Origin of the sequence: Actinoplanes derwentensis (assembly GCF_900104725.1) — a bacterium.
In the GTDB taxonomy this organism is placed as follows: domain Bacteria; phylum Actinomycetota; class Actinomycetes; order Mycobacteriales; family Micromonosporaceae; genus Actinoplanes; species Actinoplanes derwentensis.
On record NZ_LT629758.1, the window covers coordinates 10,587,209 to 10,644,879 of the forward strand.

General features: G+C 71.1%; 44 protein-coding genes and 1 pseudogene. 22 read left to right on the plus strand and 23 right to left on the minus strand.

The window, feature by feature from the left end:
• Positions 1-11 precede the first annotated feature (11 nt).
• Positions 12-1,289, plus strand: a complete 1,278-nt coding sequence (locus BLU81_RS47225) for a YibE/F family protein (RefSeq protein ID WP_092556295.1) — start codon at positions 12-14, stop codon at positions 1,287-1,289.
• A 9-nt stretch (positions 1,290-1,298) separates the two neighbouring features.
• On the opposite strand, the gene BLU81_RS47230 is transcribed toward BLU81_RS47225, so the two are convergent.
• From BLU81_RS47230 to BLU81_RS47240, 3 genes are all read right to left on the minus strand, one after another.
• Entirely contained in the window at positions 1,299-1,940 is a 642-nt protein-coding gene (locus tag BLU81_RS47230) for a DUF4360 domain-containing protein (protein ID WP_092556297.1), read from the minus strand.
• 267 nt (positions 1,941-2,207) lie between these two features.
• Positions 2,208-3,743, minus strand: coding sequence for a nickel/cobalt transporter (locus tag BLU81_RS47235; protein WP_092556299.1), 1,536 nt, complete (start codon positions 3,741-3,743; stop codon positions 2,208-2,210).
• Entirely contained in the window at positions 3,740-5,050 is a 1,311-nt protein-coding gene (locus BLU81_RS47240; RefSeq protein ID WP_157752128.1) for a tetratricopeptide repeat protein, read from the minus strand. The genes BLU81_RS47235 and BLU81_RS47240 overlap by 4 nt, the downstream gene beginning before the upstream one ends.
• A gap of 91 nt (positions 5,051-5,141) precedes the next feature.
• Here BLU81_RS47240 and BLU81_RS47245 point away from each other — a divergent pair, with 91 nt between their 5' ends.
• A complete protein-coding gene (locus BLU81_RS47245) occupies positions 5,142-6,515 on the plus strand; it encodes a DUF4331 domain-containing protein (RefSeq protein WP_197686082.1) in 1,374 nt (457 codons plus the stop codon).
• Positions 6,516-6,536: 21 nt separating this feature from the next.
• Here the strand turns inward: BLU81_RS47245 and recD2 are convergent, their stop codons facing one another.
• A complete protein-coding gene (recD2, locus tag BLU81_RS47250) occupies positions 6,537-8,729 on the minus strand; it encodes an SF1B family DNA helicase RecD2 (RefSeq protein ID WP_231953869.1) in 2,193 nt (730 codons plus the stop codon).
• 59 nt (positions 8,730-8,788) lie between these two features.
• Here recD2 and BLU81_RS47255 point away from each other — a divergent pair, with 59 nt between their 5' ends.
• Both BLU81_RS47255 and BLU81_RS47260 read left to right on the plus strand, forming a co-directional pair.
• Entirely contained in the window at positions 8,789-9,763 is a 975-nt protein-coding gene (locus BLU81_RS47255; RefSeq protein ID WP_092558637.1) for an acetylxylan esterase, read from the plus strand.
• Between the two features lie 43 nt (positions 9,764-9,806).
• On the plus strand, positions 9,807-11,843 hold the full coding sequence (locus BLU81_RS47260; RefSeq protein WP_157752129.1) for a hypothetical protein: 2,037 nt from the start codon (positions 9,807-9,809) through the stop codon (positions 11,841-11,843).
• 120 nt (positions 11,844-11,963) lie between these two features.
• On the opposite strand, the gene BLU81_RS47265 is transcribed toward BLU81_RS47260, so the two are convergent.
• The 6 genes from BLU81_RS47265 to BLU81_RS47290 all read right to left on the minus strand — a co-directional run bounded on the left by BLU81_RS47265 (position 11,964) and on the right by BLU81_RS47290 (position 17,265).
• Positions 11,964-12,233, minus strand: coding sequence for a YggT family protein (locus tag BLU81_RS47265; protein WP_092556309.1), 270 nt, complete (start codon positions 12,231-12,233; stop codon positions 11,964-11,966).
• Positions 12,234-12,342: 109 nt separating this feature from the next.
• Positions 12,343-13,167: an aldo/keto reductase gene (locus BLU81_RS47270; protein ID WP_092556311.1), complete on the minus strand. Its 825-nt coding sequence runs from the start codon at positions 13,165-13,167 to the stop codon at positions 12,343-12,345.
• A 562-nt stretch (positions 13,168-13,729) separates the two neighbouring features.
• A complete protein-coding gene (locus BLU81_RS49060) occupies positions 13,730-14,077 on the minus strand; it encodes a hypothetical protein (protein WP_157752130.1) in 348 nt (115 codons plus the stop codon).
• Positions 14,078-14,152: 75 nt separating this feature from the next.
• Positions 14,153-15,613, minus strand: a complete 1,461-nt coding sequence (locus BLU81_RS47280; protein WP_092556315.1) for a benzaldehyde dehydrogenase — start codon at positions 15,611-15,613, stop codon at positions 14,153-14,155.
• A 93-nt stretch (positions 15,614-15,706) separates the two neighbouring features.
• Entirely contained in the window at positions 15,707-16,162 is a 456-nt protein-coding gene (locus BLU81_RS47285) for a hypothetical protein (protein WP_231953870.1), read from the minus strand.
• Positions 16,163-16,236: 74 nt separating this feature from the next.
• Complete coding sequence (locus tag BLU81_RS47290; protein WP_092556318.1) at positions 16,237-17,265, minus strand: Glu/Leu/Phe/Val dehydrogenase dimerization domain-containing protein; 1,029 nt, start codon at positions 17,263-17,265, stop codon at positions 16,237-16,239.
• Between the two features lie 108 nt (positions 17,266-17,373).
• Here BLU81_RS47290 and BLU81_RS47295 point away from each other — a divergent pair, with 108 nt between their 5' ends.
• Positions 17,374-17,832, plus strand: a complete 459-nt coding sequence (locus BLU81_RS47295; RefSeq protein ID WP_092558639.1) for an Lrp/AsnC family transcriptional regulator — start codon at positions 17,374-17,376, stop codon at positions 17,830-17,832.
• Here BLU81_RS47295 and BLU81_RS51865 read toward each other — a convergent pair whose 3' ends face one another.
• On the minus strand, positions 17,833-17,952 hold the full coding sequence (locus tag BLU81_RS51865) for an HAD family hydrolase (protein ID WP_331717472.1): 120 nt from the start codon (positions 17,950-17,952) through the stop codon (positions 17,833-17,835).
• 59 nt (positions 17,953-18,011) lie between these two features.
• On the opposite strand from BLU81_RS51865, the gene BLU81_RS47300 reads away from it, so the two are divergent.
• The 3 genes from BLU81_RS47300 (at position 18,012) to BLU81_RS47310 (ending at position 20,589) form a co-directional block, all read left to right on the plus strand.
• Positions 18,012-18,635, plus strand: a complete 624-nt coding sequence (locus BLU81_RS47300) for a maleylpyruvate isomerase N-terminal domain-containing protein (RefSeq protein WP_092556320.1) — start codon at positions 18,012-18,014, stop codon at positions 18,633-18,635.
• 220 nt (positions 18,636-18,855) lie between these two features.
• Positions 18,856-19,626 (plus strand): polyprenyl diphosphate synthase, encoded by a 771-nt coding sequence (uppS, locus tag BLU81_RS47305; RefSeq protein ID WP_197686084.1) that lies wholly within the window; start codon positions 18,856-18,858, stop codon positions 19,624-19,626.
• Positions 19,627-19,719: 93 nt separating this feature from the next.
• Positions 19,720-20,589, plus strand: a complete 870-nt coding sequence (locus BLU81_RS47310) for an MBL fold metallo-hydrolase (RefSeq protein WP_092556322.1) — start codon at positions 19,720-19,722, stop codon at positions 20,587-20,589.
• Positions 20,590-20,969: 380 nt separating this feature from the next.
• On the opposite strand, the gene BLU81_RS47315 is transcribed toward BLU81_RS47310, so the two are convergent.
• Positions 20,970-24,326, minus strand: a complete 3,357-nt coding sequence (locus BLU81_RS47315) for a bifunctional proline dehydrogenase/L-glutamate gamma-semialdehyde dehydrogenase (protein WP_092556324.1) — start codon at positions 24,324-24,326, stop codon at positions 20,970-20,972.
• Positions 24,327-24,428: 102 nt separating this feature from the next.
• On the opposite strand from BLU81_RS47315, the gene BLU81_RS47320 reads away from it, so the two are divergent.
• The gene (locus tag BLU81_RS47320) at positions 24,429-25,364 is read left to right on the plus strand and encodes a LysR family transcriptional regulator (RefSeq protein WP_092556326.1); all 936 of its coding nucleotides are present in this window, start codon (positions 24,429-24,431) and stop codon (positions 25,362-25,364) included.
• On the opposite strand, the gene BLU81_RS47325 is transcribed toward BLU81_RS47320, so the two are convergent.
• Positions 25,365-26,687 carry an alpha/beta hydrolase family protein gene (locus BLU81_RS47325; protein ID WP_092556328.1) on the minus strand — a complete coding sequence of 441 codons (1,323 nt, stop codon included), beginning with the start codon at positions 26,685-26,687 and terminating at the stop codon, positions 25,365-25,367.
• A gap of 32 nt (positions 26,688-26,719) precedes the next feature.
• The gene (locus tag BLU81_RS47330) at positions 26,720-27,385 is read right to left on the minus strand and encodes an NUDIX domain-containing protein (RefSeq protein WP_092556330.1); all 666 of its coding nucleotides are present in this window, start codon (positions 27,383-27,385) and stop codon (positions 26,720-26,722) included.
• A gap of 59 nt (positions 27,386-27,444) precedes the next feature.
• On the opposite strand from BLU81_RS47330, the gene BLU81_RS47335 reads away from it, so the two are divergent.
• The gene (locus tag BLU81_RS47335) at positions 27,445-28,191 is read left to right on the plus strand and encodes a DeoR/GlpR family DNA-binding transcription regulator (RefSeq protein WP_092556332.1); all 747 of its coding nucleotides are present in this window, start codon (positions 27,445-27,447) and stop codon (positions 28,189-28,191) included.
• 321 nt (positions 28,192-28,512) lie between these two features.
• Here BLU81_RS47335 and BLU81_RS47340 read toward each other — a convergent pair whose 3' ends face one another.
• Positions 28,513-30,336, minus strand: a complete 1,824-nt coding sequence (locus BLU81_RS47340; protein ID WP_231953871.1) for a phosphatase PAP2 family protein — start codon at positions 30,334-30,336, stop codon at positions 28,513-28,515.
• A gap of 140 nt (positions 30,337-30,476) precedes the next feature.
• Between BLU81_RS47340 and BLU81_RS47345 the strand changes: the two genes are divergently transcribed.
• The 3 genes from BLU81_RS47345 (at position 30,477) to BLU81_RS47355 (ending at position 34,096) form a co-directional block, all read left to right on the plus strand.
• Positions 30,477-31,778 (plus strand): jacalin-like lectin, encoded by a 1,302-nt coding sequence (locus BLU81_RS47345; RefSeq protein ID WP_092556334.1) that lies wholly within the window; start codon positions 30,477-30,479, stop codon positions 31,776-31,778.
• A gap of 78 nt (positions 31,779-31,856) precedes the next feature.
• Positions 31,857-32,714, plus strand: coding sequence for a PrsW family intramembrane metalloprotease (locus BLU81_RS47350; RefSeq protein WP_092556336.1), 858 nt, complete (start codon positions 31,857-31,859; stop codon positions 32,712-32,714).
• Between the two features lie 20 nt (positions 32,715-32,734).
• Positions 32,735-34,096, plus strand: coding sequence for a pyridoxal phosphate-dependent decarboxylase family protein (locus BLU81_RS47355; RefSeq protein ID WP_231953872.1), 1,362 nt, complete (start codon positions 32,735-32,737; stop codon positions 34,094-34,096).
• A 95-nt stretch (positions 34,097-34,191) separates the two neighbouring features.
• Here BLU81_RS47355 and BLU81_RS47360 read toward each other — a convergent pair whose 3' ends face one another.
• Together BLU81_RS47360 and BLU81_RS47365 are read right to left on the minus strand one after the other, a co-directional pair.
• Positions 34,192-35,691: a family 43 glycosylhydrolase gene (locus tag BLU81_RS47360; RefSeq protein WP_092556340.1), complete on the minus strand. Its 1,500-nt coding sequence runs from the start codon at positions 35,689-35,691 to the stop codon at positions 34,192-34,194.
• 201 nt (positions 35,692-35,892) lie between these two features.
• Positions 35,893-36,966, minus strand: a complete 1,074-nt coding sequence (locus BLU81_RS47365) for a MinD/ParA family ATP-binding protein (RefSeq protein WP_231953873.1) — start codon at positions 36,964-36,966, stop codon at positions 35,893-35,895.
• A 226-nt stretch (positions 36,967-37,192) separates the two neighbouring features.
• Here BLU81_RS47365 and BLU81_RS47370 point away from each other — a divergent pair, with 226 nt between their 5' ends.
• Genes BLU81_RS47370 through BLU81_RS47380 form a run of 3 tightly spaced genes read left to right on the plus strand, consistent with a single transcriptional unit; the run spans position 37,193 to position 39,360 of the window.
• Positions 37,193-37,912 (plus strand): ABC transporter ATP-binding protein, encoded by a 720-nt coding sequence (locus BLU81_RS47370; RefSeq protein WP_092556342.1) that lies wholly within the window; start codon positions 37,193-37,195, stop codon positions 37,910-37,912.
• Positions 37,913-37,961: 49 nt separating this feature from the next.
• Positions 37,962-38,690 (plus strand): ABC transporter permease, encoded by a 729-nt coding sequence (locus tag BLU81_RS47375; RefSeq protein ID WP_092556344.1) that lies wholly within the window; start codon positions 37,962-37,964, stop codon positions 38,688-38,690.
• 40 nt (positions 38,691-38,730) lie between these two features.
• Positions 38,731-39,360, plus strand: a complete 630-nt coding sequence (locus BLU81_RS47380) for a TetR/AcrR family transcriptional regulator (protein ID WP_092556346.1) — start codon at positions 38,731-38,733, stop codon at positions 39,358-39,360.
• Here the strand turns inward: BLU81_RS47380 and BLU81_RS47385 are convergent.
• Positions 39,357-40,457, minus strand: a complete 1,101-nt coding sequence (locus BLU81_RS47385; protein WP_092556348.1) for a methyl-accepting chemotaxis protein — start codon at positions 40,455-40,457, stop codon at positions 39,357-39,359. The genes BLU81_RS47380 and BLU81_RS47385 overlap by 4 nt on opposite strands.
• A 164-nt stretch (positions 40,458-40,621) precedes the next feature.
• Between BLU81_RS47385 and BLU81_RS47390 the strand changes: the two genes are divergently transcribed.
• Positions 40,622-40,834, plus strand: coding sequence for a hypothetical protein (locus BLU81_RS47390; protein WP_092556350.1), 213 nt, complete (start codon positions 40,622-40,624; stop codon positions 40,832-40,834).
• A 9-nt stretch (positions 40,835-40,843) separates the two neighbouring features.
• On the opposite strand, the gene BLU81_RS47395 is transcribed toward BLU81_RS47390, so the two are convergent.
• Both BLU81_RS47395 and BLU81_RS47400 read right to left on the minus strand, forming a co-directional pair.
• On the minus strand, positions 40,844-41,455 hold the full coding sequence (locus tag BLU81_RS47395; protein ID WP_092556352.1) for an NADPH-dependent F420 reductase: 612 nt from the start codon (positions 41,453-41,455) through the stop codon (positions 40,844-40,846).
• A 22-nt stretch (positions 41,456-41,477) separates the two neighbouring features.
• A complete protein-coding gene (locus tag BLU81_RS47400; RefSeq protein WP_092556354.1) occupies positions 41,478-42,095 on the minus strand; it encodes a TetR/AcrR family transcriptional regulator in 618 nt (205 codons plus the stop codon).
• A gap of 70 nt (positions 42,096-42,165) precedes the next feature.
• On the opposite strand from BLU81_RS47400, the gene BLU81_RS47405 reads away from it, so the two are divergent.
• The 5 genes from BLU81_RS47405 to pstS all read left to right on the plus strand — a co-directional run bounded on the left by BLU81_RS47405 (position 42,166) and on the right by pstS (position 54,811).
• Positions 42,166-43,164 (plus strand): NADP-dependent oxidoreductase, encoded by a 999-nt coding sequence (locus tag BLU81_RS47405; RefSeq protein ID WP_092556356.1) that lies wholly within the window; start codon positions 42,166-42,168, stop codon positions 43,162-43,164.
• Between the two features lie 172 nt (positions 43,165-43,336).
• Complete coding sequence (locus BLU81_RS47410; protein WP_157752131.1) at positions 43,337-45,304, plus strand: hypothetical protein; 1,968 nt, start codon at positions 43,337-43,339, stop codon at positions 45,302-45,304.
• 196 nt (positions 45,305-45,500) lie between these two features.
• Entirely contained in the window at positions 45,501-52,241 is a 6,741-nt protein-coding gene (locus tag BLU81_RS47415) for a DUF3320 domain-containing protein (protein ID WP_231953875.1), read from the plus strand.
• Positions 52,242-52,367: 126 nt separating this feature from the next.
• Entirely contained in the window at positions 52,368-53,633 is a 1,266-nt protein-coding gene (locus tag BLU81_RS47425; protein WP_231953880.1) for a hypothetical protein, read from the plus strand.
• Positions 53,630-54,811, plus strand: coding sequence for a phosphate ABC transporter substrate-binding protein PstS (gene pstS / locus BLU81_RS47430; RefSeq protein ID WP_231953882.1), 1,182 nt, complete (start codon positions 53,630-53,632; stop codon positions 54,809-54,811). The genes BLU81_RS47425 and pstS overlap by 4 nt, the downstream gene beginning before the upstream one ends.
• Before the next feature lie 135 nt (positions 54,812-54,946).
• Here pstS and araD read toward each other — a convergent pair whose 3' ends face one another.
• From araD to BLU81_RS47445, 3 genes and pseudogenes are all read right to left on the minus strand, one after another.
• Positions 54,947-55,654 carry an L-ribulose-5-phosphate 4-epimerase AraD gene (gene araD / locus BLU81_RS47435; protein ID WP_092540401.1) on the minus strand — a complete coding sequence of 236 codons (708 nt, stop codon included), beginning with the start codon at positions 55,652-55,654 and terminating at the stop codon, positions 54,947-54,949.
• Positions 55,655-55,767: 113 nt separating this feature from the next.
• On the minus strand, positions 55,768-56,220 hold the full coding sequence (locus BLU81_RS47440; RefSeq protein WP_092540403.1) for a hypothetical protein: 453 nt from the start codon (positions 56,218-56,220) through the stop codon (positions 55,768-55,770).
• A gap of 149 nt (positions 56,221-56,369) precedes the next feature.
• A pseudogene (locus tag BLU81_RS47445) lies at positions 56,370-57,361 on the minus strand (LacI family DNA-binding transcriptional regulator).
• Positions 57,362-57,671 lie beyond the last annotated feature (310 nt).

Genomic DNA, 57,671 nt, shown 5'->3' on the forward strand with positions numbered 1-57,671 from the left:
GGAGGAGCACGATGAGCGCCGACCACCATTCCCACGCGCACGGCGACCTGCCGTCGTTGCCCGGAGGCCGCCGTGTCACGCTGTTTCTGCTGGTGCCGGCGGTGCTGCTGACGATCCTCGGGATGCTGCTGCTGTGGCCGCGGGACACCCCGGCGGTGACCGACGGCGCGACCGGCCCGGTGATGACCACCGGTGAGGTGGTGTCGGTGGCCCGGGTCCAGTGCCCGCCGGTGCCGGCCGGGGACACCCCGGAGGAGAACTGCGGCACCGTCACGGTCCGGCTGGACAGCGGCGAGGTGATCACCACCGACGTGCCGACCGGTCCGGGCGCCCCGGAGGTGGACACTGGTGACGATCTGACCCTGATGGCGCTCAACGACGAGGCCGGCGCGGTCAGCTATGCGATCACCGACCACCAGCGGGGCACCGAGCTGTGGATGCTGGGAGCGGTGTTCGCGCTGGCGGTGATCGCGTTCGGCCGGTGGCGGGGCCTGACCGCGCTGGCCGGACTGGTGGTCACGTTCGGCATCCTGCTCTGGTTCATCGTCCCGGCGATCCTGGACGGCCGGTCGCCGGTGCTGGTGGCGGTGGTCGGCGCCGCCGCGATCATGCTGATCGTGCTCTATCTGACACACGGGTTGTCGATCACCACGTCGATCGCGGTGGCCGGCACCCTGGCCAGCCTGGCGATCACCGCGGTGCTGGCGGCGGTCTCCACCGCCGCCGTGCACCTGACCGGGGTGGCCGACGAGACGTCGAACTTCCTGACCATCACCCACGGCGACGTCAACATGCAGGGCCTGCTGCTGGCCGGCATCGTGATCGGCTCGCTGGGGGTGCTCGACGACGTGACCGTCACCCAGTCGGCGACGGTCACCGAGCTGGCCTTGGCCAATCCGGCGTACGGGTTCCGCCGCCTCTACGGTGCCGCCACCCGGATCGGCCGGGCCCACATCGCCTCGGTGATCAACACGATCGTGCTGGCGTACGCGGGCGCCTCCCTGCCGTTGATGTTGCTCTTCGCGGCCGGCAACACCCCGGTCGGTGAGGTGCTGACCACTCAGCTGATCGCGCAGGAGCTGGTGCGCAGCGCGGTCGGCACGATCGGCCTGGTCGCCGCGGTGCCGATTACCACGGCTCTGGCGGCGTGGATGGCCGCCCGGCGGCATCGGCCGGAGGCTCCGGATGCACCGGATGCTTCCGGGAAGGCTTCAGGAAGGGCTTCCGGGAAGGCGAAGCATCGGGAGCGCCCGGCCGAGGATCCGTGGACGGCGTTCGTGGAACGCTGAGACCAGGGTTCAGCACTTCTGCCAGACGACCCGGTAGAGAGTGCTCAGCGAGGCGTCGGTCGAGTCCATGGTCAGGAAGTTGGTGTGCTTCTTGGCGTCCGAGGTGCCCCGGTTCACCCGCAGCTCGGTGTTGATGTTGAGGTAGCGGCGTTCCCCGCACGGCAGGAAGCTCGTCGCGGCGATGGCCACCTTGTCGGTACGCTGCCAGGAGTCCTCGATCGGGCCCTTGAAATCGTGGGTGCTGCGCGTGGTGTTCGAATGCCCCTGGAAGTAGTAACTGGCGATCTGCTGGCCGCGGGCGCCGGGCTTCAGGCTCGCGTACCCGCGGTAATCGGCGCTGGCGATGGCGAACGTGAATCCGCCGGGCACCCGGATGTCGAGACCGAGCTGGCAGTTCTTGCGGAAGTCCAGTGGATTCGCCTTCGGCCCGACCGAGGCGGTGTACTCCGAATAGCTGACCGTGAACGCGGTGTTGTCCGGCGAGACCTGGACGTCGGCGCTGTTCTCCGGGCAGCCGGAGCCGTTCACCGACACCACGTCGATCACCATCATCTTGTCCGGCTTCGGGGCCGCGTCCGGCGCGGCCTGAACTGGAGCGGACATCGCGAGTGCGCCGAGAAGTGCTGTTCCGGCGGTCATCGAACGCAACATGAGAATTCCCCCCGTTGGGTTTCGCATTCCTTTTCCTGAAGCATTCTCGGCTCGCTGGAAGGCTCGCTGGAAAAAGGATCCGAAGAATTGTTTACTCGATAACCCTAGCGATTTCGGGAACTGTCGGAAGCAGGGCGCGGAACAGCCGTACCAGAGTGCGGACAACACGGCCATTCGGCCGGATCTGCGCAAACGCCGCCCATGCCCTCACGGGGTGTGCTACGTCCGCCCTCGCCGGTTTCGTCGGCCCTCGCCGGGCGTGCCGGGTCAGAGCAGGCCGGGCAGGGCCAGCAGGGTCATGCCGAGGCCGGCCACCACGATCACGGCCGCGGTCGCGGTCGGCAGGCGCCGGGTCAGCAGGGTGTTCCATCGGCCGGCGCCCAGCCGGTGCAGGCGCTCACCCCAGTGCGCGAGGGCGAAACCGAGGCCGGTGAGGGTGGCGGCCAGGCCGATGCCGTAGGCCAGCACCAGCAGCACGCCGTACCAGGCCCGGCCGAGTGCCGCCGCGCCGAGCAGGACCACCACCGCGGACGGGCTGGGGGACAGGCCGCCGGCGAAACCCATCGCCAGCATGGTGCGCACGCGTAACGGCTGGTCCGGATCGGGCACGTGATGGACGTGCGAGTGACCGCCATGGCTGTGCACATGCGGCGTGTCATGGGCGTGGGCGTGCTCGTGATCATGCGGATGCGGATGCGGGTGTGGGTGTGGGTGTGGGTGTGGGTGTGGGTGCGAATGTCCCGCGGGCACCAGATGACCGTGATCGTGGTGCTGGTGAGCGCGCATCCGGTGGACGGCCTGGTGCAGCAGGTGGCCCCCGACCAGCATGACCACGATCCCGCTGACCAGCCGCAGCCACCCGTACAGCAGATCCGGTGCGAGCTGCAGAGACGTGGCGAAGACGATGCCGAGCGCGAGCACCCCGAGCGTGTGGGTGACGGCCACCGTCCCGGCCACCGTCAGGGCGTGCCCCAGGCGTCCCCGGGACCCGATCAGATAGGCCGCCATGATCGTCTTGCCGTGGCCCGGGGCGACGGCGTGCAGGCCGCCGAGTGCCACCGCGATCAGCAGAGCCAGCAGTCCGATGCCCAGGGTCAGCTGCGGATGCCCGATCAGGCCGGTGAACCAGGCGGTGAGCCGATCGGTGCCCTGTGCCGGGGCCATCCCGCCGGCCGTGAGCGGCGAGACGGCCGCCGGGCCGCCGGGCCGCACACTGAGGGTCGCGGACCGCACGTCGGAGGAGACCGCACCGGCCGGGTACGCGGTGAGCAGCGCGCTGACACTGTCGGCGGGAACGTCGGCCTGGGTGATGGTGTAACGGTCGCCGACGGCGGTGATCTCCCGCCAGCCGAGCCGGTCGGCGTACAGCGACGTGCGGTAGCCGACCGTCGTCGCGGCGGTGATCCGCACGTCGGCGTGCAGCACGCAGCGCAGCCGCAGGGTGGTGAGCCCACCGGTGCTCGCCGGGAACGTCAGCCCGGCCGGTCTCCCGGTGAGGCGGAGGTCCCGGCCGCCGACGGCCACCGTGCCGGCCGCGGCTGCCGCCGCGCACGTGCGCTCGGCGTAGGCGTCGTTCTCGGCCGGCGACCCGGTCCCGTCCTGGTCGGTGTCGATCTCGTTGGCGCGTGCCTGGTAGGTGGGGATCTCGGCGAGGTCGAGCACGAAGTCGACGTCCACGCCGGTGCCGGTGACGCGCAGCCCGGAATATTGGTTGGTGGTGAAGTTGCCGAGCGGATGGGCCTGGGCCGGGGTGCCGGTCGCCAGCGCGCCCAGCACACCGAGGGCCAGAGCGATGCGGATCATGCGGGGCCGCCGAGTTCGGTGAGGGTGGCACGGGCGCTCGGGCCGTACCGCAGGGAGAAGTACGGGTTGAGGTGCAGGGCCCGGGTCAGGTCGGCGCGGGCTCCGGCGCGGTCGTGCCGGGCCAGCCGGATCATGGCGCGGTAGTAGTGGGCCCGGGCGTCCTGGATGCCCAACCGCAGGCCGCGGTCCGCGTGGGTGAGGGCGGCCCGGTCGTCACCGGCGGCGTGCAGCGCCCAGGCGTAGGCGGTGTGCACCGGGGCGCTCGGCCGGGCCGCGAGCAGTGCCCGGCCGCGGGCGACAGCGGTCCGCGCGTCGCCGTGGTCGGCGGCGAACAGGACCAGGTCGATGTCGGTGGTCGACCCGGTGGTGCCGGGCAGCTGGGAACTGAAGCGGATGAGGTCGTCGGTCCGGGCCGCCTCGCCGGGGCGGCCGGCCGCGGTCAGGACGTCGGCCAGCGCCATCAGGTGGTCGACCGTCGGCAGCCGGTCGGTGGCGGCCCGCAGGTCGTTCTCCGCGGCGGTCAGGTCACCGCGGGCGGCGGCCACCCTCGCCCGGCCGGCCAGCAGGGCGGGCCGGCCGGGGTCGCGAGCCAGTCCTTCGGCGAAGTGGGCCGAGGCGGTGTCCAGGTCACCGGCCGCGAAGGCCAGTTCGCCCAGGTGGGTCAGGGCGAAGGTGATCTCGTCGGCGGTGATGGCGGACTCGCGGGCCCGGGTCATCAACTCGACCGCCCGGCGCTGGTCGCCACGCAGTTCGAACAGGTAGGAGGCGCGGGCGAACGAGCCGGTGTCCGGTCGCAGGTCGAGCATCCGCTGGACCGCGGTGGTGGCCGCGTCGTACCGGCCGAGTTCCACGTAGGCGTCGGTGAGCACCCCGTACCCGTCGGCGGCGTAGTCGTCGAGGGCGACCGCCGTGCGCGCGTACCGCAGCGCGCCACGGAAGTCGTGCCGGGCCGCGGCCAGCGCGCCGAGCCCGATCATCGCCGCCGCGTTGTCATCCGGGCGTACCTCGCGGGAGCGGCGCAACGCGGTCTCGGCGGCCAGGTACTGCGCCGGGTCGTAGGTGATCCGGCCGAGCTGGATGCGGGCCAGCCCGAGAGCAGCCCAGCCCTGCCAGTCGCCGGGGACGGTGGTCAGGTGCGCCTGCAGTCGCCGTACGTGCGCGTCCGGTTCCTGGGCCGCCGGCGGCGCGACGGCGGTGGTCGGCCCGGACTCCCGGCCGTGCCACGGCGCCAACGTGACGCCGGCCCCGAGCAGGGTGACCGCGGCCAGACCGGTGACCACCAGCGGCCGTAGCCATCGTCGTCGCATGGCTCGATGGTGCACTAATCGGGCTTTCCCTGTATTGCGGACAGAAGTAATGAAAGCTATTCGAGAACCAATGTCTCGTTACGGGGGAAAGATGAAAACCGTTCTCCGCGTCGCCGCGCTCGGCGTCTCGGTGGCCTGTGTGGCCTCACTCGCGCCGGTCCAGAGCAACGCGTCCTCACACCGGGAGGCGCCACTCATCGCCGGCACACCCGGCCTGGACAACACCGACCTGTACGCGTTCGTCAGCCCGGACGCGCCGGAGACCGTCACGGTGGTGGCGAACTGGCAGCCGTTCGAGGAGCCGAACGGTGGCCCGAACTTCTACACGTTCGCCGAGAAGACCGCCTACGACATCAACATCGACAACAACGGTGACGCCAAGGCGGACATCACCTACCGGTACACGTTCCGGACCAGCTATCGCAACGCCGGCACGTTCCTCTACAACACCGGGCCGGTCACCTCGCTCAGCGACGGCGATCTGAACCTCCGCCAGAGCTACTCGCTGGACCGGATCACCTCGGCCGGCACCAAGAAGGTGCTGAAGACGGCGCGGGTCGCACCGTCGTTCACCGGCAAGGCGTCGATGCCGAACTACGCGACGGTGTCGGACGAGGCGGTCACCTCTGCGGGCGGCGGCGTGACGTCGTTCGCGGGCCAGGCCGACGACCCTTTCTTCGCCGACCTGCGCGTCTTCGACCTGCTCTACGGCGGTGACCTCAGCGAGGTCGGCCAGGACTCGCTGCGGGGCTACAACGTCAACTCCATCGCCCTGCGGGTTCCCAAGGCCGATCTGGCGCTCAAGGGCAACGTCAGCCGCAACCCGGTCGTCGGCATCTGGAGCACCACCTCGCGGATCGGCGCGAGCATGAAGGGCAAGCCGGGCAAGCTCCAGCAGGTGTCCCGCCTGGGCATGCCGCTGGTGAACGAGGCCGTCATCCCGGCGGGCCGCAAGAACGAGTTCAACGCCAGCGTGCCGACCGGTGACACCAAGTTCCTCTCCCACGTCACCAGCCCCGAGATCCCGAAGCTGATCGAGGCCATCTACAAGATCCCGGCCCCGGCCACGCCGCGTAAGGACCTGGTCGAGGTGTTCCTGACCGGTGTCTGCAAGGACTGCGGCCCGATCGCCGCCGACCTCAACTCGCAGTTGCTCAACAAGGACGTCGTCAAGAAGTCGTTCCGCCCGAGCGAGCAGCTGCGCCTCAACATGGCCGTGGCGCCCGCCGAGAACCCGAACCGGTTCGGCGTCATCGGCGGTGACCTGGCCGGGTTCCCGAACGGCCGCCGGCTCACCGACGACGTCATCGACGTGACCCTGCAGGCGGCCGAAGGCATCCTGCTGCCGGACCCGCCGGCCGCGGTCAAGACCCTGGGCGACGGTGTCGACGCCAACAGCGCCGGCTTCCGGAGCCACTTCCCGTACGTCGCGCTGCCCAACGAGGTAAGCGTCAACCAGCAGTAGTGATGCCCCGGCCACCGCGTGTCAGAACGCGCGGTGGCCGGGCTGCGCTCCCAGCCGCCGGGTCAGCGCGGTGTACCGGCGGCCGGCGCCGACCGTGCGGACCGCGGCGGCCAGGGCCCGGCGGGAGCCGACCAGCACCACCAGCTTCTTGGCCCGGGTGATCGCGGTGTAGAGCAGGTTGCGCTGCAGCATCATCCAGGCACTGGTGGTCAGCGGAATGATCACGGCCGGGTACTCGGAACCCTGGGAGCGGTGGATGGTGATCGCATAGGCGTGGGCCAGCTCGTCCAGCTCGTCGAAGTCGTAGTCGATCACTTCGTCCTCGTCCGTTCGTACCGCAAGGGTCTGCTCGTCGGTCGACAACGCCGTGACGACGCCGACCGTGCCGTTGAAGACCCCCGCGACCCCCTTGTCATAGTTGTTGCGGATCTGGGTGACCTTGTCGCCGATCCGGAACACCCGCCCGCCCATCCGACGCTCCGGCAGCCCCTCCCGAGCCGGAGTGAGCTGCTGCTGGAGCAGGGTGTTCAGGGCGCCCGCCCCGGCCGGGCCGCGGTGCATCGGGGCGAGCACCTGGATGTCACGGCGCGGGTCCAGACCGAACTTGCGGGGCACCCGATTACAGGCCACGTCGACGGTGAGCGCCGCGGTGGCCTCGGTGTCGTCGCACGGGAACAAGAAGAAGTCGGTCATCCCCTCCAACAGCACCGATCGGCCCTGGTTGACGCGGTGCGCGTTGGCGACCACACCACTCTGCGCGGCCTGCCGGAAGATCTGCGTGAGACGGACCCGGGGGATCACGTCGGCGGCGAGCAGGTCCCGCAGCACCTCACCGGCACCGACCGACGGCAACTGGTCGACGTCGCCGACGAGCAGCAGGTGCGCGCCCGGCGGCACTGCTTTGACCAGCTTGTTCGCCAGGATCAGGTCGAGCATCGAGGCCTCGTCGACGACGATCAGGTCGGCGTCCAGGGGGTTGTCGCGGTCGTACTGGGCGTCTCCGCCGGGCTGGAGTTTGAGCAGGCGGTGCACGGTGGCGGCGGGATGGCCGGTGAGTTCGGCGAGGCGTTTCGCGGCGCGGCCGGTGGGGGCGACGAGCTGGATCTTGGCCTTTTTGGCGGCGGCCAGTTCCACGATCGATCGTACGGTGAAACTCTTGCCGCATCCGGGTCCGCCGGTGAGCACGGCGACTTTGCTGGTCAGCGCCAGTCTGACCGCTTGTTCCTGCTCTTTCGCGAGCGTCGAGCCGGTCCGTTTGTGCAGCCAGGCCAGTGCCTTGGTCCAGTCCACGTCGCCGAAGTGCGGGAGCTTGTCCGATTTTTCACCTAGTAAACGGACGAGTAGTGACGCGAGCGACTGCTCGGCCCGGTGGAACGGCACCAGATAGATCGCGTCGTCCTCCCGGACCACGCCCTCCTCCTCGACCAGCTCGTCCAGGCACGGCGGGATCAGCGTGCCCGGCACCTCGAGGATCTTCGCGGCGTCGGCCATCAGCTCGTTCGCCGGCAGGAAACAGTGCCCGTTGTCGGTGGCCTGCGACAGCGTGTACTGCAGGCCGGCCTTCACCCGTTCGGGACTGTCGTGCGGGATGCCGACGGCCTGCGCGATCGTGTCGGCCGTCTTGAACCCGATGCCCCACACGTCGGCGGCCAGCTTGTAGGGGGAGTTCTTCACCACCGAGATGCTGGCGTCGCCGTACTTCTTGTAGATCCGCACCGCGATCGACGTGGAAACCCCGACCCCCTGCAAGAAGATCATCACCTCCTTGATCGCCTTCTGCTCGGCCCACGCCGCGGTGATCTTCTTCGTCCGCTTCGGCCCGAGCCCGGCCACCTCGATCAGCCGCTGGGGCGCGGTCTCGATGATCTCCAGAGTGTCCAGTCCGAAATGGTCGACGATGCGCTCCGCGAAGACCGGCCCGATCCCCTTGACCAGGCCCGATCCCAGGTAGCGGCGGATACCCTGCACGGTCGCCGGCAGCACCGTGGAGTAGGAGAGCACCTCGAACTGGCGACCGTACTGCGGATGCGACGACCACCAACCGGACAACCGCAGACTCTCCCCCGGCTGCGCGCCGAGCAGGGCCCCGACCACGGTCAGAAGATCACTGCTGCTCTGGTACGCCACCCGGGCCACCGTGTAGCCGGTCTCCTCGTTCACGTAGGTCAGCCGCTCCAGCACTGCCTCGATGGTCTGCGTCTTGTCCGGTGGCACGCGACCATCGTGCCGCAAGGGGTAGAACCAGCCAATGGGGTACGCCTAGCGTGATCTCCATGGCGCTCTTTGACTTCCCGCTCCCCGAATTGCGCACCTACCACTCCGCCCATCCCGAGCCACCGGGCTTCGACGAGTTCTGGTCCGGCACCCTGGCCGCCGCCCGCCGGGCCGCGCTGCCCCCGAAACTCCACGAGGTCAGCACCCCGCTCAAGGGCGTCACCACGTACGACGTGACGTTCACCGGTTACGCCGGCCAGCCGATCCGGGCCTGGCTGAACCGTCCCGCCGCGGCGACCGGCCCACTTCCGGTGGTGGTCGAGTTCATCGGTTACGGCGGCGGCCGCGGACTGCCTGTCGACTGGCTGCTCTGGGCCAGCGCCGGGTACGCCCACCTGGTCATGGACACCCGCGGTCAGGGCGGTAACTGGCGTGGCGGCGACACCCCCGACCCCGACGAGTACGGCGCCGGCCCCGCGTCGCCCGGCTTCATGACCCGGGGTGTGACCGCGCCGGAGACCTACTACTACCGCCGCCTGATCACCGACGCGGTCCGGGCCGTGGAGACCGCCACCGAACTGCCCGGCGTCGACGTCTCCCGTCTCGTCGTAACCGGCAAGAGCCAGGGCGGGGCGCTCGCCCTGGCCGCCGCCGGACTGGCCCCGGACCTGGTCGCGGCGGTCGCCGCCGGAGTGCCGTTCCTCTGCGACATCCGGCGGGCGGTCACCATCACCGACAGCGACCCGTTCCACGAGGTGGTCCGGTTCCTGCGCGCCAACCCGCAGGCCGCCGAACGCACCCTGGACACCCTCGACCACGTCGACTCGGTCAACTTCGCCCGGCGGATCACCGCGCCGGCGATCCTGTCCACCGCGCTGATGGACGGGGTGTGCCCGCCGTCCGGGGTGTTCGCCGCCTACAACGCGATCCAGGGCCCGAAACAGATCGAGGTGTACGAGTGGGACGGCCACGAGGGCGGTCGCGGCCACTTCGACGTCGCCGCCCTGGAATTCGTGGACGATCGACTCGACTGACCCTATGTAGAGAACCTAGTCAGGGTGGGTTACCGTGTCGGGCATGATCCTGACCCGGCTCACCCGGTGGGCGCTGCGGACCGCCGCCCGCCGCTGGCCCGACGGCATGCGCGAGGAACTGCTCCGGGAATGGCAGGCTGAACTCACCCACCTGGAGCAGCGCCCCGGCACCGCCGGCCGTCGCCTCGGGTTCGCGCTCAGCCTGCTCACCTCCCCGCCGGTGCGGGACGCCGCCGGTGTCCCGCGCGGCTGGGCCGAGGCCCGCTCCGGCCTGAGCCCGGCCGTGATCCTGATGCTCGCCGCGATCGTCGGCCTCGGCCTGACCGAAGCCGGCCAGAGCTACTGGTTCACGCTGTTCAGCACCTTCGGCGACGACTCCTACGGGTGGTGGTTGCGCGGCACCGCGATCGCGGACGCGGTGGTCCTCACCCTGTGGGCGGTGCCGATCGGCTTCTGGCTCGGCCGGGCCCAGCCGATGGCCCGTGACGGCCGGCTCGGCACGGCCGGGCCCGCGGTCCTCGCGCCGCTCGCCATGGTGCCGGCCCTGGTCCTGCCGGGGATCTCCGGTGACATGCGGCTGACCCCCACGATGGAGACCGTGCTGGGTGTGCTCGCCTGGACGGCACTGAGCATGGTCCTCGGACGGGCCGCCGTCCGCGCCGGCCGCACACGTGCTGTCCTGCTGGCGCTGGCCGGTGTTCCGCTGGTCGCGACGTGCGCGGCGGCGCTGGCCACCGTTCCGCTGCTGATCACCCAAGGCAGGGATGCCGCGGTCGCGTCCCTGATCCTGTCCGGCTCGAGCGGGATTCAGCCCGACGCACAGGGGTGGATCATCCAAACCGGCGTGATGATCGGCCCGTTCCTCGCCTTCGGCTGGCTGGCTGCCGTCTACGGTCTGCGGGCCGCGGCCGCCCCGGAACGCCCGATCCGGGCCACTACCGCTGCCGATAGTCCGGTCCGGCCGGCTGTCGCTTCCGGGAGCCCGCTTCCGGTCTCCGGCGAAGCGGTGGCGCCGGAGGAGAGGGCTTGGCCGGCCCTGCCCGCCGTGGTGCCCGGAGCCGGGCTGGTGGCCGTGCTGGCCGGAGTCCTGGCCTGGGCTTACACCGTCGCCTACCTCACCCCGGCGATACTGGTGATGGCCGCGACGGCCCCGATGCCCGGCGGCGACGGCGAGATCTTCCTGTGGATCGCCGAGCTGCGCTGGACCGCGATCCTGCTGACCGTTCTCGGCGCGGTGATCGCCACCGCCGGGCGGCGCTCGATGCCCCGGGCGGCGATCCTGTTGGCCGTCGGCCTGTTCGCCGCCGAGTCGGTGCTGCTGTCCCACCGGATCCTCGGAGCCGGCGGTTTCCGGATCGCCCTGCTGACCGCGGCCGTCCTGATCACGGCGGCCTGGGCACTGGCCGGACCGGCACTGCCGGGGATCGCGGCCGGGGTCGACCGCTCGCGGACCGCGGCCGCCGCCATCGCCGCGGTGGGGCTCGGACCGCTGCTCTACTTCCAGAACACTCCACCGGAGAACCACGAGTTCATGCCGCTGGGCCTGCCGGTCACCACGGTCGGGGTCGCGGCCGGACTGGTGCTGCTCGGCATGATCACGGCCGCCGCGACAAGTCCCCGGCGTCCGCATCCGTTGGTGATCGCCCTACTCGTGGTGGTGCCGATCGGGCTGCTCGTGGGCCTCGGCGTGTACTTCGGCAACGGGGCGAGCGAATCGTTCGCCGGGGCGGGCATCGCGCTCGGGCTACCGCTCGCGGTGCTGGTCACGGCACTGGTGCGGCGGCACCGCCCCCGGCGTCGCGGCCGGACCGCCCTGCTCTGGTCATCACTGGCGGTGGCCGCCGTCCCGGCGACCATCGTGTTGCTCTACGCCGCGATCATGTTGCTCGCGTTCGTTCCGGAGATCCTGTTCAAGATCGACGGGACGAGCTATCCCGCCGACGGCCTGTCCGTGGTGCCGGGCGCAGCGCTACTGGTCCTGCCCGCCGCGGTCTGGCTGGCCGGCCGCCCCGGCGGTGCGCCGACCACGGCACCGGGCCCGCAGCCGGACTCCGGTCCGGAGCCTCAACTGATCGCGTGAGGCTCCGGCCCCGGCCGGACGCTTGCTGCCGGCCTCTTGCTGATCCGGAGACGGCCGGCCGTGTTTTGACCGGGAGACGGCCGGCCGTGCTGATCCGGAGCCGAGGCGCCGCCGACCGGGTCAGATGATCGAGCGGACGATGCTGATCGCCAGGAAGACGACGATGAACGCCAGGTCGATCGAGATGCCGCCGGCCCGCAGCGGGGGCAGGACCTTGCGCACCGGCGCCAGGATCGGCTCGGTGACGCGGTAGATCGCGTCGATCGCCTTGGACCGGACCGATCCGGGCATCGCGGGACCGGCGAGCACCACGCTCCAGTCCAGCACCACCCGAACCACCAGCACCAGCTGGACGAGAAGCAGCGCGAAGCTGACCAGACCGAGAATCATCGGAACCTCCGGATAAGGGGTGCGTGCCACCCACTATGCGGTGGTTTCCTGTGAAGCTGCTTGGTGAAGTCTGTGACGGTCACGTCATGTCGTGACCGTCACAGCACTGTCAGTTGAAGTGGTCCGGGTGCGGACCGGTGCGGCCGTCCGATTCCAGAGCGTCGATCGCGGCCAGTTCGTCCGCGGACAGCTCGAAGTCGAAGATCGCCAGGTTCTCCCGCATCCGGGCCGGGGTCACCGACTTCGGGATCACGATCCGGCCCTGCTGCACGTGCCAGCGCAACACCACCTGTGCCGGAGTGCGGTCGTGGACGTCGGCGATCCGGACGATCGCCGGGTCGTCGAGCACCGCGGCCTGAGCGAGCGGGCTCCACGCCTCGGTCACCACACCCAGCTCGGTGTTCGCGGCCTGTGCGGCACGCTGCTGCAACGCCGGGTGCACCTCGATCTGGTTGACCGCGGGCACCGTGCCACCCAGGTCGGCGACCGCCCGCAGATGCTCGGGCAGGAAGTTGGACACCCCGATCGCCCGGACCCGCCCGTCAGCGGCCAGCGACTCCAGCGCCCGCCAGGTGTCCAGGTACTTCCCGTGTTTCGGAGTCGGCCAGTGGATCAGGTAGAGGTCGAGCCGGTCCAGCCCCAGCCGGGCGAGGCTGGCCTCGAAGGCGCGCAGCGTCTCGTCGTACCCCTGGTCGCTGTTCCAGACCTTCGTCGTGATGAACAGCTCGTCGCGGGGCACACCGGCGGCCTTCAGCGCGGCGCCGACACCGGACTCGTTGCGATAGGCCGCCGCCGTGTCGATGCTGCGGTAGCCGGCCTCGATCGCGGTGGAGACGGCAGCCGTGGTGTCCGCCTCCGGGATCTGGAAGACCCCGAAACCGATCTGCGGAATCGTGACGCCGTTGTTGAGCGTGATGACAGGCGTTTCGCCCATGGAGGGTTGCTCCTCTTCAGCGGTGGTTCCTCTTCTTGTACCCCGCCGAAGGGGTTCCCCCAACAGACTTCGCACGCAGCACGCTGAGGATCACTCCGGGCGGCCCCGGCTCATGGTGGTGGGCGGGCGGCATGCTCACCGGATGGTGGGCGGTGGCCCGGCCGGTCGTCGCGGGGCCTCGCGCTGCGCGCTTCGCCCGTCCGATTCGCCGGACGAGTCACGGTCCGCGCGTCCCGATGTGCTTGCTGCTCGGTACGGGGACGCGGAGCCACCCTCCCGATCGGCGGTGCCGGGCTCGCCGCACTCTCGTCCGCGACGACCGCTTCAGCGGACGGCTCGATCCCCGGTGCCGTCGCGCGCTGGAGACCCCGATGTGCGAGGTTCAGGAGCAGCCGCTCCGAGACCCGTCGTGGACCGCCTCTGGTCCGGCGGCCGGCCCGTGGTTCGCAGAGTTCCCCCGTCACCGCCCTTGGGTGGCCGTCCGGTGGCTCGGGGTGGGCCCGGTCGCGCCGGGGTGGGCGGCGCTGCGCCGATGGTGGCCCGGCCTGCCGGGTCGCGGTGTTCACAGGCCCACCACCCGCCGGGTGGCGACCGCGCCCCGGCGCGGTCCGGCGCGCCGGATCACGGTGACCCCGGTGCCGGTCCGCACCTCGGGTTCGTCACGCCGGACCGGGAGCCTGTCCGGCGGGATCTCACCCGGGTGCTGGACGTCGCCTGCGCGTTGGTTCTCGTTCGAGCGGTAGGGGACCACTGCGGCCCAGCCTCGATGGGGGGAGCTGGCGGGGGCCGGCGGCCGGAGCCGGACCGCTGGCGCGGAACTGCCACCGGCCGGCACGACGACCTCTGTTGAGGCGGGGGGCTCGGTCGTGCTCCGGCTTCCGTCGACCGGTGTCGCCTCGGCTCGATTCATGGCGCTCATTATTGATGAACGTACATGTCGCGCAAGACTCCCGGAGTGCCTGTTACCGCCCGGAAACAACTTTCGTCAGAACGGGTACGCCGGCGGCTTATCACGCACAGTGACCCACCGGGTTTCGGTGAACGCCTCCACGTTGGCCGCCGCACCACCGAACCGGGAGCCGGTCCCGGACGCCGAAACCCCGCCGAACGGGCTGTTGGCCTCGTCGCTCACGGTCTGATCGTTGATGTGCACGATGCCGGTGGGGATCCGGTCGGCCAGTGCGAGACCCCGCATCACGTCCTGGGTGACGATGCCGAGCGACAGGCCGTACTCACTCGCGGTTGCCATCCGGACCGCCTCCTCGGCGTCGGAGAATCGGATGACCGGAGCCACCGGCCCGAAGATCTCCTCCCGGAATGCGGGCGTGCCGACCTGAACCCCGGCGAGCACCGTGGGGGAGTAGAAGAGATCCCGGAACGTGCCGCCGGCCGCCACCCGGGCCCCCGACTCCACCGACCGCGTCACCACGGAGTGGATCCGGTCGCGCTGTCCGGCGTCGATGATCGGCCCGAGCACCACCTGCTCCCGAGCCGGATCGCCGACCGGCAGCGCCGCCGCCTTCGCCGCCAGCCGCTCCACGAACTCGTCGTAGAGACTCGTGTGCACCAGATGCCGCCCGGTCGTCATGCAGATCTGCCCCTGGTGGAACCACGACCCGAACGACGCCGCCGCGACCGCGCCCTCCAGATCCGCGTCGTCCAGCACCACCAGCGCCGAATTGCCGCCCAGCTCCAGGTGGGCCCGTTTCAGGTGCTCACCGGCGAGCGCCCCGACCCGGCGCCCGGCCGCCGTCGACCCGGTGAACGAGACGACCCGCACGAACGGGTCGGTGACCAGGGCCTCGCCCACGTCGGCCGCGCCCGGCAGCACCTGCAGCACACCGGGCGGCAGCCCCGCCTCCTCGAAGATCCGGGCGAGCGTGACCCCACCGGTCACCGCGGTCCGCGGATCCGGCTTGAGCAGGACCGCGTTGCCGAGCGCCAGGGCCGGTGCGACGGACCGGATGGCCAGGATGATCGGTACGTTGAACGGCGCGATCACCGCGACCACCCCGGCCGGGACCCGGCGCGCCATCGACAGCCGTGGCTCCTCGCTGGCGAGCAGCTCACCATACGGGCGAGACGGCAGCGCCGCTGCCTCGTAGCACTCCTGCTCGGCCACATGCAGGGCGAACCCGGCCATCGGCGGGATCGCGCCCACCTCACGGACGTTCCAGCCGGAGATCTCATCGGCGTGCTCGGCCCAGAGCTGCGCGGCCCGGCGCAGGACCGCGGCCCGCCGGGGATGCGGAGTGGCCGCCCAGTCACGCTGGGCTTCCGCGGCCAGCCGCCCGGCCTCGGTCACGTCCTCCGGCGTGGCCCGTCCGATCCGCCCGAGCACGGCCCCGGTGGCGGGTTCGGTCACGTCGTACGCGTCACCTCGCCCCGGCCGCCACTCACCGCCGATGAAGATGTTTCCGGTCCAGATCTTGTCGTCGAGAAGCATGCCGCGATCGCCTCCAAGCGCGCTGGGTGAGCTGAAGGTATGCCCATGTTTCCAGCAGATCAACGGACCGGGGCGTGCTCGGTCCCGGCTTCCTCAGGCGCTGGCGGCCGCCGCGGCGTTCCACTGGGTGATCACGATGCCGATGACGAACACCTGAACCGCGGTCGGCAGGCCCGGCAGATCGGCGGCGAGAGCACCGGTCCAGGCGCTGGTCCGCTTCACCGACCCGATGACCCGCTCACCGTCGACGAGCTGCTGATCCAGGCTGAGCAGCGACGCCCGCCGGAACGCGTACTCCCGGCCTCCGGCCCGCACCGTCCACTGTTTGCGCCCGGCCCGCTCCGCCTCGGCCACCACGGCACCACCGTCGTCGAGCATGGTGTACCGCGTCCCCCAGGCGTTCGGCCGGACCTTGTACTCGCGCCCGTCCAGAGCGAACCCACCACCCGACGCCCACTTGCCGATGTCCCAGGTGGTGACGACCGCCCCGCCCTCCCGCGTGAGGACGTAGTGCCTGCCCCAGAAGCCGGTACGTTCCGCATTGATCATCACCCCACGGTACGACCCGAGCGGAAGTCGAGACATCGGGCCGCCGGCGCCGAGGGCTCCGTCTCGGTGGGAGGTCAGACGGTGGCCGGGAGCGGGGTCGGTGGGGTGCCGACCAGGAAGTCGGCCAGGCGGGACGCGGCGGCGGCCGGGGTGGAGGACGTCTCGCGGGCGGCGGAGAGGATGCCGGACAGGGTGTCGCCGATGGCTTCGATGCGGGTGGTGACCTGGGCGGGGGTCTCGTGGTGGAGTTCGGTGGCGATGGCGTGGACGATGCCGCCGGCGCTGACCACCACGTCCGGGGCCCACAGGATGTCGCGTTCGTGCAGCAGGTCGGCGATGTCGTCGGTGGCGAGCTGGTTGTTGGCGGGGCCGGCTACCGCGGCGCAGCGCAGCGTGGGGACGGTCCCGGCGGTGAGGACGCCGCCGAGAGCCGCGGGTACCAGCACGTCGACGGCGGCGGTGAGACAGGATCGAGGGTCGGTCCAGGTGGCGCCGACCGATTCCATGGCGGTACGCCGGGACGGGTCCACGTCCGCGGTCAGGACCGTCGCCCCGGCTGACCGGAGCAGGCGCACCACGTGGGAGCCGACCCGGCCGGCGCCGAGGACCGCGAAGCTGCGGCCGGACAGTTCCGGTGATCCGAAACGGTCGGCGACGACGGCTCGCATGGACGCCACGACGCCGGCGGCGGTGCCGGGGGACGAGTCGCCGGTGCGGCAGAGCACGTAGCCGGTGCGTTCGCCGATCGTCATCATGTCGTCGGGGCCGGTGCCCACGTCAGGGCCGGTGGCGTAGATCCCGCCGAGGTTCTCGATCACGTCGCCCACATCGTGCAGCACCGCCCGCCGGTCGAGGACCGCCCCGGCGGGGAGGGCGACCACGGTCTTGCCGCCGCCGTGCGGCAGCCCGGCCAGGGCCGCTTTCTGGGTCATCGCCGACGACAACCGCAGCACGTCGTCGAGACCGTCCCGCCAGTCGGGGTAGGTGGCGATACGACATCCGCCGATCGCCGTGCCGAGGGCGGTCGAGTGGACCGCCACGATGATCGGGAGGCCGGATCGCGGGCCACGTTCCACGACGACGCGCTGGTGCTTGAGGGACATCGCTACTCCCGTACAACTGAAGGAACTTTGACCTTGAAGCTAGGCGTCTCCACGGGGCTCCGGTGTTCACTCCGAACGTCGTTCGGTGGATCTGGGAGAATGGCGTACGTGGACGACATTGATTCGGCGCTCGTGCGGGAATTGCAGGCGAACGCCCGGCAGACCAACCGGGACCTGGCCGCCGCCGTCGGCATCGCCCCGTCGACCTGCCTGGAGCGGGTGCGGCTGCTGCGGGACCGCGGGGTGATCACCGGGTACCACGCGGACGTCAGCCTCACCGCGCTCGGCCGCGAGGTGCAGGCTCTGCTGAACGTGCAGGTCCGGCCACTGAACCGGGAAGTGATCGAGGGCTTCAAGGCGTACGCCGCCGGTCTGCCCGAAGTCTTGTCGGTTTTCGTGCTGGCCGGTGGTGACGACTTCCTGGTGCACGTCGCGGTGCCGAGTGTCGAGGGCCTGCACGGTTTCCTGATGGACCGTTTCTCCGGCCGCCGGGAGATCGTCGGTTTCCGCAGCTCGGTGATCTACCAGCACCACCGCAACCGGGTCATCGAGCCGCTCGGCGGCTGATCACCGCTCCCACGGGGCCGCCAGCCACGCGCGGTGATGCGCCGGCATGGAGTCGGTGATGGTCCCGTCGCAGTCGAACAGGTACGCCTTGAATTCGCCGTCCGGCAGGGGTAGCAGCACAAACGGCCACGCTACGGCCCGGCTCCGGGTGACACCGCGGCACATGCGATTTTGGTGAGATGGACTACCGCCGCACCTACCGAGCCGCCGCCATCGTCTTCGCCGACCTGGCCTCCCGCATCCCCACGGCGGCCCTCGACGGCCCCGGACTCGGCGAGTGGACGCTACGTGACCTGCTGGGCCACACCGTCAGTTCGGCGCTGCGCCAGGTTCCCGTGGTCCTCGCCGACCGCGCGCCGGCCATCGTCGTACCCGTCCCGGAAGGCTATTTCGCCCTCCTCCGTCTGGCCCCGACCGAGATGGTCACGGCGGCCCGGACCGCTTCCGACGACGACGCCCGAGCCACCGGCACCACTCTCGGTGACCAGCCGGCCCGCGAGATCAGCGGCTACATCGGCCAGGCCACCACCGCCCTCGCCAGCGTCTCCGACGACGACGTGGTCGCCACCCCCGCCGGCGGCATGCGGGTCCGCGACTGGCTGCCGACCCGCACGTTCGAGCTGGTGGTGCACGCCTCCGACGCCGCCGCCGCGGCCGGCCTGCCGATCGAGTTCGACCCCGAGACCCTGTCCGAGTCGGCCGCCCTGGCCGCCCGCGTCGCCGCCCTCACCGGCGGCGGCCTGACCGCTTTGCGTTCCCTCACCGGCCGCGGCCCCCTCCCGGACGGCTTCTCGATCATTTAAGACCGCTTTCTGGTACGCCCGGCAACCCCCCAATCGCACCGGCCCGCCCCGCCGGGTCCCCGCGAGGTCAGCGCCGCTCCGGGTCACCCCGCGACCGCCGGGCGGAGGCGACGGTCGCGGCCCGGCGCCGGCCGGGTGGTTGTGGAGGATTCGTGCAGGTTGCGGGCCGGTCCTGTGTCGGGACGCTCGCGCGCCGCCCCGGGATGGTTCGCTCCGTCCCATGATGCGGATGGTCTACGCGCTCTACACCCGGCGGCTGCGGCGCCGCCTCGACGGCGCGGTCATGCCCCGGCACGTGGCGATGGTGATGGACGGCAACCGCCGCTGGGCCCGGCAGCGGGGTTTCGACGACCCACGAATCGGCCACCGCTACGGCGCCGAACACCTCGACGAGGTCCTGAGCTGGTGCGCCGAGATGGGAATCCAGCACGTCACGGTCTTCGTGGCCTCGGTCGACAACATGCGCAAACGCGACGCCGCCGAAGTGGGCAACCTGATGCGCATGATCGAACAGGTGGTGGCCGAACGCCTGTCCCGCCCGTCGAGCGTGTGGCGGCTGCACGTGGCCGGCCGTCTGGACGTACTCCCCGACTCGACCCGGCACGCCCTGAAACTGGCCGCCGAAGCCACCCGGGACTCCACCTCGGGTTTCCACGTGACCATCGCGATCGGCTACGACGGCCGCGAGGAGATCGTCGACGCCGTCCGCGAGTTGCTGGAGTCCGAGTCCCGAGCCGGTCACACGGTGCCCGACATCGCCCAGCGCCTGACCGCCGACCGGCTCGCGGCCCACCTGTACACCAACGGCCGGCCGGACCCCGACCTGGTGATCCGTACCTCCGGCGAACATCGGACCTCAGGTTTCCTGCTGTGGCAGGCCGCCTACTCCGAACTCCACTTCTGTGACGTTTACTGGCCCGGCTTCCGCAAGCTGGACTTCCTCCGGGCCCTGCGTTCCTACGCCGCCCGCCATCGGCGTTTCGGAGCCTGACCCGCCCGGTTCGCGAGGGTCAACGAATCGACGCGAGGCTTGATATCTTGCGCTCGGAGGCGCTTTCGGCGGCCTGCGATCACGGGAGGCGTCATGGCCGGAACGCGTTTCGACTTCAGCTCCGAGACCCCGGCGGCCGGGAGTCTGGACGTCCGCTGGATCCACGGTTCGACCTCGCCGAAACACAACACCGACCCCGACATCCAGGTGCACGCCTACAACGAGAACACGGTGATCCTGCGCCAGAACAAGGCGGTCCACTACGAGGGCCCGTTCCTGTTCCTGCTGTTCGGCAACGACCGGGCGGTGCTGCTCGACACCGGCGCCACCGCGTCACCGGACCATTTCCCGTTGCGGCACACCGTCGACGGCCTGATCCGGCGCTGGCTGGCCGAGCACCCGCGCGAGACGTACGAACTCCTGGTCCTGCACACCCACGCCCACGGCGACCATGTGGCCGCCGACGCCCAGTTCACCGACCGACCCGGCACCACGGTCGTGGCCGCCGACCGTCCGTCCGCGTGGACCTACCTGGGTCTCACCGGACCGGGCACGGCGAGCCGGCTGGACCTGGGCGGCCGCGTGCTGGACTGCCTGGCCACGCCCGGCCACCACGAGGCCGCCGTCACCTTCTACGACAGCTACACCGGTCTGCTGCTCACCGGCGACACGGTGTACCGGGGCCGCCTCTACGTCAACGACTGGCCGGCCTTCACCAGCACCATCGACACCCTGATCACGTTCGCCGGGACGCACCCGGTGACCCACGTCCTGGGCTGCCACATCGAGATGGCCGGCATGCCGGGCGAGGACTACCCGCGAGGCACCACCTTCCAGCCCGACGAACCCCCGTTGCAGATGACCACCCAGCACTTGCACGAAATCCGCAAGGCCATCACCGAGGCGGGCGACCAGCCCGGCCAGCACGTCCGTGACGACTTCATCCTCTGCCACCTGCCCTGACCGCACAGCGCCCCGCCCGGCGACGTGTGTGCCGACTTGTGGTGCGGAACGCACCACAAGTCGGCACGCTGTCCCGTGCCCGGTCGTGTGTGGTGACCTGTGGTGCGGAACGCACCCTAATTCGGCACGCTGTTCCCTGCCCGGCCGGCGATCGAAAGCCGCCGGCACCGGGTGTCCGGTGAGCGTTCCCTCGCATTCGCCCGGCGGTCGCGGGGTGGCCTCGGGCGGCGCGGACCTCGCGGGGACCGGACAGGGCGGGCCGGTGCGGTTGGGGAGCCGGGTGGCGTACCCCACCGCGGTTCGATGTTGATCTGGCGTGCCCGGAGACGGCGACGCCCTCCGCGCCGGGTGGGGTGCGGAGGGCGTCGCCGAGCCGGAGGTCAGAGGAGTTCGGCGGCCATCGGGAGGGGGTTGCCGAAGCGGTGGGCGGTGATGCTGACCGCCTGTTCGCGCAGGAACGGCAGGAGTTCCAGGCGACCGGATTCGGTCACCGGGCCGGACCAGACCGCTACGTCGGGGCGGCCTGCGGTGGCCTCGGTCAGGGTGCTGGCGTCGCCGCCGATCAGGCGGATCCGGCCGGCCCGGACCGAGGTCGCGAACGTGGTGTCGTCCTCGACCTTCGCCGACGGATAGCGGGCCGCCAGACCGGCCGGTAGCGGCGTCGCGGTGGAGACCGTCACGTCGGCGCCGGTCAGCAGGGCCGCGGACAGCACGCGGACCAGGTCGGCGACGGTGCCGCCGGAGGCCAGCCGGACCGTTGCCGAGGTCGGCAGGTAGCGGAACACGTTGCGTTCCGCTTCGAGGCCGGAGACGTCGGTGGGGGTGCGGAATGCGAAGGCGGCGTCGCTGCGGGCGGCACGGTCCAGGGACTCGGACTCCGCGGCTTCCAGGACTTCGCCGGCGACGGCCAGCAGAGCCCGGACGCCAGCGTGATCGATCGCGGTCCTGGCCGTTGCCGGGCGGGACTGCCAGCCGGTCAGGCCGGTCAGGTAGTTGGGGCCGCCCGCCTTGGTGCCGGGGCCGACCGCCGACTTCTTCCAGCCGCCGAACGGCTGCCGCTGCACGATGGCGCCGGTGATGCCCCGGTTGACGTAGAGGTTGCCGGCCTGGATCCGGTCCAGCCAGGTGCGGATCTCGCCCGCGTCGAGCGAGTGCAGGCCGGAGGTGAGGCCGTAGTCCACCTCGTTGACCAGGTCGATCGCCTCGTCGAGGGAGCCGGCGATCATGATGCCGAGGATCGGGCCGAAGTATTCGGTGCGGTGGAAAGCCGATCCGCGGCGCACGCCGTCCCGGATGCCGGGGCTCCACAGCTTGCCGCTGTCGTCGAGTTTGCCGGGTTCGAGCAGCCACTGCTCACCCTCGCCGAGAGTGGTCAGGCCGTCGAGCAGCTTCCCGGCGGCCGGTTCGACGAGCGGGCCCATCTTGGTACGCGGGTCGGACGGATAGCCGACGTCCAGCGACGAAACCGCGTCCAGCAGCTGGGTGCGGAACCGCTGCGAACGGGCCACCGAGCCGACCAGCACCACCAGGGACGCGGCCGAGCACTTCTGGCCGGCGTGCCCGAACGCCGACGCGACCACGTCCTTGACCGCCAGGTCCAGGTCGGCGCTGGGGGTGACGATGATGGCGTTCTTGCCGCTGGTCTCGGCGAGCAGCGGCAGGTCGGTGCGGAACGAGCGGAACAGTTCGGCTGTCTCGTACGCCCCGGTCAGGATGACCCGGTCGACGAGCGGGTGCGCGATCAGTTCCCGGCCCAGGGTCTGCTCGTCGACCTGGAGCAGCGTGACCAGGTCGGCGTCGGCTCCGGCCGCGGCCAGTGCGTCCCGCAGGATGCCGGCGAGCACGGTGCCGCAGCGTTCGGCGGGACCGGCCGGTTTGAGGACCACCGACGAACCGGCGGCGAGGGCGGCCAGCACCGAACCGGCCGGGATGGCGACCGGGAAGTTCCACGGCGGCGTGACCAGGGTGAGCCGCGCCGGAACGGGGACGGCCCCGTCGACCTGGGCCAGTTCACCGGCCAGTTCGGCGTAGTAGTGGGCGAAGTCGATCGCCTCGGACACCTCGGGGTCGGCCTGGTCGACGGTCTTGCCGGCTTCGGCGGCCATCACTTCGAGCAGCGTGGTCCGGTGCGTCTCCAGCGCGTCGCCGATGGCGTGCAGGACAGCCTGCCGGTCGGCGGCTCCCCAGCCGGCGGCGGCGGCCTTCTCCATGGCCTGGTCCAGGTGCTCCCGGTCACCGATGCGGGGCAGGTCCAGGCCCAGGTGCGAAGTCTCGACCCGGGACAGCAGGTCGCGTACCTCGGCACGGTTGACGGCGACCGCAGGGTCGGTGTCGGGAGTGTTCACGAACAGCCCCGGAACACTGCGCGGGACGGCGGCGAACCGGTCGGCCACCCGGTGCGGCACCGGTGCTTGACTCTCGGCGAGGTCACGCAGCGACGCCAGGAAACGGTCGCGCTCGCGGTCGAACAGAGCCTCGTCGGTGTGCAGCTCGAACACCGCCGACATGAAGTTGTCGGTGCTCGCGCCCTCTTCGAGACGGCGGATCAGGTAGGCGATCGCCACGTCGAACTGCTCGGGACGTACCACCGGCGTGTAGAGCAACAACCCGCCGACCTCGCGCCGGACCGCCTCGGCCTGACCCTCGGCCATGCCGAGCAGCATCTCGAACTCGATGCCCGCGCGCACGTCCCGCTGTCCGGCGAGGATCCACGCGTACGCCACGTCGAACAGGTTGTGCCCGGCCACACCCAGGCGCACGTTGCCGATCCGGTCGGGGTGCAGCGCGTAGTCGAGGACCCGCTTGTAGTTGGCGTCGGTGTCCTGCTTGCTGTCGCAGGTGGCGACCGGCCAGCCGTGCAACTCCGCCTCGACCCGCTCCATCGGCAGGTTGGCGCCCTTGACCAGGCGCACCTTGATACCGGCGCCACCGCGCTCGCGGCGGGCCGCGGACCACTCCTGAAGCCGCGTCATCGCGCCCAGGGCGTCCGGCAGGTAGGCCTGCAGCACGATGCCGGCTTCCAGGTTCAGCAACTCGGGACGGTCCAGGAGCCTGGTGAAGACCGCGATCGTCAGATCGAGATCCTTGTACTCCTCCATGTCCAGGTTGACGAACTTGCCGTCTTTCGCGGCCAGCGTGAACAGCGGCAGCAGCTTCTCGGCGATGTCGGAGACGGCTTCGTCGAAGGCCCACGGGTTGTGCGGGGCGACCGCCGACGACACCTTGATCGACACGTAGTCGACGTCCGGCCGGGCCAGCAGCTTCTCGGTGCTGCGCAGCCGGTGGGTGGCCTCGCCCTTGCCCAGGACGGCCTCACCGAGCAGGTTGACGTTCAGACGTACGTCACGCTGCTTGATCTTCTTGATCGCCTTGCCGAGGCGGGCGTCGGATGCGTCGACGATCAGGTGCCCGACCATGTGGCGCAGCGCGCGGCGGGCGATCGGGACCACCACACCCGGCATCACCGGGGCGAGCGCGCCGCCGGCCTTGACCGCGAGGCGCAGGTGGGCGGGCAGGAAACCGGGCACGTCCCGGGACAGGGCGCGCAGGGTGCGGGCGCTGACTTTCAGGTCCTCGGGGCGGATCACACCGTCGACAAAACCGACGGTGAACGCCAGACCTTTCGGGTCACGCAGCACCGCGGCGAGCTGTGCGGCCGAACCGCCGACCGGGACGTCCGCGGCCTCGCGCAGCCAGCGCCGGACAAGGGCGATCGTCTCTTCGGCGATCTCAGGCATCGGGAACTCCTTCCGTTGTGCGCAACAGTCTGAAGTCCGTATACAGCTTAGGAAAAGCGATGCTTTCTGAGCTGTGTTGTTAAGTTCCGCTAATGTAAAAAGGTGCTGGAGATCCGCCGTCTGATCCTGCTGCGTGAACTGGCCGTCCGGGGCACGATCGCCGCCGTCGCCGAGGCCCTCAACTTCACCCCGTCCGCAGTGTCCCAGCAGCTCAGCCAGTTGGAACGGGAGACCGGCACCCAGCTGTTACGCAAAGCCGGCCGCCGGGTCCAGCTCACCCCGCAGGCCGAGGTTCTGGTCGCTTCGGTCGGTGAGGTCCTGGACACCCTGGAACGCGCCGAGGCCCGCCTGCAGGCCGCCGCGGCCACCGTCACCGGCCGGGTCCGGGTGGCCGTCTTCCAGTCGGCCGCCCTCGCCTTCATGCCCGCCACCCTGCGCGCCATGGCATCCCTGTACCCCGATGTGCGGGTGGAGATGACACAGCGCGAACCGGAGGAGGCGCTGCGCGAGACCTGGGCCCGCGATTTCGACCTGGTGATCGCCGAGCAGTACCCGGCGCACGCCGCCCCACACCACCCCGGCCTGGACCGGCGCGACCTCACCACCGACGCGATCCGGCTGGCCCTGCCCGCGTCCTCGGAGTCACTGCACCCGGTCGACTCCCTCGACTCCGCCCGGCACATGCCGTGGGTGATGGAACCACGCGGCGCTGCCTCCCGGCACTTCGCCGAACAGGAGTGCCGCCGGGCCGGCTTCGAACCGGACGTCCGTTACGAGACCGCCGACCTGCAGGCCCACATGCGCCTGGTCGAGTCGGGCAACGCCGTCGCGCTGATCCCCGACCTGATCTGGGCGGGCCGCGGCACCTCAGCCCGCCTGCTGGAGTTGGACGGCGCCCCGTATCGCACCATCTTCACCGCCCAGCGGCTGTCCGGTGCGGCGTCCCCGGCCGCCCGAGCCTTCCGCGAGATCTTGCAGCACACCGTTGCCGCAGCGAAGTCGACGCCGATGCCGGGCGGGGCAGCACCGGCGATCTAGCTAGCCGGTCGCGTGATCCGGCGCCGGGCAGGCCGTGAACTGCGGCCGCGTCCCGACGGTGAAGCGGCAGCCGAAGTCCGGGGCGGCCACCGCGCGGCGGTCCAGGATCGGGTCGCCGGCCGGGCGGCGGCCGTGCTCGACCCAGGTGACCAGGTCGTCGAAGCCATTGGTCAACTCGGGGGCGGTGAAGCCACAGTGGGTGACGTCGCGGATGGCGCGGGAGACGAACGACCGGGAACTGCGGGCGTATTCCTGCTCCATCGAGAACGGCACGAACAGGTCGCCGATGCCGTGCAGCGACAGCACCGGGATCGACGGGCGGCCCGCGACCCGGGGGACACCGTCCGTCGCGGTCCGCCCGACCCGCAGCACCGACGCGTTCAGCGCCCGTTCCGCTGTGGTGAGCTTCCGCCGGTCGTCGATCTGGTAGACGGTCCGGCGGTTGTCGGTCAGGTTGCCGGACGCGATACCGGCCGTGCCGCCGCTGAGCCCCGGCCACACGCTGAACAGGAACGGCAGTCCACCCTGGGAAGCCGCGTCCCAGTAGGCGAACGCCTGCGGGAACCCGGGCCGCTCGCCGCCGCTGCGCCGCTCCAGGACGTCGGACCAGGTGGCCTTGGGCAGCGAGGCCCGGATCCGGGCGACCTGTGCCGCCCAGCGCGCCGGATAGCCGGCGTCCGGCCGGAGGGGGAACTCGATGTCCACCTGCGCCAGTGCCGCCGCGGTCACGCCGGCGTCCAGGAAGTAGTCGAACAGCTCGACGTCACCGAGGACCCCGCAGTAGGGCATCGCCCCGGCGAACGTCCGCGGATACCTCTCGATCGCGACGGCCGTGACGTGGCCGCCCATCGACGCGCCGCTGATGTAGGTCTTGACCGGATTCTTCCGCGTCACCCTTTTGAACAGGCCGATCAGCGCCTGAGTGTCCTGGACGCCCTGGCTCACGTCGTAGCCGTTGGTCGCGTAGCTCGACGCCGCCCATGCGAAGCCCCGGTCGATGTAGTGCGCCCGCAGGTCGGGGTCGGTCACGTAGACCGTGGTGCCGGTGCCGCGATAGCCGTGGGCGTAGACCACGAGCCTGCCGTTCCACCGTTTCGGCACCTCGATCCGCCACGCGGCACCCGCACGGATCCCGGTGTGGGTCGTCGCTCCCGGCAGTGCGGTGAACGGTTTCCCGCCCAGATCGCAGTCGGGGTCGGCGACGAGGTAGCCGGGCTGGGTGGGGCTCGGCGCGGGCGCCGAACAGGTTGCCGCTGCGGCGGGAGTCCCCATCAGGACCCCGGCGATCAGCGTGGCGGCGAGAACGACCCGGCGAACGATCATCGCGTTTACCTCCGGGTAACATCCAATGGCCGTCATCGATCGATGTCAAGGACCTCCTTCAGTGCCGCCCACTGGAGCAGCATGATCGTCTTGGCGTCGGCGATCTCCCCGGTCTCGATCATTTTCAGGGCCGCGCCGAACGGCAGCTCCACCGACTCGATGTCCTCGCCGTCCTCGGCCAGCCCGCCGCCCGCCGAGGTGCGGGACGCGGCCGAATACGGCGCGGCGAAACAGTGCACCCGCTCGGTCACCGACCCCGGACTGGTCCACACCGCGAACACCGGGATCAGCTCACCGATCGTCACCCCCAGCTCCTCGGCCGCCTCCCGCCGGATCGCCGCCGCCGGATCGTCACCGTCGAGCAGCCCGGCCGCGGTCTCCAGGAACATCCCGTCGGGGTGGCCGTTCACATAGACCGGATAGCGGAACTGCCTGGTCAGCAACACTGTCCCGCGCTCGGCGTCGTAGAGCAGCACGGTTGCGCCGTCGCCCCGGTCATAGGTCTCCCGCTGCTCGGACGACCAGTGCCCGTCGCGCCGCCGGTAGTCGTAAGTGGTCCGCCGCAGCACGTGCCACCCGGCCCCGGTCAGCTCCACATCACGCACGATCACGGACGGGTTGCCGGTCAGGTCCCGCCCCGCCCGGTCCAGCCCGACCCGGCCACGATCATCGGGAACGTCGATCCCTGGTCTGTTCATGCCGGGAACGGTACACTTCGAAACACGCAACAGTCGACAGAAACAAGGGGAAACACGGAATGCTTGCGGCGGAGCGCCGAGACTTCCTTCTGGCCCGGCTCCGGGCAGAGGGCAAAGTGGTGGCCAAGGAGATCGCGATCCGGCTGGGGGTCGCCGAGGACAACATCCGGCGCGACCTGCGCGAGATGGCCGCTGCCGGGCTCTGCCAGCGGGTCTACGGCGGAGCGCTGCCGATCTCGCCGGCCCTCGCCGACTACGCCACCCGCACGGGTCTCGCCCCGTCCAGCAAGGAGCGCGTGGCCGTCGCCGCGGCCGAGCTGATCCAGCCCGGCAGCACCGTCCTGCTCGACGGCGGCACCACTGCCCTGGCGGTCACCGCCGCGCTGCCACCCGACCTGCGGGCCACCATCGTCACGCACAGCCCGACGGTCGCCGCCGCCCTGGTCGACCATCCGTGCGTCGACGTCTTCGTGATCGGCGGCCGCCTCTTCAAACACTCCGCGGTGACCTGCGGTGCGGCCGCCGCCGAAGCCGTGCGGGGCATCACCGCCGACCTCTTCCTGCTCGGCGTCACCGGCGTCCACCACGAGACCGGCCTGACCACCGGTGACCCCGACGAGGCCGCGATGAAACGCACTCTGGCAAGCCGCGCCGCTGAGACGTATGTGCTGGCCAGCGCGGAGAAGATCGGCGCCGCTTCCCCGTTCCAGGTCCTTGCGCCGGACCGCGTCACCGCCATCATCACCGACGCGCCGCCGGATCATCCCGCGCTGAAAGGCCTACCCCTTCTTTCGGTACGGTCGTGAAAGGCCCCGTAGCCCCGGCAGCCACGGTGGGCGTCACACCGGACCGCCCCTCGCCGCCGCCTCACGCATGCCCAAGACGACAACGGCCCGCGCCTCGTCGAGACGTGAGCCGGCCAGTCGGCGGTCCAGCGGACCTTGCCCTGTCAGCCGCCGCCGGCCCGGACCTGTCTGCCGGACCGCCCGCCGGACTTCGCGCCGCGGGGAGATCCGCGGTCCGGGGCGGACAGGCGGTTCCGCGGTGCCGGGTGGTCCCGCCCGGGGTGGCGGGGACCACCCGGGTCGGACCGGGTCGTTCGGACCCGGTCGGGCGGGAGTGGTGGGTCAGGCCTTGTGGAGGCGCAGGGTGATGGCGTCGCCCTGGTGGTGCAGGGTGGCGCGGTAACCGGGGGTCGTCACGACGACCCTGGCGAACTGGCCCCGGACCCGGCGTGCCTTGAGGACCGGGACCGGGGAGTCGTACTTGTCGTTCTTGCCGACTGTGACCTCCAGGACCGTGCCGACGCCGATGACGGCGTCGCCGCCGATGGTGAGCGGGGCCGCGCCGTGTGGGCGGACAGTCAGGGCGACAGTGCCGGAACTGAGCCGGGCCGCGCCGCTGACGTGCGTCTTCGGGGCGAGAAGGCGCAGGGTGCCGCCGCTGACGGTGAGGTCGCCGGAGCCCATGGCCGTCTTCGAGGCGGCCACCAGAGTGCCGGCGGCGACCGTCGTACCGCCGCGGTAGTCGTTGTCGCCGGTGAGAGTGAGCGAGCCGCTGCCCAGTTTGATCAGGCCGCCCCGGCCGGCGATGTCGTTGCGCCACACGTCCGCGGCGGCGAATCCACCGGCCGTGGCGTCGAGGGCGACCGCCACGGTGGAGTCGAACGCGCCGTAACCGTCGGCGGCGGCGAACAGGTTGATCCGGCCCCACTGTTCGGGGCCGTCCAGGATCGGGTTGCCGGCGGGCAGGCCGGTGGTCCGCAGGACTTCCCGGCGCTGGGCGGCGTCCAGGTAGGGCAGGCGGGTCTCCAGCAGTACCTCGGCACCGGCCGGTACCTCGAAACGGAGGTTCGATCGGCGCGACGGCAGGCCGTAGGTGAACTTCGGGGCCACGATCCGGGCGTTGCCGTCGCGGTCGGCACCTGACCGGGCGTACCCGATGAGGTCCTGTCCGATTTTGCTCGTGAAGTATTCGAGCGCCTGGGCTCGGGCTGAAGCCTTCAGCGACGCGTTGGCGGGGTCGTTCAGGATCGCGGCGGCGAGTGCGGTGCCGAGGATCCGGCCGCCGATCACGTCGGCGGGGGAGTGCATGCCGGTGACGATCCGGGTGTGGGCCAGGTCGAACGCGGTGGTGACCATCTCCTGAAACCGTTCCGGCACCGCGTAGGCGAACGACAGCGCCGCCAGGAAGAGCGCGTTGGTGTGCCCGGAGACGTAACCGCCGTCCTCGGCCGGGGTGGTGCTGCGCTGCCGGAGCAGGGTGGGGGTGACGACCACGGCGGAGTCGTAGACCGGGAACCCGAACTCGTCGACGGCCCCGGTGTCGACCACCTGTCCGTTCTCGGTCATCCGCCACGGGCGCGGGTACTGGAACGCGAACTTGCTGGGGTTGCCGGACGACCAGTTGCCGCGCAGCGTGTTCACCAGCGTGACGACCCGGCCCAGTTCGGAGGTGGCCGAACCGGCGCCGAGGGCGGATCCGGCGGGCGCACCGGCCGGGATCGTGTCGCTGACCGTGGTCGCCGGGGTGGTCGCGGGCGCCGCGGTGATGCCGGTGACGGCGAGCGAACCGGCTTTGTAGACGTCGGCGAGCGGGCCGAGCCCGGCGATCACCGAGTAGCTCTGGTGCTGACGGTCCACGATGAACGACCGGGCCGCTTCGGCGGCGGTGCGCTCGCGGGTGGTCTTCACGACGTACCGGACGTTGGCCCGCAGGAACGCCTGGTCCAGCACGGTGCCGTTGTTCCAGGCGGTGCCGGTGCTCCACACCTGCTGGAACCCGGACAGGATCCGCACGGCGGCGTTGGTCTCGACGGTCAGGTTCGCCGTCGTGTTCGTCTGATAGGCGCCGACAAAGGAGGCGGCGGCAGCAGCGGCGAAGGCGGGGCGGGCCGGGGCGACGAGAGTGGCGGCACCGGCGAGCAGAAGTGTGCGGCGGCTGAGGTTCACGAGCAGGGAGACTCCGTGGAGCACAAGACCGTTTCGCCAACTCCCGCTTGTCTTGATGTGAATAATTTTCAAAGGGACTTCCATCACCGGGTTGCCGATCGCTACCGTCCGGTAACCCCCATCGATGGAAGGCAATCCCCATGAGACGCGTTCTCATCGCGCTCGCCGCCCTGGCAAGCCCGCTCGTCCTCGCGCCCGCCCCGGCGTACGCCACCGCCGGCACGTTCAGTGTCCTCACTTACAACGTCGCTGGTCTCCCCGACATCATCTCCAGCGCCGAAGTCGACCGGCAGACCGCGCACACCGCCATCGGCCAGCGGCTCGGCCCGTACGACATCGTGCAGGTGCAGGAGGACTTCAACTACCACGCCTACCTGTACGCCGCCGACACCACGCACGCCTACCGCACCCCCACCAGCGGCGGCGCCGGCATCGGTTCAGGGCTCAACACGCTGTCGAAGTTCGCCTACGACACCGACGACTTCGAACGCGGCGACTGGAACTCCTGCCAGCTCGACTCCGGTGACTGCCTGACCCCCAAGGGCTTCACCTTCGCCCGTCACCGGCTCGCCGAAGGTGTCTACGTCGACTTCTACAACCTGCACACCAATGCCGGTACGAACGCCGGTGACCAGGAGTCCCGCGCCGACAACCTGAACCAGCTGACCGCGTTCATCGGCACTCACTCGGCCGGCAACGCGGTGGTCGTGATGGGCGACACCAACACCCGGTACACCCGGGCCGCGGACACCATCCGCACGTTCGTCGCGGCCAACGGGCTCACCGACGCCTGGGTGAAACTGAAGCGCGGCGGCACCCCGCCCACCTCCGGTGCGGACGCCCTGGTCTGTGACCCGGCGGCGGTCACCGACACGTGCGAGGTCGTCGACAAGATCCTCTACCGGGGCAGCCGTTTCGTCACACTCAACGCCACCGGCTATCACAACGAGGACGCCGGATTCCGTACGTCGGACGGGCTGATGCTCTCCGACCACTTCCCGATCAGCACCGCGTTCACCTGGTCCACCAACAGCGCCTTCGAGTTCAGCGAGCAGTTCGGTGGCCCGCACGGCGACTACTTCAACGACATCACCGCGATCTCCGGCAGCCCGGCCACCGTCGGAGTACGCGCCGGTTCCCGCGTCGACCAGGTCAGCATCGGCGCGCTGGCCCACGGCGGCACCGGCGGCACGGCGGTGTCACGCACCCTCGCCAGCGGGGAGTATGTCGCGAGCGTCTATCTGTGCCGGGCGCAGTACAACAGTCGTACCCGGATCTTCTACGCCCGTTTCACCACCAGCCTCGGCAACACGATCGCCGGTGGCACCACCACCTCCGACTGCGTGACCAGGACCGCCCCGGCCGGCTTCCAGATCGCAGGTTTCCACGGGCGGGCCGGCGACGCGGTCGACAAGCTCGGTGTCATCTATTCGCGGCGCTGACTCGTAGGTCTCACTTTCGCGTGCGGCGGCACCCGGGCGGGTACCCGGGTGCCGCTGGTTCACGCGCGGGAGGCGCACATGAAACGTCGTTCGTTGTGGTCGAAGGTCTTCCTGACCGGTCTGGGCCTGTGGCTGCTGACGGTGGTGGTCACGTTCGCCACCGGCAACCCCAACCTCATCCCCACTCTGGTCCTGCTCGGCAGTTTCCTGGTGCCGGTCACGTTCGTGCTGTGGGCGTTCACCAAACGCCACAGTGGTGAGGTGACCTCGGAACTGCTGTTCAGCACGTTCGTCACCGGCGGTGTGCTGGGCGTGCTCGCCGCGTCGCTGCTGGAAACGTACCTGCTGCACCCGAACCCGCTGTTCTTCTACGGCGTCGGCCTGATCGAGGAGGCCGCGAAACTCGCCGCCCTCGCCTTCCTGTGCCGTCGTCTCCAGCACAAGTACGCCGTCGACGGTGTCATCCTCGGCGCGTCCGTCGGCTTCGGGTTCGCCGCCTTCGAATCCGCCGGATACGCGTTCACCGCCCTCTTCACCCAGCAGGGCCTGTCCCTGATGACCCTGGTCGAGACGGAACTGCTGCGCGGTGTCCTCGCCCCGGTCGGCCACGGCCTGTGGACCGCGATCCTCGGCGGTGTCCTGTTCTCGGCGTCCGGCGGCCGCCACTACGCCTTCACCAAGCGCCTGGTGGTCAGCTTCCTCGGCGTCGCCGCCCTGCACGCCCTCTGGGACGGCTGGCAGAGCATCGCAAAGATCATCACCGACGTCACCCGCGACCCGCACCTGTTCACCGTCCTGTCCTGGGGTGGCCTGATCGCGGTCTCCCTGGTCGGGGTCGCGTGGCTGACCGCGGTCCGCCGGCACGCCGACCGTGAGGTGGCCCGCCCGCTCTGGACGATCCAGGTTCCGGCAGGTGGCCCGCGACAGATCGGCTGAGCACGCCTAGCGTGCGAAACGTGCTAGCTGATGACCTCGCCGCCCTGCCGGAACTGCTGCAGACCACCCGGGACTACGCGGTCTCCGTCCTGAAGGGCTTGGACGAACGCCCGGTCGCCGTGACACCGGCCCCCGCCTCGGCCGCCCCGCTGCCCACCGACGGCATCGGGACGGCCGGGGCGCTCGCCGAGTTCCAGCAGCGCTGGGCACCCGGCTTCTCCGGCAGCGCCGGCCCCCGCTACCTGGGTTTCGTCACCGGCGGCACCACCCCCGCGGCGCTCGCCGGTGACTGGCTGACCGGAACCTTCGACCAGAACGGCTCCAACCGTTCCGGTTCGTCGGCCGCCGCCCTGGAGGACGAGACGGTCGGCTGGCTGCGCGAGATGTTCGGCCTCGGAACCGCCCACACCGGCGCGTTCGTCAGCGGCGCCACCATGTCGAACCTGGTCGGCCTCGCGATCGGCCGGGAATGGATCGGCCAACAGCGCGGCGTCAGCGTCGCCCGCCAGGGCGTGGCCGCTCTCGGCGAGGTCCCGGTGCTGTCCGGGGCCGCCCACTCCAGCGTCTACAAGGCCCTGTCGATCCTGGGCCTGGGCCGCGACGCGCTCCAGCCGGTCCGCACACTCCCCGACCGGGAGGCAGCGGACGTGACCGCCCTGGCCGAAGCGTTGGAAGCCCTCGACGGCCGCCCCGCGATCGTGGTCGCCAACGCCGGAACGGTGAACACCGTCGACTTCGACGACCTCCGCGCCATCCTGGCCCTGCGCGACCGCTACCCGTTCTGGCTGCACGTGGACGCCGCGTTCGGCGGTTTCGCGGCCCTCTCCCCGGCCCACGCCCACCTGGTCGACGGCCTGGCCGAAGCCGACTCGGTCTGCGTCGACCTGCACAAATGGCTCAACGTCCCGTACGACGGCGCGGTCCAGTTCACCCGCCACCGCGACCTGCAGGTGACGGTCTTCCAGAACGCCGCCGCCTACCTGCCGCCGATCTCCGGCACCCCCGACTTCTTTCACCTGACCCCGGAGAACTCCCGCCGCCTCCGCGCGCTGACCGCTTGGTTCACCCTCGCCGCCTACGGCGTCTCCGGCCACCGCGAGATCGTCACCCGCGCGATCGATGCGGCCCACCATCTGGGCGCCCGCCTCACCACGATCCCCGGAGTTCAACTGCTGGCTCCGGTACGTCTCAACGTGGTCTGTTTCACCGTCCCCACTGACGTGACAGCCCTGTCCCAGGCGGTGGCCGACTCCGGCGAGGCCTTCCTGACCCCCACCGTCTACCAGGGCAAACCGGCCCTCCGCGCCGCCTTCAGCAACTGGCGAACCACCACCGCCGACGCCGACCGGGTAGCCGACCTGATCGGAAAGCTGCTCACCTGAGGCAACGGACGCCTGGGGACGGACGGTGGGGATGGAGCCGGCGCCCCACCGGGGTTGGGTACCCGGTGAGGCGCCGGTCGTTCGGGGGTGACGGGTCAGGCCGTGATGGTCCACTGCTGGCAGGTGTTGCCCAGGGACGTCCACTGGCGGACCGCGACCCCGTCGGCGGTGCCGCAGTTCGTCACGTCCAGGACCAGGCCGTTGCCTCGGTTGGCGATCAGGTAGCCGCCGCTGATCGGGGTGACGCTCCACTCCTGGCAGGTGTTGCCCAGGGACGCCCACAGGTCCAGGGCGGTGCCGTTGGCGGTTCCGCAGTTGACCGAGTCGAGGACGGTTCCGCTGTTGGCGTTGGTGATCCGGTAGTAGTTGCTCGTCGTCTTCGTGAACGTCCACTGCTGGCAGGCGTTACCGAGGGACGTCCACTGCTGGACGGCGGTGCCGTTGGCGGTTCCGCAGTTCGCCGCGTCCAGGACTTTGCCGCTGGCCTGGTTGACGAGGCGGTACTTCGTGCCGGCCACCGGGAACGAGACCGTGCCACCGGGGTCACCGGACGGGGCCGTCAACGAGGTCGAGAGCTTGTCCGGCGTACCCAGATTGGGGGTGTCGTCGCTGTTGAAGTTGACCTTCTTGAGCCGTGTGGTGCGGGTGGCGCCGCAGCCCTGGGCGGTCGTCTCGTTGGCGTGGTAGGCCATCCACGTCTCGGTGCCGTCCGGTGACGTGAAGAACGAGTGGTGGCCAGGGCCGTAGACGCTGTTGGTGTCGGAGCGCTGGAAGATCGGGGTGGACTTCTTGGTCCAGGCGGACGCGGCCAGCGGGTTGGTGCCGGTCAGCGTCAACATGCCGATCTTGTAGTCGGGGGTGTTGCAGGAGCTGGCCGAGAACGTGAGGAAGGTCTTGCCGTTGCGCTGCAGCACATACGGTCCCTCGTCGGTGTTTCCACCGACCTTCTCCCAGTCGTACGTGGGATAGGAGATCCGTGTGCCGTAGGCGGAGACCGTCCACGGGTTGCTCATCGGCGCGATGAACAGGCTCTGCAGGTCACCGACCCAGGACGAGTAGAGGAAGTAGTTCGTCCCGTTGATGGTGGCGACACTGCCGTCGATGGCCCAGCCGTTGTTCGCCTGCACGTTGAGCTGGCCCTTGAACGTGTACGGCCCGAGCGGGCTGTCGCCGGAGCTCTCCAGCACGAACGAGCGCTGCCCGTCGCAGCAGGCGGCGGTGCCGGCCGAGTAGTAGAAGTACCAGCGGTAGCCGTTCGGCCCGTTGAGCCGGTGCAGCGACGGCGCCCACACGTTGCAGCAGCTGGCGGTCGCGGTGCCGGTGTAGACGACGGTCTCGGTGGCGCCGGGGAGTGCGGCCACCGAGGTCGCCCGCTTGATCACGATCTGGTTGTTCCAGGTCGTCGCGGCCAGGTAGTAGTAGCCGCTGTAGTAGCCCACCCACGGGTCGGCGCCGTACGGCGCGGGCGCGACCGGGTTGGTGAAGGTGGTCGCGGCGCGGGCGGGGGCCGGGGCGGTGCGGGCCTCCACGGCGACGGCGATCGTGAGAAGCAGGAGCAGGACGGCTCCGGCTGATCGGAGACGGGCGAGAGACATGGCTAGTCCCTTCCGGGGAACGGGGATGTCCCGGCACGTTGTGAGCGTGCTCGCCGGTGGGGGCCGGAGAGCGGCCGGTGCACGGGGGTGTTGCCAGTATGTTAACGATCACAACTCGACTGTCAAGGGCGTCGATGTGTCAGCCTGGTCGAGAGATCCCCGGCCGGAGACCTCTCGACCGCGGGACAGCGGCTCGGGCGATCAGAGTCCGTCGGCGATGGCGGCGGTCACCTGGAGCCAGGCGGTGCGGCTGGCAGGGGTGAGCGCGTCGAAGGAGACCGGCCCACCGGCGACGAGGGCCTGGTCGTGGGGCACGTCGAGGACGGCTCGGGTGAGTTTGCCGAAGTGCCGGTGCAACCGATCGCGCAGAGCCGGGTCGGGTGTGCGGGTGGGGGCGGCCAGGACGGTGACGGCGTTCTCGACCAGGGTCTCCCGGCCGTTGGCGCGTAGGGCGTCGGCCAGCCATGCCGCGCTCTGTGAGGTGTCCTCGCGGATGGTGGAGACGATGACGAGCTGGTCGGCGATGTCGATGGCGGCCTCCCAGTTGGACGCGCGCATGTTGTTGCCGGTGTCGATGCACAGGATGCGGTAGAACCGGCTGAGGGTGCGGTGCAGGCGGCGGAAGGCGTCGGCGTCGATGCTGGCGGCACTGGCGGCGTTCTCGTCGCTGGCCAGCACGTCGAACTGCGCGTCGCCCTGGCTGCGGACGTAGTTGTCGAGGTCGCCGACGCGGGCGCTGCGGACCTCGTCGAAGCGGTCGAGATCGGCCAGCAGGTCGACGGCGGTGTTGACGTGCCGGGCGGGGGCGGCGCGCCAGCCGAGGGTGCCGCGGGTCTCGTTGTTGTCCCAGGCCAGCACATAGCCGCCGCGATGTACGCCGAACGTGGCGGACAGCAGCAGGGTGGCGGTGGTCTTGTGGGCGCCACCCTTGGGGTTGACGACGACCACCGTCTTGGGGCCGCGGAGGCTGCGCTGGACGGACTGGATGGCCAGGCGGTGACGCATCTCGGCCGGACCGGGACCGGGGGCGACGAGTCCGCCGGTGGCGCGCCGGACGGTGGCCCGCCAGCCGGTCTTGGCCGGGCCGGTCGGGGGAGCCGGCCGGTCGGCGAGCAGGTCGTCCAGCGTGGGCACGGCGGCCGGGTTCTCCGGTCGCGGGGGCGGGGCGGTTCGTGGCGACGGTGCTGGTGCGGGGCGGGCGGCGGCCTTTCTGGTGGAGTTGTTCGTGACGACCGGGTTCTCGTCGGACCAGATCGGGTCGGTGTATTCGGACATGCTTCCTCCAGGTCGAGAAGCCGGTGCCGGTGCGGGGTCTTTCGTACCCCCACGCATTGATGATCCCTTTCGTAATTGCTGAGGGTAGCGGCGATCATCGGCTTCTGTGACCTGTGGCGGTGTGATCAGTGTCGATCTTCACGCGGGCTGCGGTCGTGCCGCTTTACCCGGACCGGAAACTCATCTAGCGTTGAATTCAACACCTGATGAGTTAATCGGAGGGGCTATGTCCACGGCAATCGAGGTGCAGAACCTCGTCGTGCGGCGTGGGAAGCGGGCCGTCCTCGACGGCCTCTCCCGCGCCGTTCCGCAAGGCGGCGTCACCGGCCTGCTCGGGCCGAGCGGCAGCGGCAAGACCACCCTGATGCGGGCGATCGTCGGTGTGCAGGTGATCGCCTCCGGCCGGGTCACCGTGCTCGGCCACCCGGCCGGCTCGGTGCCGCTGCGCCGTAAGATCGGCTACGTCACCCAGGCGCCCAGCGTGTACGCCGACCTCACCGTCACCGAGAACGCCCGCTACTTCGCCGCGCTCCACGGCCGCGGACCGGCCGACGCCGACACCGCCGTCGAGACGGTCGGTCTCGGCGCGGCCCGCAGCCAGCTCGTGGCCAACCTGTCCGGCGGACAGCGCAGCCGGGCATCGCTGGCCTGCGCCATCGTCAGCCGTCCCGAAGTGCTGATCCTCGACGAGCCGACCGTGGGGCAGGACCCGGTGCTGCGCGACGAGTTGTGGGCGCACTTCCGTCGGCTCGCCGCCGACGGCGCCACCGTCCTGGTCTCCAGTCACGTGATGGACGAGGCGAACCGCTGCGACCGGCTGCTACTGATCCGTGAGGGCGCGCTGATCGCCGACGACACCCCGGCCGCGGTCAAGCAGCGAGCCGGGACCGAGGATCTGGACCAGGCGTTCCTCACCCTGATCCGGCGGCAGGAGGTGGCGTCGTGATCGACCGTCACGATCGTTCTCGTGCGCCTTTCGACCGGGGAGACGCGGCGTGATTCTCCTGAGCACGGTCCGGCGGATCCTCACGCAACTGCGGCACGACCCCCGGACCATCGCGATGATCATCGTGGTCCCGACCTTGCTGATCACCCTGATCTATTTCATGTACGACGGACGACCCGCCGTCTTCGATCGCATCGCCCTGACCATGCTGGGCGTCTTCCCGTTCGTCGTGATGTTCCTGATCACCTCGATCGCCATGCTGCGGGAACGCACCAGCGGCACCCTGGAACGGCTCTTCACCACCCCGGCCGGCAAACTCGACCTGCTCTTCGGGTACGGCATCGCCTTCGGTCTCGCGGCCACCGTGCAGGCCACGGTCGCGGCCGGTTTCGCCTACTGGGCGCTGGGCATGAACACCGCCGGAGGCATCGGCCTGGTCATCCTGATCGCCGTGGCCAACGCCGTGCTCGGGGTGGCGCTCGGGCTGCTGGCCAGCGCGTTCGCCCGGACCGAGTTCCAGGCCGTGCAGTTCATGCCGGTGGTGGCCGCGCCCCAGCTGCTGCTCTGCGGACTGTTCGTGCCCCGCGCGGAGATGGCGGGCTGGCTGCAGGCGATCAGTGACGTTCTGCCACTCTCCTACTCCGTGGAGGCACTTACCGAAGTGGGAGTGCACGTTGAACCGACGGGCATCATGTGGCGGGATCTCACCGTCGTGGTGGGTGCCGTCGTGGTGGCGCTGGTCCTCGGTGCGGCCACCCTGCGGCGCAGGACCGGTTAGAGACCGCTGACAGACGTACGGCGCGAAGGGGTTTTGATCGATGGTGCGACGGACCGGACGCCGGCCCGGCAACCCGGACACTCGGGAAGCGATCCTCGAGGCGGCGCGCGGGGCGTTCGCCGAGAAGGGATTCGACGGCGCCTCGATCCGGGCGATAGCCACCGGCGCCGGGGTCGACCCGGCGCTGGTGCACCACTACTTCGGGACCAAGGACAAGCTGTTCCTGGCCGCGATGAACTCGCCGCTCGATCCGCTCGACGTCATCGGTGAGGCGCTCGCCGGGGAGCGCGGCGAGATGGGTTCCCGGGTGGTGCGGGCCTTCCTGCACATCTGGGACGGCCCGCGTGGCGCGGCCGGGGTGGCGCTGCTGCGGTCCGCGGTCGGCAACGAGTGGACCGCCCGGCTGTTCCGCGAGTTCGTGCTCACCCAGGTGCTGCGCCGGGCGGTGCCGAGACTCGGCCTGGACCCGGAGCAGGGACAGCTGCGGATGACGCTGGCCGGCAGCCAGCTGGTCGGGATGGCGATGGCCCGGTATGTGATCAAGGTGGAGCCGCTGGCCTCGGCACCGTCCGAAGCGCTCGTCGCGGCGATCGGCCCGGCCGTGCAGCGTTACCTCGTCGACGACCTGCCGGGGGTCTTCCCGGTTTCGGCACGCGATCCACGAGACTAGAGCCCGGCGACGATCCGGGAGATCACCGAGCCGATCCGGGCCCGGGTCTGGTCGCTGAGGTCGCCGAACTGGATGCCGAGTTCGGCGGTGCCGTCGCGGACCACCCGGCGCACCACGCGCGCGTCGAACGTGCCGTCCAGCCCGTTCATCCTCAGTTCGGCCCGGACCGCGTCACCGACCGCGAGCGGGGTCGCCGTCGGGACCGTGCAGCCCAGCCCGTCCGAACTCAGGTCGATCAGGTCGGCGGTCACGGTGGGCCGGCCGGGCCGGTCCAGGCGGACCGAACCCTGCACCGGCAGCCGGTCGTGACGGCGCCGTTCCAGGCGGTCGGCCACCGCGGACAGGTCGCCGATCTGCTCCATCGTGGCGTCCACACTGCGGTGCAGCAGACCGACGATCTCGTGCTGCTGGTCGGCGATCCCACCGAGCTGGCGCATCGCGTCCTCAATGTCGCCGACGTCGCTGATGATCGCGGCGAGGGTCTGGCCCATCTGGGCGACGTCCGCCTCCAGCGCGGCGACCGTCCGGGTGATCTGCTCGGTCGAGTCGGCGGTGGTGTCGGCCAGGCCCTTCACCTCGTCGGCGACCACCGCGAAACCACTGCCCGCGGTGCCGGCCCGGACCGCCTCGATGGTGGCGTTCAGGGCCAGCAGCCGGGTCTGCGAGGCGATCCCGGAGATCACGCTGGCGATCCCGGCGACCTGCCGCAGGCTGGCGTTCAGCGCGGTGGCCGCCTCGTCGGCGCTGTGCGCCCGCTGGACCAGGGCGTTCGCCGCGTCGTTGGTGACCGTCACCCGCTGGTTGGTGGCGACGGCCGCGTCCCGGGCCGCGCCGACCTGCAGCACCACGTCCTCGAGCTTGCCGCCGATCACCTCGGCGGTGTCGTCGATCGCCTCCCGGGCCCGCTTGCGCAACTGCTTGTGCAGTTCCCGCTGGTGCACCATCGAGGCCTGCGCCTGGGTGTCCAGCTCGGCCCGCAGGTGCTCCAGTTCGGCGTCGCGTTCCCGCAGTGTCTCGGTGAGCCCGGCGAGAACCTGGGCATCGCTCCCGGCGTCGCTGGTGGCGCGACGCCGGAGCAGAGACGACCAGAGCGACATGATGATCGACGCTACCGCGCGTGCCGACCGTCCGTCCGTGGTTTCTGCCGCGTCCGGTACGTCGGCGGCCCGGTCGCGGAAACTTCTTCGCGGATTCCCCTCAGGGTGGGATCTGCCCGCCGATGGTCGGGGCCTCGGATCGCCGAAGCCCCAGGGAGTCCGTCATGACCATCAGCATCGGAACGTCGACAACCCCGACCGTCTGGGAGACCCACGCCGCCTGGCTGCGGCTGCGCGAGGACTGCAGCCGGCTCGCCATCGACGCGGCCTCCGAGATGAGCGAGCGCCGGATGCGCGACGACAAGGAGGCCGTCATGGCCAGCCGGGACCGCATCGCCCGGATGACCCCGCCCAGCATCGTGAACGTGCTGATCTGACGGTGCTGATCAGATCGGGTGGATGTTGAGGGCCTCGGCCAGCACCTCGGTCGCGTCCTTCACGTCGACCTCGCGCATCTGCAGCGGGCCGCCGGTCTCGGTCAGCAGCGCCGAGTGCGCGCCACCGGCGTAGACCGGCGCGAACCCGAGGTCCCGGATGATCCGCGACGCGGCCTGGCGGGCGTCCCGGTCATCGGTGCAGACGAACTCGGTGAGCAGCGGGTCGTGCCCGCGCCGCCGGCTCAGCACGTCGGTCGGCACGGTGTTGAACGCCTTCGCCCAATGCCCCTCGTGTGCGCGGTCCATCAATGCCTCCAGTCCGGAGATGTCGTCCGGGATGTCCGGGTTGGTCACGTCGATGATGACCTTGTCGGCCAGCAGGCCCCGGGTCTGTTCGAGAGCCTCGAAGGCGGACGACCAGTTCGGGCTGAAGATGACCACGTCGCCGAAGGTGGCCGCCTGCGGGATCGACATCACCCGCAGCGGTACGCCGGTCTGGTCGACCTCGGCGCGCAGCCGTTCCGGGTGCCGCGAGGTGACCGCGACGTCGTGCCCGCTCTCGGCACACCACCGGGCCAGAGTGCCGCCCAGTTGACCTGCTCCAATGACACCGATATGCATGGCCTCAGGGTGCGCTCGCCGATCACCCGGCCGAGTGGTTATCGCGGAACTCCCCGTAGATCATCCGCAGCTCGACCGTCACCAGGTCGGCGACCAGTGCCTCCGGGTCGGCGCTCGCGGTGAACGCGGCGGTCCGCAGGTCGTCGATCAGCCCGGCCAGCACCCGCGCGCCGGGGCCGGCCGGGGCCAGCCCGGCGGCCCGGTCCCGCTCGATCCGGGCGGCCAGCCGATGCACGTGCGCGGTCCGCAACTCGTCGCGCCACTGTGCCAGCGGCGGGCAGCCGGGTGCGGCGGCCAGTGCCCCGGTCAGCAGCCGGCCCTGATCACGCCAGAGCACCGCGAGCGCGGTCAGGGCCTCGCGCAGCGCCTCGGCGTCGGGGCCGGCGCCGTCCAGCCAGGGGCCGGAGTCGCGGCCCAGCTCGCCGGAGATGCCGTGCAGCAGCGCCACCACCACGGCGAGTTTCGAGTCGAAGTAGAAGTAGAAGCTCGACCGGGAGATCTCCGCACCGGTCGCCAGCTCGTCGATGGTGATCTCGGCGAGGGGTTTGCGGGCCAGCAGGGTCCGCGCCGTCTCCAGGATCGCCCGCTCGCGGCGGTCGCCCTTGCTGGGGCCACGCCGACGCCCGGGGAGTGTGCTCATGCGGACACCGTAACGCGGTGTCGAGTTTTTCGACGTACTGTCGAAAAACAACGACACCTAAGGAGAACCCGTGAGAGAGATCCGCCTCGCTTCCCGTCCGTCCGGCTGGCCCACCGCCGAGAACTTCGAGGTCGCCGACGTGCCGGTGCCCGAGGCCGGTCCCGGCCAGGTGCTGGTACGCAACGTCTACATGTCGGTCGACCCCTATATGCGCGGCCGGATGAACGACGTGAAGTCCTACATCCCGCCGTTCCAGATCGGGCAGCCGCTGGACGGCGGCGCGATCGGTGAGGTCGTCGCGTCGCAGGACGAGACGGTGCCGGTCGGCGCGTTCGTGGTGCACGGGCTCGGCTGGCGGGAGTTCTCGGTCGTCGACGCCGGCAAGGTCCGGGTGGTCGACCCGGCCGCCGCGCCCACCCTCTCGGCCTACCTCGGGCTGCTCGGCATGACCGGCCTCACCGCGTACGCGGGCCTGCTCGACATCGCGCAGTTCCGCGAGGGTGACACCGTCTTCGTCTCCGGTGCGGCCGGTGCGGTCGGCAGCGTGGTCGGCCAGATCGCCCGGCTGCGCGGGGCGAAGCGGGTGATCGGCAGCGCCGGGTCCGCCGAGAAAGCCAAGCACCTGGTGGACGAGCTGGGCTTCGACGCGACCTTCAACTACAAGGACGCGCCGGTCCGCGACCAGCTGCGGGCGGCCGCGCCGGACGGGATCGACGTCTACTTCGACAACGTCGGCGGCGAGCACCTGGAAGCGGCGATCGCGTCGATGAACAAGTTCGGGCGGATCGCCCTGTGCGGAGCCATCGCGCAGTACAACGACACCGCCCCGCCGACCGCGCCGCGCAACCTCGCCTCGGTCATCGGCAAGGAGATCAACATGCGCGGTTTCATCGTCGGCAACCACTCGCACCGGATGCCCGAGTTCGTGGCCGAGACCGCCGCGTGGCTCCGTGAGGGAAAGATCACTGCGCGGGAGACGGTGGTCGATGGGATCGAGAACGCGCCGGGTGCGTTCCTCGGTCTGCTGCGGGGTGACAACACCGGCAAGATGGTGGTCAAGGTGGGTTAACCAGCAGTTAAGGTCCGCCCGGCGACCGGTTTGGTGCCTGTCGCCGGGTATGACCAACACTGAACGGCAATTCAGTCGCTCTAACGAGTGGCCTGGATACGGAACGTACGGACGATCGCACTCATCCGTACGGGTGAGGTCACTGACGGAAAGCAGACACTAGCGTTCCCGTGTGGCGAATCGGTTCCCCCTTTGGGGCCAAGCGGGCTGGGCAAGTGCCGAAGTGGTCGGCGAGACGCACTACGCGAAAGCGATACGTGCTCTCTTCGACGCCGACCTGGACCCCCGCGGCGCCGACATAACCGTTCCCGTCCAGCTCATCCCGGACCGCAACAACAAGCACGACCGCAACGCCGTCGGAGTCTGGTCCGGTTCCCACCTGCTCGGGCATCTGCCACGCCCGGAGGCCGCGCGGTACGTCGTCGTCCTCACCGCACTCAGCACCCGCGGGCTGGTCCCCGAGGTCAACGCCCGGATCACCGGCCGGGAGTGGGGCGCCGCCGACGGCCGTCCCGCAGCCTTCGACGCCACCGTCCGTCTCGACCTGGCCGAACCGCACATGCTGGTGCCGGCCAACGCCCCGCCCGCCCAGGAGTACCGGCTGCTCCCGTCCGGCTCGGCCGTCCAGGTCGTCGGCCAGCAGCAGTCGCTGGGCGCGCTCGTCCCGCTGCTGCGCCCGGAGGGCGAGTGCTGGGCCTACGTGACGCTGCACGAGATGGCCGACCACCTGGTCGAGGTGCGGATCGGCGACACCCGGGTCGGTGACCTCAGCCCCAAGGTGAGCGGCGAACTGCTGCCCACCCTGCGCCACCTGGCCGAACAGGGCGCGGTCACCGCGGCCCGGGCCATCGTCAAGGGCAACAGTGGCAAGAGCGAGGTCATGCTCTACGCCGCCCGTGCCCAGGAACTGCCGGAGAATCTGCAGGGCGCGGCGCGGCGACCGGCTGCGGTCCCGGCCGCGGGCCGCGGCACGGCGAGTGTCCCGACCAACAACTCCGGCGGCGGTACGTCGTTCGCCGGTCCCGGACAGGCCCCCGCCTCCTCCTCGCCGATCCCCGGCATCATCGCCCCCGGCAGCCCCGCGCCCGGCCTGATGTCCGGCGGCCCGGCAGCCGGCGGCCTGGTGCCGAACTGGGTCTCCGGGGACTCCCTGCCCAGCTGGGCCTCGGGGCCGTCGTCGCCACCGGCTCCAGCCGCGCACACCCCGGTCTCACCGGCCGGGCCGTTCCCGTCCGGTTCAGCGGGGCCGTTCCCGTCCGGGTCCTACCCGTCGGCCGCCGCCGGGCTCCCGCCCACGGCCCAGGACGGTGCCTTCTCGCCGCTGCAGGACATGCCGGCACCGTCGTTCCCGTCACCGTTCGCCGCCTCGCTGGGCAGCGCGGCGGTGTCACCCGCGCCGCAGCAGACGTCCGGACCGGGCTTCCCGGGTCCGGACGCACACGTCCCGTCGCAGGGATCGCCGGGCCCCGGCTTCCCCGGTTCGGACCAGCACGCCGCGTCGCAGGTGTCGCCCGGACTCGGGTTCCCCGGTTCGGACGCGCCCGTTCCGGGGCGGGCGGGTTCGAGCGAGGGCCAGCCCGCCTGGTCGGCGGAGGACAGCCAGCCCATCTGGTCACCGCCGGACGACGACCGGCCCTCCTGGGCGCCGCCGGAGGAGAACCGGTCCGGCTGGGCCGAGCCGGACGACGGCGGGCCCGCCTGGGCGGCCGGGAGCGGAGCGCTGCCCAGCCTGCCCGGTCCCCGGCACAGCGCCTCGGCCACCATCCCGGTGCGGCAGACGGAGGGCCCGGGCACGCTGCTCGCCGACCCGCTCACCCGCCCGGTCAGCCCGGCGCCGGCGGACGGTCCCGGCTACACCGACGATCAGGAGTTCGCGATCGCCGAGACCACGGTGATCCCGGCGCTGGCCGCGGTGGTGAAGGCGAACTCCGGGGCCATCGCCGGTCTCACCCCGGCGACTCCCGAGGCCACCAACCCGCACGCACCCATCCCGCCGGCGCCGAACGGGATCAGGTTCGCCGTCCCGCAGGGCTGGCCCACACCGCCGGACGGCTGGTACCCGCCGGACGGCTGGATCCCGGACCCGTCCTGGCCGCCGGCCCCCGCCGGCTGGCAGTGGTGGGTTCCCACCTGGGGCTGATCTGCGCCGTCTGTCCCGTCCGGGCCGTGCAGGTTCCGGACGGGCCGGGAACCACCCAGACGGGGGCTGTATGACTGATTCGGGGGTTTTAGTCGGCTTTTCTGGGTGGGATACGTCGGATTAACCCGGAAAAGCGCCACGGTGACCCACCTCGCCTTGCTGGAATGTGCAGATGCGGTGGGATGATGCTGACGGCTTGACCGGACGGCCGGACGCTCGGGTCCGTGGAGTACTGGAGACGTGGCGAACCGGTCTGTTGGACCTCACCGCCACGAATCCACTGATCCACGTCGACCCGGACGGTCCCGGCGTGGTGGCGATCGACAGCCCGTCCCCACGGGGCGTCCTGGAAGCACTGCAACAGGGCCGGGAGTGCGGCTTCCTCGGGGCCGAGGAACAGGCCGAAGGCCCGCGGCCTCGCGCGATCAGCGCCTTCCAGACCCCGATGACCGACGTGGAGATGGACACCACACTCCGGTCGCTGCGCCGCTCGGCCCACCGCGACCAGCTGGAGTACGGCCTGTCCGCGCTCTACCTGACAATCGGCACCCTGCACTGGAACGACGAACAACGGGAGTACGCCAGCCCGATCCTGCTGCTGCCGGTCGACCTGGCCGACACCGATCCGCACGACTACCCGCGACTGCGGGCCCGCCCGGACGACCCGCTGGTCAACCCGGCCCTGACCGTGCGTCTCAAGGAGCACGGCATCGAACTTCCGGCCGTGGAGAGCCTGACCGGGCTGGACGTGACCGTCTTCTGGGCCCGCCTGGACGCCGCGATCGGCGAGCACCCGGAATGGCGTACCGACGAGGCGATCCTGCTGTCCCGGTTCACCACGCACCGCGAGGTCGTCTACCACGACCTGGTCGACAACGAGCGCCAGATCCTCGCCCACCCGGTGATCCGCGCCCTGGCCACCGAGGCCCGCGCTCAGATCGACGCGTTCAAGTTCGAGCCGATCCCGGCCCGCAGCATCGACGACGTCGCCCCGCCCGACGACATCCCCCTGGTCCTGGACGCCGACGCGGGCCAGCGCGCATGCGTGTCGGCGGCCCTGAGCGGGCGCAGCTTCGTCATGCGCGGCGCACCCGGCACCGGTAAGTCGCAGACCGTCGCCAACATGATCGCCGCCCTGATCCACGCCGGGAAACGGGTCCTGCTGGTCTCCGAGAAGGCCGCCTCCCTGGACGTGGTCAAAGCCCGGCTGACCCTCGCCGGACTCGACGACTACCTGCTCGAACTGCACTCCGACCGGACCGGCCGGGACGAGGTCGCCACCACCCTCGCGGCCGCCCTCGACTTCATCCCGCTGCCGCCGCCCGGCCTCTCCACCGACGAACGGCAGGAACTGCGCGACCACCGGGAGCGGCTGAACGCGTACGCCGAGGCGATGAACGAGGTCCGGGAGCCGCTCGGGCACCGGCTGCACGACGTGCTGGGCATGTGCGCGCAGATGACCGATGTGGCGTCCGCCCCGATCCCGCCGGTCCTGCCGGTCCCGCTGACCACCCAGTCCCTGCAGCGGGTCCGCGACGCCGCCGACCAGCTCGGCCGTGCCTGGCGACCGGCCCTGCAGGGCGACGCGTTCCTGTGGCGTGACGTCGTCGACCGCAACCGCCTCGAAGCCCGGCTCCAGCAGGCCCTGGCCGCCCTGGAACACCTGCTCGAAGCGGTCGGCAAGGACCGGCTCGCGGTCGCCTTCCGAACCCGGAACCTGGCCGACGCCATCGCGTTGACCACCCTGGTCGGGCACGCCGCCCGCCGCCCGGCCGAAGCCGCCGACGAATGGCTGCTGATGGACGGGCTGGAACCGGTCGCCCGCGCCGCCGAAGGCCTGCTGCGCCACCTCAAGGCCCTCAACCAGGCCGAGGAATCGGTGAAGGCCCGCTCCGGCGTCACCTGGGCGGCACTGCCGTCACCGGCGAAGCTGCCGATCGTACCCAGCCTGGCGCACCTGGCCCCGCCCCCGGTCGAACTGCTGCCGCTGACCGCGGCTCAGGCCCGTGGACTGGCCCGCCGGTTCGCCGATGAGGCCGACCGGCTCGAACAGCACCAGCACAGCCTCGACCGGGTCACCGCCCGGCTCGGCCTGCCGAACGTGATCGCGTTCTCCGACATCAACCGGGTCGCCGCCATCGTGGACCTGCTGAACCGGCCGGAGAAGCCGGAGGCGAACTGGTTCGACGCGGCCGGGATGGCCGCCGCGCACACCGCCTCCCGGATGCTGCAACGGGCCGTCGACGTGGTCCGGGTCGCCGAGGAGAAGGCCCGCGAGCACTTCAACGAGGCCGCCCTCGCCCACCCGGTGGACGAACTGGCCCAACGGTTCGCCCACGTGCACAAGGGCATCGGGAAACTGCGCTCGCCGTACCGGCGGGACAAGAAGGCGGCCGCCGAGATCGCCCGCCCCGACGTCAAACGCAGCCAGGCCGTCGCCAACCTGGCCAGCGCCGCCGCCTGGAAGAAGGCGCTGCACGACCTGGACCAGACCGAACGGGAGTACGCCCGGGTCCTCGGCCGGCACTGGCGGCGTCTGGACACCGACTTCGAAGCCATCGGCCGGGCCCTGGCCACCGCCGACGAGGTCATGCGGGTGACCCCGCCGGAAGCCCTGCCCGCGGTCATCGAACGGGTCAGCGCGGCCACCCCGAACAGCGCGATCATCCGGATCGTCGCGGAGGGCCGTAAGGAGTTCGAACGGTGGATCGCGGCTCTGCGGCCCGCCCCCGAACCGGCGCCCCGGCCACAGCTCGCCGCCGGGCCGGTACACGACGCGATCACCTGGCTGCGGGCCCACGTCGAACCGCTGACCGCCGCGGCCGAACTGGTCGGGGCGTACAGCGCGGCGGCCGGCCGGGACTTCACCCTCGCCGAATCGGCGGCCGTCGGGCTGCTCCGGGAGACCGCCGCCGACGCCGCCGCGGCACTGTCGGCGAACAACGGCGAATACACCCGGGTGCTCGGCACCGCGTACCGCGGCATCCAGACCGACGTGGAAGCGCTGGCCACCGCGATGGCCTGGACCTCGGAAGCCCGCCGGATCCGGGTCGGCGTCGACACCGCCCTCACTCAGGACCAGGTGACGGCCCTACGGGAAGCCCGCCCCACCGACCGGATGCCGGCCCGGGTCGCCGAGTGGCAGGCCGCCAAGGACTGGATCCTGCGGGCCTTCGCGCCCCGCCGGCACGCCTCGCTCACCGCGGATCTCGACGACCACGAACGCGCCCTGGAACTGCTCCGGGCGCTGCTCGAGGACGCCAAGGGGCAGCAGGAGTGGTTCGAGTACCAGGCGGCCCGCGCGACCCTCACCGAACACGGCCTGGAAGACGTGATCGACTTCTGTGCCCGCGAGGACCTGACGGTCGAGCAGATCCTCCCCGTACTCGGCCGGGCCCTCTTCCAGTCGTGGGCCGGAACCGTGATCCGCGAGGACGACCGCCTCCCACCGCTGGACGCCGCGGCCCGTGACCACCTGGTCGAGGAGTTCCGGCTCTGGGACACCCGCCTGCAGCGCGCCGCCGCGGCCGACGTGATGAACGCGGTCGACGAGATGCAGCCCACCGGTGCCGCCGCGGCCGAGGCCGCGCTGCTGCGCACGTCCGCCGCCCAGCAGGGCCGCCGCCTGCCGGTGCAGGAACTGATCAGCCGCACCCGGCACGCCACCCTGGCGGTCAAGCCGTGTTTCCTGACCGTGCCCGCCGACGTCAGCCGGCTCGTCCCGGCCGACCTCACCTTCGACGTGGTGATCATCGACGAGGCGTCCCGGGTTCCGGTGCCGGACGCCATCACCTGCGTCTACCGCGGTTCCTCGTTCGTCGTGGTCGGCGACGACCGGCAGCTCACCGCCCTGCCCACCCCCGGCGGCGGCCGGTCGGTGCTGGAGCTGGCCATCAGCTGCTCGGCGTTCCCGGTCCTCGACCTCGGCACCCACTACCGCAGCCGGCACGAGTCGCTGATCGCGTTCGCCAACCACACCTTCTACCAGGGACGGCTCAACACCTTCCCGCCCGCCGGACCGGCCGGCCCGGACGCCGGGGTGCAACTGTTCCCGGCCGTGCCCGAGGACGGCGACGACGGCCTGGCGAGCCTGGTCGCCGGACGGGTCGCCCACCACTTCGTCACCCGCCCCGAACGCAGCCTCGGCGTCATCGCCGCCACCCCCGGCCTGGCCGCCCAGATCGAGGCCGCGGTCGCCGACATGGTGGTGCCGCCGGAGGACGACCGTCTGCACGGGTTCTTCGTCAAGGACCTGGAGACCGTGCAGGGCGACGAACGAGACGTGATCATCCTGGCGATCGGCGCCGACCCCGGCGGGCTCGGCGGACAGGACGGATGGCGCCGCCTCAACGTGGCCAGCACCCGGGCCAGCCGCCGGGTCGAGGTCGTCTCCACCCTCCGGGCCCGGGACCTGCCGGACACCGAGGAACTGCGGCCGCTCGCCGGCTACCTCGACTACGCCGCCCGTGGCGAGAACGCCCTCGGCCTGGACGAACCCCGGCCCGAGGCGCAGACCCCGTTCGAGGACTCGGTCCGCGACGTGATCCGGTCCTGGGGCTATCGGGTGCGATCCCGGGTCGGCACCGGCGCGTTCCGGATCGACCTGGCCGTGCGGGCGTCCGCCCGGCGCAACGCCCCGTTCGCGCTCGGCATCGAATGCGACGGCACCACGTACGACTCGGCGCCCGCCGCCCGGGACCGGGACCGGCTGCGCGAACGGGTACTACAGGACCTCGGCTGGCGGCTGCACCGGATCTGGGGCACCGCCTGGTACCTCGACCGCGAACACGAGGAACAGCGGCTGCGTGCGGCGATCGAGGCGGCCCTGGCCGGGTACCCGGCCGACGAGCAGGCGCCCGAACTGGACGGCAGCACCGTGCCGGACCCGGCCGAGATCGAGGGCGAGGTCGAGGACGAGGAACGTGAGCCGGTCCTGGTCGTCGAGACCGAAGCGGGGTACGCCCCGGTGACGGTCCTCGCCGACGCACACGTCGACGGCCTGGCCCACGACCCGGCCGACACCTTGGCCGACGCTCTCGCCGATGTGGACGAGGATGCCGACGCTTACCTGGCCGGGTTCGCGGACGTGCGGCAGGAGATGGCCCCGCGGGAGTGGTCGCACGCCTTCCCGGGCGCCCACGACGAGGAACTGTCGTGGGAGGAGACCCCACCGGTGTGGGCGGGCGCCATGGACCTCGACCCCGACCTCGAACCGGTTGCGGCGGAACAGGCCTTCCCCGCGGCGTTCGATCTGCCGGCCGAGTTCGATCTGCCGGTGGCGTTCGGGCCGCCGGCCGTGGCTGACTCGCCCGCCGAGGCGGAACAGGTGTTCAGCGGGCCGCCCGCCGAGGCGGAACCGATGCTCACCGAGGAGACGGGGGTACGGCCCGCGGTGTTCGAGCGGGTGTCCCGCACCGAGCCCGCCGAGTCCGCCGGGGCCGTGCCGGAGGTTCGGGCGGCGGTGTTCGAGCAGGTGAACCGGGCCGAAGAGGAGACCCGGGTCCGGCCGGCCGTCTTCGAGAAGGTCAACCGGGGCGAGGTGGCGCGTGCCGCCGTCGAGTCGGGCAACCTCATCCACGGCGACATCGACGACGAGCCCCGGGTCACCGCGGCCGTCTTCGAGCGGGTGAGCCGGGCGGACCTGGCCAGGGCCGAGACCGCCCGAGCCGAAGCCGCCCGGGCCGCGACGGAACGGGCCGAAGCTGTTCGGGCCGCCACGGAACGGGCCGAAGCCGTTCAGGCCGAGGCGAAACTGGCCGAAGCCGCCCGGGCCGAAGGGGCACGGGCTGCGCAGGCCGCGCTCGCTGAGGCGGCCCTGGAGGAGGCGGCTCTCGCCGAGACCTCCCGCGTGGAGATCGCCCGGGCTGAAGCTGCAGCCCGGGCTGCAGCTGAAGCGCGGGCTGAGGCCGAGGAGATCGCCCTCGCCGACGCGGTGCGGGCCGAGGCCGACTTCCACGCTCCGGTAACCGTCTACGGGCTGCCCGACGTCCAGCCGGTCTTCGTCGCACCCGTCGAGGCTCCGGGGCCCGCGCGCAAGAGCACCCGGCCGCGGACCACGCGCACCATCCGGCCGGTGAAGAGCACCGTCGCCGAGACGACGGCCGGCGAGACGACGGCCGCGAAGGCGCCGACGGCTCCGAAGGAGAGCACGGCTCCGAAGAAGACGACAGCTCCGAGAAAGACAGCGGCCCCGAAGGAGAATGCGGCTCCGGCGAAGGCGGCGGCCTTGAAGGAGACGAACAAGGAGACGACGGCACCGAAAGCGGCCGGGAAGGTCGAGGCGGCGGCGATGGAGGTGCACCACGGGCCGGACGAGTGGGCCCACCCGTACCAGAAGGCGCAATTGGCCCCGCTGCCTGCCGGAACCGGCCTCACCGACCCGGAGAGCCGCCCCCACCTCGCCGACGCGATCCGGCGGATCGCCGCCGTCGAGGGGCCGGTGCACGTCAGCGTCGTCCTTCAGCGGATGCGTGAGGCCTGGTCGATCGCCCGGATCACCAAGCCGGCCCGGACCGTGATCGACGCCGAGATCGCGGCGCAGGCCGAGAAGGCCCGGGTCACCTGGGCGGACGAGTTCCTCGGTGATCCCGGCCAGATCGTGCCGGCGGTGCGGACCCGGGCCGGCGGGGTGGCCCGCAAAGCCGATCAGGTCGCCGACTCCGAGCTGCGGGTGGCGCTGGAGCATCTGGTCCAGGACGCCGGGGCGATCGAGGTGGAGGGTCTGCTCGCCGCGACCGGGAAGCTGTTCGGATGGGCGGCGCGCCGGTCCGGGGAACTGGACGACCGGCTCACCGGGCTGGTCGCCGACCTGGTCGGCGAAGGTATGCTGGAACGCCGCGACGACGGGCTCAGCGCCGCCCACGACCTGCCCGATCCGCTCGCTCTGCCCCGCCACGACGCGGCGCCGTCGCGCTCCCGGAAAAGGGTGCGCAGCTGATCTTTGGATAAAGCGATTCGGAGGGCGTCTTTCCAGCTCAAGGCCGTTTAGGGAACGGTGAATTAACGTCCGGAGAACTGCTGGCCGCGCTTTCTGATAATTGCGGTAATGGCTTACCGTGGCGGCGTGCCCGTCAATGTCGAGGCTGTTTTCCGGAGTGAGACGCCGGCCCGTCTGCGGTTGTGGGCGGTGCTCGCCGCGGGCGCGGCCGCCGCCCTGCTGCTCGCCCTCACTCTGGTGATGGCCGGGGTGCGCGAACAGGTCCGGGTCATCGGGCTCCAAGCCGCGCCGCAGGCCGCCACCGCCGCCGACCTCTACTTCGCCCTAAGTGACCTGGATGCCCAGGTCACCCGGATCCTGCTGGCCGGCGACAGCGACGAACTGGCCGGCAGTCGTGTCGACGCGCTCGGCATCTACCGGGACCGCGGCTACCAGGTCGACCATGATCTGCGACTGCTGCTGACCACGGACGCGGAACCGGCTGTCGTGCTCCGCGTCATGGACGGGCTCACCGTCTACCGGCAGCGTGTCGGCCAGGCCCTGACCGCGCCGGACTCGCTGGGATACTGGACCCAGGCCACCAACCTGCTGCACCTGCGGATCCTGCCGGACGCGGCCCGGTTGCGGGAGGCCAGCACCGGACGGCTCGACGCGGCGTACCGGGCGAAAGCCGCCTATGAGTCAGCGGGTTCCGCCGTCGTGATCGTTCTCGGCGGGGCGCTGGTCGGGCTGCTGATCCAGCTGCAGATCTGGATGGCCCGCCGGTTCCGGCGCAACTGGAACCCGGCTCTGGTCGTGGCCACCGGCCTGAGTGTGCTGTTGCTGGCCGCCGCGGTCCTGGTACTGCAGCTGCAGTCCCGGCAGCTCGCCGACGGGCGCGACGACGGGCTCGGGCCCTACCTCGCCCTCTCCGAACTGCGGGCCCTCGGTTACGACGCGGCCGCCGACACCGGGCGATATCTGGTCAGCGGCAACCTTTCCTACTACCGCGACGACTTCACCGGGAAAGCCGCCTGCCTGACCGGCGAGGCCCCCTGCGACACCTCGGCCACGGGCGGTCTGTCCCGTCTCGCCGGGGCGGAAGCGGCCGTGCGCTGGGCCGGTTACCAGCGGGTCCATCTGCGCATCCTCAACCTCGCCGACGCCGGCCGCGCCGACGAGGCTACCCGGCTGCTCACCGGCATCCGTCGCGGTGACGCGGCCTTCGACTTCGCCTGGTTCGACGCGTCGGTGGCCGAGGTCGCCGGCGAGCGCGAGCAGGACTTCGCTCGGGCGCTCCGCGCCGCGGAGACCACCATGACCGGTTCCACCGTGCTGCCGGGCGCGATTCTCACCGTGGTCGTCGCGCTGATCCCCATGGCCGTACGCCGCCGCCTGGCCGAGTACCGATGACTCGCCCCAGCGCCGCGTCGTCGCCGTACCTGCCGCTTGCCCTGCCGCCGTGCCGTCTCCGCGCCGGCCGCGCTCCGCTGCCGTGCCGTCTCCGCGCCGGCCGCGCCCGGCCGCCGTCCGAAAGGAACACCGTGATGAAGCTGCGGGCCCTCGCCGTCGTGGCGCTGCTCGCGACGGCGGGCTGTCAGGCGCCCGAACCGGAACCGGTGCGGATCTCCTGCGGCTCCGGGCCGGTGACCGGGCAGGGGTCGTCGGCGCAGACGAACGCCGTCAACGCCTGGATCAAGGCCTATCAGATCGCCTGCCCGGAGGCAACCGTCGAATACGCGAGCACCGGTTCCGGAGCCGGTGTGCGGGCGTTCCTCACCGGAACCGGGGACTTCGCCGGAACCGACACCCCGCTCAGCACCGCCGACCAGGCCAAAGCCGACGCCCGCTGCGGCACCGGCCCGGCGGTCCATCTGCCGCTGGTGGCCGGGCCGATCGCGCTCGCTTACAACGTCGCCGGAGTCGACAGTCTGCGGCTGCGGCCGGACACCATCGCCCGGATCCTCAGCGGCCGGATCACCGTCTGGAACGATCCGGCCGTCGCCGCCGACAATCAGGGCGTCGCCCTGCCCGCCACGGCGATCCGGGTGGTGCACCGGTCCGACGACTCCGGCACCACCGCGAACGTCCTCGCCTATCTGGCGGTGGCGGCCCCGTCGGTCTGGACCCACGGCACCGGCAGTGCGTGGCCACTTCGTGGCGGCGACGGCCGTCGTGGCAGTCACCGGGTGGTGGCCGCGATCGCCGGGACCGACGGCGCGATCGGGTACGTGGAATCCTCGTACGCCCGGGTCAATGATCTTCCCGGGGTTCGGGTGGGCACCTCGGACGGCCGCTGGGCCGATCCCACCGACCACGCGGCCGGCCTGACGATCGCCGCGGCCACCGTCTCCGGTGCCGGCGGCGACCTGCGCCTGGCGATCGACCACACGGTCACCGGCGGCGCCTACCCGATCGTCTCGGTCACCTACGAGGTGGTGTGCCGGGGCTCCGTCTCCGGGGTGGCCCGCAGCTTCCTCGGTTACGCCGCGAGCGAGGCCGGCCAGGAGGCCGCCGCGAACGCCGGGTTCGCCCCGTTACCGCCGGCTCTCCGCGAACAGGTGGTCGCGAGCGTGGCTGAGCTGGGATGAACCGAGCGCCGGGTCACCGGTGCGGCCGGCGAGGGAGCAGGCACGGCGGAGCCAGTGCGGTGAGCGCCGCACGTCGGTCTGGCGACCGGCGGATGCGGTCCAAGGGGGTGGCCGCATCCGCCGGTCGTGGGGTGCCTACTTCGGCGGGTTGCCGTAGTAGGCACCCGGCCCGTGTTTGCGCTTGAAGTGGCGCTCCTGCAGGTGCTGCGGGGTGGTGGCGGCCGGGTTGAGGGCCAGCGTCTTGATGGCCATCTCGGCGACGGCCTCCAGGATGATGCCGTTCTCGACCGACTTCATCGGGGTGGCGCCCCAGGTGAACGGCCCGTGGTTGGCGACCAGGGCGGCCGGCATCCCGGCGGCGGCCTCGTCGTCACCGATGCGTTCGACGATGACCCGGCCGGTGTTCAGCTCGTAGTCGGTGGCGCACTCCTCGGGCGTGAGCCCGCGGGTCACCGGGACCGGGCCGTCGAACGTGTCGGCGTGTGTGGTGCCGAGGACCGGGATGTCCAGGTCGGCCTGGGCGAAGGCGACCGCGTTCGTCGAGTGGGTGTGGGTGACCCCGCCGATCGACGGCCACGCCAGGTAGAACGCGCGGTGGCTCTCGCTGTCGACCGACGGCCGCAGGTCACCGTCGAGGACCTTGCCGGTGGCGAGGTCGACGGGCACCAGGTCGTCCTCGGTCAGGTCGTCGTAGGCGACACCGGAGGGCTTGATCACGTACAGCCCGGCCTCCCGGTCGATGCCGCTGACGTTTCCCCAGGTGAGCTGAGCGAGCTTGGCCAGCGGAATCCTCTGATTGGCCAGCAGCACGGCCCGGCGCAGGGCCGGCGAACCGTAAGTCACGTCGTCTTCTCCTCGACCGGCGGATGTTAGCGCTCACCCTAGCGGAGCCGGGTCGTCACGATACAGGGCCGAAACACCCGAGTGTTAGCGACAACAGGTCTCCTGCCTCGACGCTACCGGCTCTGGGTGACGCTCCGGACCATGTTGCGGAAGCGGCCGTAGTCGGCGCGGGTGTTTGCGGTGCGCTGCGCCGGGACGCGCAGGTGGCCGGGAACGTTCGGCGGTGGCAGCAGCCAGGTGAAGTCGGCGCCGCCCAGGGTGATGGTCCGCCCGGCGGGGCAGATGCCGGAGCGCCGGTCGGCCACCGCGCCGGTCGGGCCGTAAACGATCAGCAGACCGGTTCGGGAGGTGCCGAGGTGCACCGCCCAGGCCTCCCCGTAACCGGGCAGTCCGCTGCCGGCCGCGGTCAGCAGGGTGTCCCGTCCGCGCAGCGGCACGATGATCTCGTGACCGGCGGCGTCGCGGATGTGCAGGGTGCCGGCGAGCCGTGGGGCCCGGCGCCGGAACCAGGCGCTCACACCCGTGCTGGTGGGCGTCTCCGGAAACGGCGTCTCATCGGTGAGCACCCCTCGCACTGTAGCGGCGTGCCGCCGGGGCGCAACCCTCGGTCACCGGAGCGAGCCGAGATTGGCACCGCCCCGGACCGGGGTGCTGGCACCGGTCCGGGGCGGGCGTCTGGGTGAAGACCAGGTCGGATGTCGGGGGAGACCGCTGGTCAGGTGTGTGGTGGGCCGGCGCTGGCCCGGGCCACGACGCGGGGTGCGACCACCACGTCCTCCGGCGGGTCGTCGCCGTCGGGGGCGGCCATGTGGCGCAGCAGCAGGGACAGGGCGCGCCGCCCCAGTTCGGCGAAGTCCTGGTGGACGGTGGTGAGCGGGGGCAGGAAGTAGCCGGAGTCGGGCATGTCGTCGAAGCCGGTGACGCTGACGTCGCCGGGCACCCGGCGGCCGGATTCGTGCATGGCGAGGAGGACCCCCAGCGCGATCCGGTCGTTGGCGCAGAAGACGGCGGTCACGGCCGGGTCGGCGGCGAGACGGCGGCCCTGGTCGTACCCCGCTTCGGCGTCCCACCATCCGGTGGTGACGGCCGGGACGACGGCGCCGGCCGCGTAGAGGGTCTCGCGCCAGCCGTCGACCCTGGACTGTGCCTCGGGCCAGTCGAGGGGTCCGGCGACGTGGTGCACGGTGGCGTGGCCGAGGTCGAGCAGGTGCCGGGTGGCCAGGCGGGCTCCGGCGGCGTTGTCCACCCGTACCGTCGGGAAGCCGGCTTGTCCGTCTCCGCCGACGGCGACGCAGGGCATGCCGGCGGGCGCGTGGGTGAGCGCCGTGGTGACCGCGTGTTTGGGTGCGATGGCGATGATGCCGTCGACGCCGTGCTGGACGAGCCGGTCGACGGCTTCCAGGACGGGCCGGTGTGACAGGTCCCGGACGGTGGCGACGCTGACCAGGTAGCCGGCGGCGCGGGCGGCGCTCTCGATGCCGTAGAGCATCGACTCGGGCCCGAAGAGGGTGGTCTCGAACCCGACGATCCGAGGGTGTGCGATTTGCGGGTGGCGAGGGTGCGCGCGGCCAGGTTGCGCCGGTAGTTGAGCGAGCGCATCGCGGCGAGCACTCGTTCCCGGGTCTCGGCGCGGACGTGCGGATGCTCGTTGATCACTCGCGACACGGTCTGGTGCGAGACGCCGGCCAGTTTGGCCACGTCACGCATGACGCTGCCGCGCTCCTTGCCGGGTCTCGGCCGAAGTGCGAACGCGGGTGATTCGGGTGCCGGCTCGGGCCCCGGCACATGGTCAGGTGTCGCCATTGGACGATTCCTAGCAGCTTCCGCTCGATCACCACGGGTGAGATAGGCGTTCTTGCAACAGATCTGAAACGTTGATCCATATCTCTTGACGACGTGGTTGAGAGCGGTAACACTCACGAAACGCAAGCTGTGACGGCGGTCGCAGCAGGACGGCGATTCTCGCGTGTTTGGGCTGGTCGCCCAGGCCGCTGATTGTTTGTTAACGGTAACAGTT

Excerpts from the sequence above, each read along its gene's own strand:
- uppS (WP_197686084.1), top strand. The coding sequence starts at position 18,856 with ATGATGCGGATGGTCTACGCGCTCTACACCCGGCGGCTGCGGCGCCGC.
- BLU81_RS47290 (WP_092556318.1), bottom strand. The coding sequence starts at position 17,265 with ATGTCCCTCAAGCACCAGCGCGTCGTCGTGGAACGTGGCCCGCGATCC.
- BLU81_RS47265 (WP_092556309.1), bottom strand. The coding sequence starts at position 12,233 with ATGATTCTCGGTCTGGTCAGCTTCGCGCTGCTTCTCGTCCAGCTGGTG.
- BLU81_RS47285 (WP_231953870.1), bottom strand. The coding sequence starts at position 16,162 with ATGATCAATGCGGAACGTACCGGCTTCTGGGGCAGGCACTACGTCCTC.
- BLU81_RS47360 (WP_092556340.1), bottom strand. The coding sequence starts at position 35,691 with ATGTCTCTCGCCCGTCTCCGATCAGCCGGAGCCGTCCTGCTCCTGCTT.
- BLU81_RS47345 (WP_092556334.1), top strand. The coding sequence starts at position 30,477 with ATGAGACGCGTTCTCATCGCGCTCGCCGCCCTGGCAAGCCCGCTCGTC.
- BLU81_RS47390 (WP_092556350.1), top strand. The coding sequence starts at position 40,622 with ATGACCATCAGCATCGGAACGTCGACAACCCCGACCGTCTGGGAGACC.
- BLU81_RS47400 (WP_092556354.1), bottom strand. The coding sequence starts at position 42,095 with ATGAGCACACTCCCCGGGCGTCGGCGTGGCCCCAGCAAGGGCGACCGC.
- BLU81_RS47240 (WP_157752128.1), bottom strand. The coding sequence starts at position 5,050 with ATGCGACGACGATGGCTACGGCCGCTGGTGGTCACCGGTCTGGCCGCG.
- BLU81_RS49060 (WP_157752130.1), bottom strand. The coding sequence starts at position 14,077 with ATGAATCGAGCCGAGGCGACACCGGTCGACGGAAGCCGGAGCACGACC.
- BLU81_RS47230 (WP_092556297.1), bottom strand. The coding sequence starts at position 1,940 with ATGTTGCGTTCGATGACCGCCGGAACAGCACTTCTCGGCGCACTCGCG.
- BLU81_RS47335 (WP_092556332.1), top strand. The coding sequence starts at position 27,445 with ATGCTTGCGGCGGAGCGCCGAGACTTCCTTCTGGCCCGGCTCCGGGCA.
- BLU81_RS47300 (WP_092556320.1), top strand. The coding sequence starts at position 18,012 with ATGGACTACCGCCGCACCTACCGAGCCGCCGCCATCGTCTTCGCCGAC.
- BLU81_RS47330 (WP_092556330.1), bottom strand. The coding sequence starts at position 27,385 with ATGAACAGACCAGGGATCGACGTTCCCGATGATCGTGGCCGGGTCGGG.
- BLU81_RS47255 (WP_092558637.1), top strand. The coding sequence starts at position 8,789 with ATGGCGCTCTTTGACTTCCCGCTCCCCGAATTGCGCACCTACCACTCC.
- BLU81_RS47225 (WP_092556295.1), top strand. The coding sequence starts at position 12 with ATGAGCGCCGACCACCATTCCCACGCGCACGGCGACCTGCCGTCGTTG.
- BLU81_RS47350 (WP_092556336.1), top strand. The coding sequence starts at position 31,857 with ATGAAACGTCGTTCGTTGTGGTCGAAGGTCTTCCTGACCGGTCTGGGC.
- BLU81_RS47245 (WP_197686082.1), top strand. The coding sequence starts at position 5,142 with ATGAAAACCGTTCTCCGCGTCGCCGCGCTCGGCGTCTCGGTGGCCTGT.
- BLU81_RS47315 (WP_092556324.1), bottom strand. The coding sequence starts at position 24,326 with ATGCCTGAGATCGCCGAAGAGACGATCGCCCTTGTCCGGCGCTGGCTG.
- BLU81_RS47385 (WP_092556348.1), bottom strand. The coding sequence starts at position 40,457 with ATGTCGCTCTGGTCGTCTCTGCTCCGGCGTCGCGCCACCAGCGACGCC.
- BLU81_RS47395 (WP_092556352.1), bottom strand. The coding sequence starts at position 41,455 with ATGCATATCGGTGTCATTGGAGCAGGTCAACTGGGCGGCACTCTGGCC.
- BLU81_RS47365 (WP_231953873.1), bottom strand. The coding sequence starts at position 36,966 with ATGTCCGAATACACCGACCCGATCTGGTCCGACGAGAACCCGGTCGTC.
- BLU81_RS47270 (WP_092556311.1), bottom strand. The coding sequence starts at position 13,167 with ATGGGCGAAACGCCTGTCATCACGCTCAACAACGGCGTCACGATTCCG.
- BLU81_RS47380 (WP_092556346.1), top strand. The coding sequence starts at position 38,731 with ATGGTGCGACGGACCGGACGCCGGCCCGGCAACCCGGACACTCGGGAA.
- BLU81_RS47235 (WP_092556299.1), bottom strand. The coding sequence starts at position 3,743 with ATGATCCGCATCGCTCTGGCCCTCGGTGTGCTGGGCGCGCTGGCGACC.
- BLU81_RS47260 (WP_157752129.1), top strand. The coding sequence starts at position 9,807 with ATGATCCTGACCCGGCTCACCCGGTGGGCGCTGCGGACCGCCGCCCGC.
- BLU81_RS47325 (WP_092556328.1), bottom strand. The coding sequence starts at position 26,687 with ATGATCGTTCGCCGGGTCGTTCTCGCCGCCACGCTGATCGCCGGGGTC.
- BLU81_RS47370 (WP_092556342.1), top strand. The coding sequence starts at position 37,193 with ATGTCCACGGCAATCGAGGTGCAGAACCTCGTCGTGCGGCGTGGGAAG.
- BLU81_RS47310 (WP_092556322.1), top strand. The coding sequence starts at position 19,720 with ATGGCCGGAACGCGTTTCGACTTCAGCTCCGAGACCCCGGCGGCCGGG.
- BLU81_RS47280 (WP_092556315.1), bottom strand. The coding sequence starts at position 15,613 with ATGCTTCTCGACGACAAGATCTGGACCGGAAACATCTTCATCGGCGGT.
- pstS (WP_231953882.1), top strand. The coding sequence starts at position 53,630 with ATGACTCGCCCCAGCGCCGCGTCGTCGCCGTACCTGCCGCTTGCCCTG.